Genomic DNA, 57,671 nt, shown 5'->3' with positions numbered 1-57,671 from the left:
GCAATAAGGGAGGCACAACTGAGGCAAGGCGAATGCTATAATCCTAAAAAAGTGATTTGCGATAGAGTCTTAAAGAATACAGTTACATATCTTAAAAGAGAATTACTCAAACTCAAAAAGGATATGAAAAAATTGGAACAAATAAATATAGAATTACAGAAAGAAAATTTAAAGCTGAAATTAGAACTGGAAAGTTTGCAGGCAAGATAACAAGGGCGGGAGGGCGGCTATTTAATAAATAGGAGTCAAAAATACATAGCAATATTTGCTTTAGAGGTTGATCTTCTAAAGTCAGACTTTCTATTTATTACAGAATGCTTTACAATATAGATAAATATATAGAGGTTAGGGGGCTTTTATGTGGAGAAAAAACTATATACAGGGACTGTGTATAAAATAAATTCTTTAGAAATAAACAGTGGGGCAGCAGAGGTACAAGAGGATGAACTTAATCGTGTAATTATTAAGATTAAAAAAGTTTCTTCACAAATTGTAGATAATTTAAAAAGTAATGATAATTATAATGTAGTACAGATTAAACTGGGTGCTGATGGTTTTTTATCCGTATTTTATGCATATATACAACAAGTAACTTCTGGAATGCAGTTAAACAATGGCATTCCAACAAGTAGCATTTCAGAGATAGTTTTAGTATCTTCGTCAGCTATTAAAGGTAGTAAATTTTTTGATTTAAGTGATAAATTCAAAAAATTTCGTCTCGAAATAACGGATGGAAATGAACTAATAGGGCTTAGCCCGTATGATTTGAATTCAAGTTATAATAATATACAGGAAATGAAGCAAATTGAGATTCCTATAAGAATTCAAGATGTTTCAGCCCATACATGTTTAGGGGAAATTGAGTTTGTTGTTATGCCAAAATATTGGTTTAAGCGTGATTCGTTTTCAATCGGATTTTCGCATTACATATTATTGGAATTAGTAGATTCAATAGGGGTTGAACAGTTTCGAGAAAAGCTAAAGATGATTACGGATTTCTTCAGTATAATGTGTGGAGAACAAGTTACAATTAATAAAATGGAACTTGTTGAGGAAGAAGAACACAAACTTGACTTCTTTGAGTATGAAGGATATTGTAACTTTCCAAGATGGGCTTTAACTGTGTTAGATAATTCAGGAATTGATACAAACAATTTTAAGAGGCTTTCTGTATTCAAATTGATAGATTTTCAAATCCTGGAAACAGCATTGAATTATTGGTTTGAGCATTATGAAGCGCTTTATAATGCCCAACAAGCATATAGTAGAATACTTCTTGATGAAGATACGAAAATAGTAACGGTTAATAAATTTTTAGCAGCAATGCAGTTAGTAGAAGGATATTCTCAGGCTTATGTGGACGAAAAGCAAGCAGAAAAGATTTTTAAGAAAAGAAAAGCAGAAATTATTGAAAAATTAGAAGAACAAGAAGATAAGGATTATGTTGAGGCAGGATTAGCAATGCCAGGGATAACATTTAGGGAAGCATGTATAAATTTTTATTGGAAGGGAATTTCTATTTTTAGTGAAATAAGTAAAGAAACATTTAAAGAACAGTTCGAACAATCGTTAATATCAAAAGTTGTTAATGACAGAAATTTTTATACTCATTCTTCTAAAAGAATCAAGCCAAAACTACATTTTGATGAGCTTATGGATATTGCTGTGGTAACGAAAGCATTATATCGATGTTTGGTTTTAGAAAGTGTGGGAATGAGTAGGGAGATAATCAAAGATCGCTTTTATCATAATCGAACAATAAGGGGAAAAATATATCAAATTTTTAACATTCAGATTAAAACGGAGAGACAAGTATCTGAGTTTGATAGTGGGATGTGGCATTTTTGTGATTCAAAAGAATAGAACTGTTTTTATATGAGTTAAGAACATATAAAACGACTATGTCTTCTAGAGTAGTAAAAGCATAGTCGTTTTTTAGTTATATTTAAGTTTTCATAATTTTAGAGCAAATAAACGAGGGAAGGATTTTCCTGCTGTACACAAAGCCAGTATTTTCAAGCATTTCCGAGAGAGGGGTGTATTTTATCGTGGTTCTGATCGGTTTGGTGATCATTTTTAAAGAGCAGATTAACAAGCTTCTGGAGACAATTTTTAAAGAAATCAACAGTCAGTCAAAAGAAGTATATAAGTGATTAAGCAGGAGGGAGATTCCAGATTCAGTATGAGAATTATGGGAGAGAGGAAGGAAAACAGATCGGATAAGGGTGTCGGAAAACAAAGCCCCAGAGCTCTGAATGGAAGCGTCACAGTGTTTTTGAGCATGATTCTGCTCTGCATGATATCGATTATGTGCGCACTTCTCCATTCTGCCCGTCTGGCAGGTTCCGGCTGGTATCTTCAGACTGCCATGAACTCCTCTCTCGATTCTCTTATGAGCAAATATCACAGAGAAGCCTGGGAGAGGTACCACCTGCTGCTTCTTGAAACAGAGGGGAAGGAAGCCCTGGCAGATGAATTTTCTGAGTATCTGAATCAATATCTGGAATGTGATTCGGTCTATGGGCTGAGAAATGAGAATACGCAGATCAAAGATGAGGTACTGGTGACAGAGGACGGAGGAAGTCCGCTGGAGGAGGAAATTCTCGATTATATGAAATTCGGTATTTTCACAGATCTGGGAGATGAGGCATCGCTGACAGAGTTTTCAGAGGTGATGCGGGCGTCTGATGGGATTCATGCCGTAAAGGAAAGCTACCAGATTCACTCAGAACAGGCATTTCGGCTGGAGGAGATCTTGGAGGAGATTCAAAATTCCCTTGGGAGGCAGCAGGAGATGTTAGATGAGTGCAGAGACGAGCTTGGCGAGTGCCGGGGGACTGCTTTTATAAAGACAGCAGAAAAAATGGCCGGGGAGATGGAGCGGATCCCTGCCCTGATGGAAAAATATGAGCTGACAGCGGAACTTTTCAAAAAAGAGCTGGATGAATCAGAACGGAAGGCAGAGCAGAAGCGGGAAGAGATAGGCGAGACAGCGTGGGAGGCCCTGAAAGGCCAGATGGATTCCTATCGCTCTTATACAGATGCAGAAGGGGAGAGGAGACTGGAAGTAGAGCGGATTGCAGAAGAGACACAGAAAAACAGGGAGATTGTGGAGGAGTCCATAGAGAGAGCTGTGGAAGTTAAGGAGTACATTGATTCATGGGAAGGGGATGACGAGGACGACGAGCTGGATGAGGAGAAACTCTGGAAGAATGTGCGCAGCAGCCTGAATCGATGCCGCATTCCCACCCCAGGTTACCAGGCAGGAATTGAGGACAGACAGAGACTGGGAATCCTCCAAAAAATAAACAATATGGCAAAAATGGATCTGCTTGACTTTGTGCTTCCGAAAGGAGCAGAGATATCTGAAAGAGAAATGAAAATGGGAGAACTGCCCTCAGGAGGAAAAGACGGATATAAAATGGGACTTGATTCTGTAAGTGCCAAAGGGCTTATTGACAGAGCTCTCATAAATAAATATGTGGAGGTCCATTTTCCGAGATATGAAAACGAGCAGCAGGAAGGAGAACAGAAAAGACAGCTTTTCTATGAACAGGAATATATCATTAACGGAAAAAGGAAGGATAGGGAGAATTTGAGCCAGACAGTCAAAAAACTTCTGGCGGTCAGAGAGGGAATGAACTTGATTCATATTTTAGGTGACAGTGAAAAACGGGAAGAGGCAAGACTTTTGGCCTTGGCGCTGACAGGGGCTGCCGGTGTGACACCCATTGCAGATATAGCGGCATTTTTTATTATGGGAGTATGGGCATTTGCTGAGTCAGTGGAGGATGTGAGAGCGCTGCTTCAGGGGGAAGGAGTTCCGCTGATTAAGGGAAAAGAAGACTGGAGGCTGAATCTGGATGAGATTTTCAATTTTGTGGATAAAAAGGAAAAAATTTCAGAAGGCGGTGGAAAAGACGGTCCTGATTATGGAGATTATCTAAAAGGATTTCTGCTGATTCAGGACAGAATTCAGAGAAATGAACGCATGATGGATCTCATCCAGTATAATCTGTCAGGTACCCAGGAGAGTTTCAGAATGAATCGATGTGCAGTCAGTGTGGAGGCAGAGTGTACAGCTAAGGGTACAGTTTCCACAGTCAGAAAGAGAGCAGCAAAAAAATATTAGGAGCAAGCAGTTAGAGGTTATTCTCCATACCCCCTCCCTCTTTGAATGTTTGTAAGACCTCTCCAGGTACAATGGTTCAGATACAGATAATTTTCATTTAAACAGTCTGACTGCAGTGATTGCAGAAATCCGGGCGTGCAGAGAGCAGGAGGGGGTATGGAGAATGACATTTAAGATGGGAAAGAGAAGAAAAACTGTATCAGGGAGCCTTACAGTAGAAGCCGCTCTGGGACTTACCCTGTTTGTACTTTTTTCAGTGTGTATGATGATGCCAATGGAAATGCTGAGAACCAGGCAGAAGGTTCAGACTGTTCTTGAAGTGACAGCCAGAGAGATGAGTCAGTATGCCTATATTCTCTACAGGCTGGATCAGGGAGATGACACGATTTTAGAGGAGAGTGAAAACTGGGAAAAAGAGCTTTCCGGCCTTTTAGCCGGAATGGCTGTCAGAGCGTATTTAAGAGAAAAAATAGAGGGGATTGCAGGAAAAGGAAGAATTGAAAATCTGAGGATCACAGAGGCATCCCTGATGGAAGACGGGGAAAATATCATCCTTGCGGCAGAATACGATTTAAAAATTCCATTTTCTGTCTTTCATATCAGCAGAATACAGGCGTCGTCCAGGACAGCCAGAAGAGCATGGATTGGCAGTGAGGGTGACAGAAACCGAGGTAAGGAAACAGAAAAAACAGAGGAAGTGATGGTATATATCGGCTCTTCCATGGGGCGCTATCATCTCTCGAGAAAATGCCATTATCTGACTAATGAGTTTCGTGCTGTCTCCTATGAAAGTATAGAAAACCTGAGAAATCAGTCGGGAGGGAAATATTACTCGTGCAGCGTGTGTGGAAAAGCCTGCGGCGCGGGAGATACCGTTTATATTATGCCAAACGGCTCCCATTATCACAGCCGGACGGACTGCCCGTCTGTGGTAAGCTATGTGAGAGAAGTTCCCCTGAGCCAGGCAGAACATCTGGGAGCCTGCTCCTACTGTGGAGGAAATAAGACATGAAGGCAGTATTTGCTGTTTTTCTGTGCGCATGCGCATGGAAAGATTTAAAAGAAAAAGAAATACCGCTGATCTTTTTTGTGGTCGCTGCAGCGGCAGGAGTTATATGGGCGGCAGGAGATCTCGGGACAGGGGGATGGAAAGAGGGAGAACAGGTGTTTAGAAAGCTGTTCGGTCAGGCGGCTTCACTTCTTCCAGGGACAGGTCTTTTGATCATATCATATTGTACCAAAGGCGCGGTTGGAAAGGGAGACGGATTGTTCTTTCTCGTTTCAGGATTGTATTTAGGATTCTGGAAGTGCCTGGCGCTGCTGTTCTGCGGTCTTTTGTTTTGCAGCGCATGGGGACTTGGAATGCTCATCTGGGGATTCTGCGCTGGAAAAAAAGTAAAGGATATAAGACTTCCCTTTCTGCCGTTTCTTATTCCGGCAGCAGTGATCCTGCAAATATTTATTCCATCCGGGCTCGTATAAATGAGAAAAAAAGGGACTTTTCGCTTTTATGGCTGTGATTTGAGATTTTTCCTTTTGGGAAACAGGAGAATCTCTGGGATGAAGAAACGCAGAACAGGAGAAATGGGATGAAGAAGATAAAGAGACAGGGAACAGAAGGAAAGAGGAGAACAGGACTTCAGGCATCCGTTACAGTGGAGGCTTCTATAGTGATGGCGGTGGTACTGTTTACCTGTGCTGCTATTCTGGGAGAGGGCTTTCGGGTGCATGAAAGGACAGCCGGTATGCTGATTCTTATGGATGCAGCAGAGATGGCACAGACAGGTATAGATAGAGAAAGCTCCATAAGAGAGAGTGAGGAGTGGGCAAACAGGGCCCTCCGCTCTTATTACCGCTTAGGGGGAAGTTCTATCAGTATAGAAAAAAAGGGAGAAAATTTGACAGGAGTCTTTACAAATACACAGGGTCAGGAGGAAGGAACAGTGAGTATTAAACGATTTGAACCTCAGAAGTTTCTGAGAATCGTGAGAGCGATCGGTATATAAGGGGTGTTTACTCTGCGACGGTTGCGAATCAGTTCCGTAGCATGATTTTTCCTGTGAGGGAGATTGTCAGCGAAACGGAGGAAAATGCTGATTCTTATGCCAATGAAAAAAGAGCGAAATAATAAAGAGAGGGAAAAATAAAATAACTGCAAAAAGCAGAAAACGATTCTGTCTGCGTGCAGAGCGGGAGGTGGAAATGTGGAGCAGTTGAGGGTAAGCTACCGAAGAGAAATGAACCACAATTACATGATTTTAAGTGATCCTGAGCTTCAGGCAGACAGCTATGTGGGAAAAATGCTTTCAGAAAACAATATTGAGGGGCTCTTAAAATTCCGCCAGAAGCATACGGAGGAAGGGGATGTATACTGCTATGAGATAACTTCAAAGCAGCCTCTGTCAAGGCTTCTGGAAGGAAGACTTATATCCTATGACGAAATTCGGGCCATCCTGCTCTCTGCAGCTGGAATGCTGCGCCGTACAGAGGAATATCTTCTGAAAGAAGAGCAGATTCTTCTGGAGCCAGACTATATTTACGTAGAACCGGAGGATTTCGCGGTATTTTTCTGCCTGCTTCCGGGATACAGCCAGAGCTTTCCGGATGCTTTTACACAACTGCTCCAATATATTCTTGAGAAGGTTAACCATCAGGATCACAGGAGTGTTGTCCTGGCCTATGGGCTCTACCATGAGAGCCTCAAAGAAAATTATGGGATGGAAGATCTTCTGAAATATCTGTCAGGAGTTGAGAGAGAAAAAAACAGATGGGAGATGGCCGGGGCTTCAGCGAAAGAAGATAGGAAAGAAGCCTGGGACGAATGGGATGCACCTGAAAACCGGGAACGAATGGATCGAGGAAACAGAGACAGCTCCTGCAGGTCTTTCAGAGATATTCAAAGAGAAAGGGATGGTGAGAGCGGGAATCGTGACGGGGCAGAGTGCCAGGGGAAAAGTACAGATACCGGGAGAGAGCATCAGGGAAAGATATGGAAAAAGAACAGGGAGCCTATGTTTGACCAGATTTCCGAAAGAAACGAAAGCAGTGAGGGAAAAAAACGAGAGAATGGATTTTTTCATCCCATTAGGCTGGTTCTCGGTATCCTTTTCCTGGAAGGACTCATCTACCTGTTTAAAGGAATGTCGGGGCTAAAAAACTATGGGGTTTTGCCACTTGTGATTGTATCCCTGCTGTATCTGGTTGGGAGAGTTTTATCTGTTCATTTTAAACAATCGGAGACAGCAGCAGAAGAGACAAGCACAAACCCTTCCCTTTCTCAGAAGCCGTCTGATTTGTTTTTTATGGAACAGGAAAGGGAGAAAAAACCTGACTGGGGCTCACGGGAGAGCGGCAGGGAAGAATGTCCAGAGGCGTGCGGGAGAGAAAAAAGGTCCATACGAAGCAGGAGCCTAAAAGAAACAGAGCCAGAAGGGAAAAAGGAGTTCAAAAGCGGCGGAAAAGAGAGACAGAGGGAGCAGGACGAGTGGAAAATTCTGTTTCAGTCTTTTGACGAAGGCTCTCCGGATATAGAGAGCTCTGGACAGAAGGAAAAACAGTGTGAGAAAGATACACAGCTATTAAATGATTTGGCATCTGCATACGAAGGCCACAGAGCATGTCTCGAAAGCTCTTCTAAAGACAGAGAGGATATTGAGATTCCCTATGTTCCCTTTCTGATAGGTAAACATGAGGAGATGAATGACTATGTGCTCAATTATCCCACAGTCAGCCGCCTTCACCTCAGAGTTGACAAAAAAGAAAAAGTTTACATTTTTACAGATATGAATTCTACCAATGGAACTACAGTAAATGGATACAAGATGGAAGCAAATGAAACGGTAAGCGTAAAAGAGGGGGATACCGTCCAGATAGCAGGGCTCAGTTACCGATTTAGGGAGAGCTGAACCATCTTCAGCAATGTTCTGTTACACGACAGAGAGAATAATTTTTCAGTATTTTTCTATTGTTTTAGGGGAATAATCATGGAATTGACAGTAAATATATGGTATAATATCGAGGAAAGCGCATGCCATGCTTGCATGAGCATGCATTTGACGAGCAGTTCCATCGAGACGCCAGTCGAGATGGTATAATGACCGCAGGGCGGGCATTATACCTGCGCATGCCGGTTTCAGCATGTACTGCTGAAATCCGGGCGCTAGATTCCGCCGGAGGCGTCAAAAACACGAAAGGGGCGTGCGTGCCTCTGCTGAGGTTTAAAGTTGAGAATAAAAATTTTAATGGAACGGATGGCGGCTGTAATCAGGAAATTTAAAGGGATGTTTTAATAGATGAATAGGTTTGAAAGAATATCACGGGTAAATGGAGCTATTATCATAATTAATATCATTATTTTTCTCCTCCCGGATGTTTTTAGCTTTCTGACAGACAAGGAATGGATTTATGAAAATGGAGCCGTAATTCCTGTTCTTGTGGTAGAAAATGGAGAATATTACCGTTTAATTACCTCTGTATTTCTGCATTTTAGTATCAGGCATCTTCTGAATAATATGCTTGTCCTGTTCATATTGGGTGACAGGCTGGAGCAGATTTTGGGAGGGGTCAGGTATCTTTTATTTTACCTGCTCTGTGGATTAGGGGCTAATATTGTTTCCCTGATATTTGATCTGAAGATGGGTGATTGGTATACCATGTCAGCAGGTGCGTCGGGCGCTATTTTTGGCGTTGTGGGCGGACTGATGTGGATTGTTTTCATGAATAGAGGAAGGCTGGGAGATTTGAGCAGCGGACAGCTTGCAGTGATGGCTTTTTTTACACTGTACCTGGGATTTACCAGTTCCGGTGTGGACAATGCGGCTCATGTGGGAGGCCTGTTAGTTGGAATTTTGCTGGGAATACCATTTTATGTTTGGGTTTCCAGGAAAAAATATACAGACATTATTAAGTAAGTCAGAAAAGGAGTGGTTCCAATGGTAGAGAAAGAGTGTATTTTTTGCAAGATAGCGAATGGAGAGATTCCGTCCGCTACGGTTTATGAGGATGGTGATTTCAGGGTGATACTGGATCTCGGTCCTGCCTCAAGGGGCCATTCCCTGATTCTTCCTAAGCAGCATTACAGGGATCTGTGTGAGCTGGATGATGCAGTTGCAGCAAAAATTCTTCCGCTTGCCGGAAGACTTGGAAAGGCGATGATGAAGACGCTGGGATGCGCCGGATTTAATGTTGTTCAGAACAATGGAGAGGCCGCAGGTCAGACCGTCTTTCATTTCCATGTCCATGTGATTCCAAGATATGAGAATGGGCCGGAAATGGTAGCCTGGAAACCTGGAAAGATGGAGCAGGAGGAGCTGACGAAGATAAGCGGCATGCTCAAGTCTGAGATGGACGCATAGGAGAACGTATGCAACAGAGGGATGCTGAACTGTTGCGGGCTCTATATGAAAACTATCTGATACCGTTGAAGAAGTATGCTGTGAAGATTGGCGTGGACTGTGATTATATTGAGGATATGGTTCACGAGACATTTCTGGAATATTATGCCAGATATTCTCTGGAATTTGGTGACAGGCAGAAGCGTGTTCTTCTTACCATGATACTCAGGTGCAGATGGATTGACTATTGCAGAAAAAATAAACGATGCAGCTCATTCGGCACTTACGAGCATATTGAAATAGTATCAGCGCTTGAAAAGCTTCTGGATAAGGATACGCTTCATTATGTGATGGAAAATGACATTTACAGGCAAATCAGGGATCTGATGGACGGGATGAAAAAGGACTGGCGTGACGTTCTCATTCTTTATGTTCTGGAGGGCAGAACAATCAAAGATACGAGTCAGATCCTGGGAATTGCGGAAACGGTATGCCGTTCCCGCATCTTCCGGGCCAGGCAGGAGCTGAAAAGGCTCCTTGAGAATAAGGCGATCTTTGACATTCAATCTAATTCATGCAGTCATAAATCAGATCCATAATGGTTTCTACAGCATTGTTTAATGTGCTTGTCTCCATCGCATTGATAAAGGACTGACGATTTTTATAGGTTTCGGAAACTGCCTGGAAGAGTGTATCAGGTGTCAGAACCTCCTCTTCCAAAACAGCGCTGAAGCCCTGTTTGGCAAAAGATTTTGCATTCAGAATCTGATCTCCGCGGCTGGCAGCGGCAGAAAGAGGAATCAGAATGTTAGGTTTTCTCAGAGCCAGAATTTCGCAGATAGAGTTTGCACCTGCCCTGGATATAACCAGATCCGAGGCAGCGAACAGATGGCGCAGAGGTTTATCGACGTATTCATACTGAACATATCCGGATAATCCTGTCAGGCTTTCGTCGAGATTACCTTTTCCGCATATATGTATCACCTGAAACTGGGATAAAAGCCGGGGCAGAATACTGCGGACTGCATGATTTACGGTGACAGAGCCCAGACTTCCGCCGATGACCAGAATGACGGGGCGGTTAGCAGAAAGACCCGCATACTGAAGTCCTGCAAGGCGGTCACCGGTGAGCAGCTCTTTCCTGATAGGGGAACCGGTAAGCACAGCCTTCTCCTTGGGAAGGAAGCTGAGTGTTTCGGGAAAATTGCAGCAGACTTTTTTTGCGGCTGGGATACAGATTTTATTTGCCAGTCCCGGGGTCATATCAGACTCATGGATGATAACAGGAACTTTATAGTGTTTTGCAGCCAGAACAACGGGGACAGCGACAAAACCGCCCTTTGAAAATACAATGTCCGGTCTGTATTTTTTAATCAGTTTTCTGGCCTGAGAATAACCCTTTAGAACTCTGAGGGGGTCAGAAAAGTTTTTCAGATCAAAATAGCGGCGTAATTTACCAGAGGATATACCGTCATAGGGAATTTTGGCATCCTCGATGAGTCTGCGCTCAATACCGTTATAGGAACCGATATAGCGGATTTCAAACCCCTCTGCGCGGAGGGAAGGGAGCAGAGCCAGGTTCGGGGTAACATGGCCGGCAGTTCCGCCGCCGGTCAAAACGATTTTTTTCATATAATCTTGCCTCCATATAAATTACAGTAAGAAACGACAGATCTTCATTTCTTCAGCATATTATTATAGTAAACGCTAAATAGAAAAAGTCAACCCCAGAAACACTTTGATAAGGTTTGAAGGAGGTGTGAGGTGGGTACAAATCAGAATGAAAATGAAACAGATCAAGAATTGGACAAGCGCCTGAAATGTGCCTGCGGATGGGACGAAGAGCAGCTTCTGAAAGAATTGGAGGACGCAGAAAAAGAGATATCTGAGGAAGATCTCCCTCTGTCCGGAAAATACAGCTTTGAAAGACTTTTAAAGGATATCGAGGAGAGAAAGATTGAGCCTGAGAGAGGGGACAGGGAGGAAGCAGAATCAGGGCAGAATTTAGAGACTTCCATGTCAGCAGGTGAGGGAGAAGTCTGTTCACTTCAGCAGCTCGTTATCCTGATAAGGGCATCTGTGGCAGCCGTTACAGCAGCGTCTGCTATGCTTTTCCTATGTATGTTCTAAATTGACCTGACGCTTGTATCAGACAAAGCAGGCGGATAAGAAAACGGCTAATGGGAAAAGGGAATCCGCTATATGAAAAGAATCGTTTGAAAAGAAATGGCTTTCGGAAGCAGGGGAAAGTCCGAGAGCCTGTGGTTAAATACATAACGGTGCAGATAGTGCCTGCAGAGAGGGACTGCCGCAATAATCATCCGTACATGGAAACGTGAAAACGGACATCAGGCGGAGAATAACATCTGTCCTTCAGATATTTCATTGCGGCAGCTCCTTCTTGAAACTGAAAACGGGTGAAAAGAATACCAGCAAAACAGAAGGGTACTAATGTACACATAGTGAAGAATGGGTACTCAGGGAAGGCTCTTCTGATCTACAGTTTGGCCTTGTATTGCTTTAAGGCATTGGCAAGCTGATCGGGACAGGAGGTAGGGCGGAAGCCGCAGCGGATTCCGTTAAGTCTGGAAATCACCTCGTCAATATCCATTCCCTCCACAAGGCGGGCAACTCCCTGTGTATTTCCTGAACAGCCGCCGATAAAGCGCACATTTGTCAGCTTATTGTCTATAACATCAAATTCAATTTCACGTGAACAGACGCCATTCGTAGCATAAATCATGATAAAATCTCCTCTCTGATATAATAAATGGAACCCTTTTCTTTGCTGATTGAAAAGAGCTTTTCTGTAAACAGATATAAAAAGACTGCAGCAGTTCTGAAGCAGACTCTGCGGGAAAAGGCTTTTAAGGTCTGCAGATTTTCTTTTCACAGTGGATTATACCCTCCTTTAAAAAGAATTGTCAAGAAAAGGGAGATCCTCTATAATAAGGGGAAGCAGCAGTCTGACGCGTTCTTTCCGGAGCCCTATATTCGCTCTTTGCAGGAGAGAAAAGAACAGACGAAACAGATGTTTTAGGTTATCCATATGGCCGTACGGTGTTGGCTATGAGTGAAAAAAACTGAAGAATAAGACAAATACAGCCCACAGAGGGTGGAAAATGCAGGACAAAAGGAGGCAGACAAATGCTTGGTATTATTGGAGCAATGGATGAGGAAGTTGCAAAGATTAAAGAGGAGATGGAAGAGGCTGAGGTTATAACTGTGGCCGGTATGGATTTTTATGTTGGAAAGCTGGCAGGAAAAGATGCAGTGGTTGTGCGTTCCGGCATCGGTAAGGTAAACGCAGGCATGTGCACACAGATTCTGGCAGACAGATTCCATGTAGATGCAGTGATCAATACGGGGATTGCAGGCTCACTGAAGAATGAGATTAATATCGGTGACATTGTTATCTCCACAGACACGGTGCAGCATGATATGGATGCCAGCGGGTTCGGATACAGAAAGGGACAGATTCCAAGGGTGGATACCTTTTCCTTTAAGGCGGACGAGAAACTGAGCAGCCTGGCTCTTGCCTGCAATGAGAAAGTAAACCCGGATATTCAGGCCTTTTTGGGGCGCGTAGTCAGCGGTGATCAGTTTATTTCCGACAGAGATAAGAAGAAATGGCTGGCCCAGGAATTTGAGGCGAGCTGCACGGAGATGGAGGGCGCTGCCATTGCCCAGGCAGCATACCTGAACGGTATTCCTTATCTGGTAATCCGTGCAATTTCCGATAAGGCAGATGACAGCGCGGGGATGGATTACGCGGAGTTTGAGGCTCAGGCTATCCGCCATTCCGTAAACCTGATTCTGGAAATGGCAAAGAGGATTTCCTGCTAAAAGGATAGGAGACAGAGCAGGAAGAGTGTCTGCGGCACAGAGATTGAGGAGGCGGTTCAAGCAAAATGTGACGCAATATTTCCAGATTCGCAGGATGTCCGGTCCGGATGGCCTGCAGCGGTGTGCAAATCCCCGAAAAGCTTTATTTTATGGGGGAATTTGACGATCGATTCTAAGCCCTTCTCTCTTTTCAAAGACAGGACAGGCGGCTATAATAAAAGCCATCTGGAAAAATCTGGAGAAGAAAGGGGAGCTTTTTATGCTGGAAATTTTACAAACAGGAAAAGCATTGTATGCGCTGGCGGCTATCGGCATCATAGGTGTCTTAAGCAAGCTCGTCACGCGCAGCCTCTACAAAAGACTGATCCGTGAAACGGATAATATGGCGGCCACGAAGAACAAAAACCTGAAAATACTGAAGCAGAAGCTGGAGAACGCCTGCCGGCTGAACCAGACCATTGTGAACACCCAGGCTTATCTGGAACGTCAGATGTACGGGTTTCGGTTTATGAAGGTTTCTCTTCAGAGCTGGAATAATGTTTCTCTCCAGATGGCAATTCTGGGAATTATGGCAGGAGGGGCAGCCTCCTTTGCCTCCTACTGGTACAGGCTGGATTCCTATTACATTGTGCTTTATGCGTCGGCAGGGGCTTTTCTGGGGCTTTTTCTGGCCTTTCTGGAGAGCAGCTTTAATATTGGGCTGAAGCAGCAGCGCCTTGCCAATGCCCTTCTGGAATATACGGATAATTCCGTGTTTGTCCGCGCTGCCAGGGAAAACGGCGGAAGGGATGAGCGACTTCAGGACAATGTGAGAAGGCTTCCGGTGAGAGAGATTGGGACAGACCGGGGAGACGACAGAGAACTCATAATCCGGGAGAATGAGCTGAGGGACGGGCTGATTCGGGATGCGGTAAAAACTTCTGCCCAGACAAGAGGACAGGTACAGCAGGACAGGCGTTCTGGATTTAGTGACAAGCACGTGGACAAGCCAGCCGGACTTAAAAGGCTGAAGGCAGAGAAGATGGTAAAGGCGAAAAAGAGTGCAGCTTCGGCAGGGGAGGACACACTCTCAGCCTTTGACACAGCGCAGTCATCAGCTATTGGAGGAATGGAGGGAGGCGTTTCAGAGAGGGGAGAGGCGCCGGCAGACGCTTCCAGAAAGGAGCAGGCAGGCCGTCTGGGGGCTGTGAGGGATATTGACTATTTAAAACACAGTCTGGAACAGATTGCGGCCAGCAGGGAAAAGACAAAGAAGGAGGAGGATTGGACCAAGGAGCTGGCTCCGGAAGAGATGAAGGTGCTGGGAGAGCTCATAAGGCAATACTTTTCCGCAGATTAAAAAACGGCGGTCCCGGCTGGGAGAGACAAAAGCATGGGGCAGACAGGCGGCAGGTGAAAAGGAAGACAGGGCGAAAAAGGGTGTGTATGCAAACGGAAGAAGGATGTTGATAAATTTATAACAGATTGCTATAATAGCGTTAAACGCATAGGCGTCAGGAACTGGGCTGCCGGCCGGCTAAAGGACGGACACGGCATTCCCATGATCAGAGTCCGACACATAAGAAAAGGAGAGAGAACAAATGGGCAGAGAAGTGACATTTGACTATTCCAAAGCAGCTTCCTTTGTGAGAGCCGAGGAGCTGGAAAACATGAAGAGCGCAGTTATGTGCGCAAAAGATGTGCTTGTAAACAGGACAGGTGCGGGAAATGACTTTTTAGGCTGGATTGATCTGCCGGTTGACTACGATAAAGAAGAATTTGCAAGGATCAAAAAGGCAGCTGAGAAAATTCAGAGTGACTCCGATGTGCTTCTGGTTGTGGGAATCGGCGGCTCCTATCTGGGCGCAAGGGCTGCCATTGAATTTTTAAACCACAGCTTTTACAATGTGCTTCCCAAGGGAAAGAGAAAGACACCGGAAATCTACTTTGTAGGAAACAGCATCAGCAGCAAGTATATTAAGGATCTGCAGGATGTGCTGGAGGGAAAGGATTTCTCCGTCAACATTATCTCTAAATCAGGCACAACCACTGAGCCGGCTATCGCATTCCGCGTATTCAAAAAGATGCTGATCGATAAGTACGGAAAAGAGGAGGCTGGAAGAAGAATCTACGCAACCACAGACAGGGCCAAGGGAGCTCTCAAGAACCTGGCCAACGAGGAGGGCTATGAGTCCTTTGTGGTTCCGGACGATGTAGGCGGCCGTTTTTCCGTGCTCACGGCAGTGGGACTTCTCCCGATTGCAGTCAGCGGAGCTGACATTGACAAGCTGATGGAGGGCGCTGCTTCAGGAAGAAAGAAGGCCCTTGAGGCGCCGTACGAGGAGAACGGGGCTCTCCTGTACGCGGCGATCAGAAATATTCTCCACAGGAAGGGAAAACAGGTGGAGATCGTTGCCAACTACGAGCCGAGCCTGCACTATGTATCAGAGTGGTGGAAGCAGCTCTACGGAGAGAGCGAGGGCAAGGATCAGAGAGGCATTTTCCCGGCAGCCGTTGATCTGACAACGGATCTTCACTCCATGGGACAGTTTATTCAGGACGGCTCCAGAATTATGTTCGAAACTGTGCTGAATGTGGAGGAATCTCCTGCAGAGGTTCTGCTTGACAGGGAAGAGGTAGACACAGACGGCATGAATTATCTGGCCGGAAAGAGCGTGGATTTTGTAAACAAGAGCGCTATGAACGGAACAATTCTGGCCCACACAGACGGAAACGTGCCGAATCTGCTTGTAAATATCCCTGAGCAGAATGAGTTTTGCTTAGGCGAGCTGTTCTATTTCTTTGAGTTTGCCTGCGGAGTGAGCGGATATCTGTTGGGCGTGAACCCGTTCAACCAGCCGGGCGTTGAGAGCTACAAGAAAAACATGTTTGCTCTCTTAGGAAAACCGGGATATGAGGAAGCCAGAGAGGAGCTTTTAAAGAGACTCTAGGACTTTACGGGAGCAGATTCATATTCCTTTTAACGCTCCCGCATAAATAAAAGAAGACGCTGTCCAGCCTGATTCAGACTGGACAGCGCCTTCTTTTATTTCATGCCCACAGTCAGCCTGCAGGCTGTTCTGTCCGGGCTTTCAGAATATCTGTAACACACCCCAACATTCAGTATAGAACCCCTATTTAAAGGTTTCTGCCGCGTATCTGGAGAGTTCCTCCCTGAAGTCCGGGTGCGCAATTGAGATCATGGCTTTAGCTCTCTCCCGGAGAGACAGGCCTGAGAGCTTTGCAACGCCGAACTCTGTGGCAACGTACTGGATCATGGTTCGGGGTGCGGAAACCGTGCTCTGGCCCGGGATGAAGGGGACAATGTTGGATTTTAAAGTGCCGTCCTTTTTTCGATGGGTGGAGGCCAGGCAGATAAAGCCTTTTCCGCCCTCTGAGCGGAAGGCGCCCTCCAGGAAATCCAGCTGGCCGCCTGTGCCGGAGAGCTGTCTGCTGCCGGCGGATTCGGCATTTTCCTGACCCATCAGATCCAGCTCCACACCTCCGTTGATGCTGATCACATGTTTCATCCGGCTGATCCGCTCCGGTGAGTGGACATAATCCACATCAGCAGGGCAGAAAAGCTGAGGCTCCTCGTCCAGCCAGCGGTAGAGCTCCTGAGAACCCATGGCCAGATTCCAGGTGGAAAAACCGGTGTCAATTTCCTTTTTCCGGTTGGTGAGCTTTCCTGCCCGGTAGAGGGCCAGAAAAGCATCGCTGATGGTCCCTGTATGGCAGCCCAGATCCCTTCTGTCAGACTCTGCCAGAAGGTTTGCAACTGTAAACGGAACCCCGCCGACTCCGAGAGAGAGAACGGCCCCGTCCGGGATCTCCTCCACTACATGGCGGGCGATGGCGATGTCCGTGTCAGAGGGCTCCCTGTAGGTGCGGACAGGAAGCGGTTCATGCTCGCCCTCCACGATGTAGTCTGCTTCGGACAGATGGACTCTGTGGGAGCCGTTTACTCCCTGGAGCCTGGGGAGATGCTCGTTGATCTCAAAGATAACCGTCCGGGCATGTTCAAAAATCGTTCTCCAGGCATAGTTGGAGATGCCCAGGCCGCAGTAGCCGCTGTCATCAGGGCAGGAAACGGGAACAAAGGCCACATCCACGCGGATGTGTCTGCGGTACAGCTCAGGCAGGGAGCGCAGAATCATAGGGATGAACTGACACAGTCCGCGGCTCTGCAGCTTTCTCTCGTAGTCGCCAATATGCCAGCTGTAGTATGTAAAGGCAGACTGTTCCGGATCGCTTTCCACAACCTCAATTCTGGGGCGTATCACAAGACCTCCCCGGACTTTGACATCCTTCAGCTCCTCCTTTCTGGCCGCCAGGGCCCGATCCATCAGCTCCGGAAAGCCGGCGCCAAATCCGTAATCAACCCAGTCACCGGAGCGGACAGCCTTCGCCGCTGTCTCCGGCGTCACGAATTTGCTTCTGTAATCATTTGACATAATCAGTGTTCCTTTCAGCTTTTGCAGTTTTTGATTAATCATACCTTAGAAAGATTCATATTTCAACAGTGAAAAAACACCTTGCGAAACAGGCGGCTCCGTGCGACAATAAACGGGACAGGAAAAAGACAGGAGAGGAGAGAGGGTATGTTCCGGCTTTGGGCGAAAATTTGGAAGGAAAACAGGATGCAGAGGGACACGGTGATTGAGAACGCAGACTACTCCATGTCCAGAACAGCCATGGTGTTTGACGCCATTGAGAAGGTCTGCTATGAATTCGATCTGGGACAGCCGATCTGGCTGGATGCAAATATTGAGGACTTCAGGCGCCATGACAGGACGAGATTTTCAAAGGACAATTTTGTAGAGTCCATTGAGTTTGATTATCTGGAAATACAGGTGATTGAGGAGTAAAAAGGAGAGCAGAGGGGCTATGCCGGAGAACGGCTTTCTGATATAATCTTATACAGAACATTCAAAGGCTTCAGGAGGAAAAGACAGTGCAGAGAAACAATGGCTGTCTGGGAGGAACAAAATGGCACAGACAATAACGGACTTCAGAGAATTTCTGACAGATGCGAAGCAGATTGCCGCAGAGCTTTCAGAGCTGGAGCAGTCTGAGGCGCAGGCCAGAGAGGAGGAGAGCAGGCTTCTGCGGACTCTGGAGGCAGAGAAAAAGGCAGTCACAGACAATATCAACCAGACTGTAAAGCGCCGCAGGGATGAGATCAGCAAGAGCTATGACAATGAAATTTCCATCACACAGGATCGGTTAAAAAAGACAAGAGCAAGAAGGGAAAAGGCAAAAAACCAGGGGATAAAGGATCGGATTGAGGAGGAAACCTCCGAGCTTCACCTGCACAACCGGGAGCTTAAGGTGAGGATGAAAACCCTGTTTCAGAAGGAGCATGTACCTGCTTTCTGCCAGAGTGGATTTTATTATGCCCTCTATTTTCCAAGAGGGTTGAAAGAATCGCTTATTCTTCTGGCCACGCTGATTGTCTGTTTTCTTCTGATCCCCTATGGGATTTATTCTGCAGCTCCGGTTCAGAAAACGGTTTATCTGATTCTGATTTACTTTGCCTGCGTGCTGGTATTTGGCGGGCTTTATACAGTGGTGGGAAATATGACAAGAGGGCGTCACCAGAAGGCCCTCAGAGAGGGACGGCAGATTCGGAATGTCATGCAGTCCAACTACAGAAAGATACGTATGATCACCTCCTCCATAAAGAGGGACAAGAATGAGTCTGTCTACAACCTGGAAAAGTATGATGACGAGATTTCTCAGCTTGAGCAGGATGTGGACGACATGCTGAAAAAGAAGAAGGATGCGCTAAATACCTTCGAGAATGTGACCAGGATGATTATTTCCGATGAGATCGCCCAGAACAGCAGAGAAAAGCTGGAGGCTATGGAGGCCAGGCACGAGGAGGCTTCCAGCCACCTGAAATACATTCAGACGATTCTTCAGGAGAAGCGAATCTATATGACTAACACCTATGAAACGTACCTGGGAAAGGAATTTCTGAGTGCGGAGAGAATTGAGGCCTTAAAAACGATCATAGAGGCCGGCGAGGCGTCAAATATCAGCGAGGCCATAGAGGTTTACAGAGGGCGCGGAAAGAAGGAATAGTTTCACATCAGGTAATAGGAAGCAGAGGAAAGGAAAAACCTGAAAGGCAAAAAGAAGGCCTTTCAGGTTTTTCCTTTCTGCATATTTTTGGGACACCCTGTTTATAATAGAATTAATTCAGAATTTAATTTTAATGACAGGCGGTTGTGATATGAAGATTTTGGAATGGATGGCAGCAAAGGACAGCCGGGATATCTACTATTTTAACTCAGACAGGAATTTCGAGGCGGAGGCCTTTGCGGCCAGGCTTCATCAGATGATAGAGGAGGAGAAGCTGCGCCAGGGAAAAAGAGGGGTTGTGTTTCTCTGCATTGGCACCGATCGGTCCACCGGGGACAGCCTGGGGCCGTTAATCGGATATAAGCTCAGGAAAATGGAGGTGTCCGGCGCGTCCGTGTTCGGAACTCTGGAACGGCCGGTCCACGCCATGAATCTGGAGGACTATGTAAGGGTGATACAGAGCTGCTATCATGACTGCCTTGTGGTGGCGGTGGACGCGTCGGTAGGAAACAGGGAGCATATAGGGTATCTGACACTGGGAAAGGGGGCCCTGAAGCCGGGACTCGGCGTCAGCAAGGAGCTTCAGGCAGTGGGGGATATTTTTATCACCGGAATTGTGGGCAGCTGCAGCAGCTATGATCCGCTGATGCTTCAGAGCGTCAGGCTTTCCGTGGTCATGCGGATGGCCGACTGCATCAGCAGAAGCATAGGAATTGTCGAAAAATTATGGGATAATGCTGCCCTCGTTTGACAAGTTTTTTACAGGCTCTGTGATATGATTTCCCAGATGGAAGAGGGCCGCCGTTTTTTACAGACAGACGGCGGCTGAGAAATATGCTGCAGAGGGACAAGCTCTGCTGCAGAAAACAGAGAAGCGGGGTGAGCCTGAATGGGAGATTTATATGAGCCATTATCAAAACTGCCGAAAAATATAAGGCAGATAGGAGACCGGGACGATACGGTCAAGCTGTACATGGAGGACTACGTAAGCACATACCTGAAACGCCTTTTTCCTACTGGAGGACAGGATCTGAGAGTGGGGCTTTTGCTGGGAACGGAGAAAACCGAGGATGGGACTCCGTTCATTTTCGTAGATGGAGCCCTGGAGATGGAGGATGTGACAGCCGAGGGAGAAAAGGTGGTATTTACGGAGGCAGCCTGGAAGAAGGCTTACCAGAATATTGAGGAATCATTTCCCAGAAGAACCGTGCAGGGCTGGTTTCTCTGCGGGGCGCCCGGCTGCGCCTTAAGCCCACTAAACTACTGGAAGCAGCATGGCCAGTATTTCAGCGAAAAGAACCAGCTTATGTATCTGAACAGCGGTATCGAGGGAGATGAATCAGTTTACATAACATCAGACGACGGATTCTACAGGCTGAAGGGATACTGTATCTACTACGACAGAAATCAGATGATGCAGGATTACATGATCTGCAGGAAGGATGTAAAGCGGGTGGAATCCGGCGCAGGGGACCGGGTGATCCGGGATTTCAGAGAGAGGATGGAAGACAGAAAGAAGGAAGCCATGAGCCACAGGCATACAGTCAGAAACCTGGGACTTGTGTGCAGCACCATGTCCCTGGTGATTCTGGCAGGCGGAGTGACAATGCTCAATAATTACCAGAAAATGCAGGAGATGGAAACGGCTCTTGTCTCCGTGCTTCCAGAGGGAGCAAGACCCTGGGACAGGGAGGATAACAGAGAGGAGAGCGTACCTGTAGTGGTGGAAGAAATAAAGGGGAATGTGTACCCTGAGGAGACGGATTCACAGAGCCAGAACTCTGAGAATGGAGCTCAGTCAGTTAAGCTCTCTGACGGCACTCTGTATCTGGAGGACACAGCTGAGAGCGCGGGGACAGAGAAAATGGGAGAGCTCTCCTCAGAAAAAGCTCCGGTGGGGAGCCAGGCAGAAGGAGGGGACAGCAGCGCAGTCCGGTCAGAGCAGACTTCCAAAGCAGAGGGCGGGGAAATAAGGGCTGAGAGCAGTGAAGCTCCAGAAGAAAAGCCAGAGGCAGGAAATCAGGAGGCAGATTCGGGGACAGAAGAGACAGGAGAGGCCGTCAAGGATCAGAAAGACAGCACAGCTGACAGCCAGCCAGACCCAGAATCCGGTGAGGTTTCTGTTCCGGTGACGGATATGACCCCCGGGGCAAAATATCTGGTGGGAGAAGGAGAAACCCTGTACGGGATCTGTTTTAAGCTGTATGGAAATATCAACTATGTGAAGGACATCTGCGCGCTGAACGGAGTGTCGGACATCAACCACATTATGGCAGGACAGAAGCTGATTCTGCCGGCGGAAGTGCCGGTACTGGAGGAGATGAAAGGAGCGGTGGAAGAGTAGACTATGCGCAGCAAAAGCAGCCTGATGCCTGGCGGGACAGAGCAGGGCTGAGCAGCTGCGGCAATACGTCTTTTTGGAAAAAAGTAGTTCATATCTCCCACAATCTGTTGTATAATCGGTGATATAGCAAATTGACATACAGAAGAACCTGACCCCTGAAGGCAGGCAGCAGGCGCTGTCAGGACCACGGGAGGCAGGGCAGATCAATCCATGGATCATAACGCATATGGTATCAGACAGCGGCACGGCTTCCGGGCAAGAGGCCTGGGGCGTTGTGTGGATTGACATGACGGGAGATATGCAGATGAGTAATATGGACTCTATGGAAAGAGAACGAAAAAAAAGACAGCTTAGAGAACGGATGATCAGCTCGTCGGGATCGCCGGATTCTTCCGGAAGGGGAGGAGGCCGCAGTCTCAGCGAGGAGGAGATTGTCCGAAATGCGGAGAGACATACAAGGCGCAAGAGAATCCGCCTTCTCGCGGCAGCAGCAGTGCTTGTGATTGCGGCGGCGGGAATTTTCTATTATTACTTCTATGTGCGCAGGTATGAGACCTATAAGGTAGCCTGGGAGCGGCAGGTTCCGGCCAGCGAGGGAGGTTTTTCCGGGTACGAGAGCTTTGGGAGCAATGTTCTCAAGTACACCAAGGACGGCGCGTCCTATATCGACGGAAAAGGAAAGGTAGTCTGGTCGATCAGCTATGAGATGAAGTCTCCTATCTGCTATGTGAACGGAATGTATGCCGTGATTGCGGACAGGCAGGGAAATGATATTTACATATGCAACGGGGAGGGACTCAGAGGACAGGCCAAGACCACGCTTCCTATTATGCGGGCAGCCGTGTCTGCCCACGGCGTGACGGCAGCTCTCCTTGAGGACAGCACCGCCTCCTATATCACCTTTTTCAAGGAGGATGGAAGCAGCCTGAACTGGGGGATTAAGACGGTCATGTCAAAGAGCGGGTACCTGATGGATGTGTCCCTGTCTCCGGAGGGAACCCAGGTGATGGTTTCCAATGTTTACCTTCAGGATGCGGGCATCGGAAACCGCATTGCATTCTACAATTTTTCCGAGTATGGAAAAAGCTATCCGGATCGTCTGGTAGGCGGATTTGAGGAGATGAAGAGCAGTCTGATTCCCAGGGTGCGGTTCCTGGATGAAACGCACGCCTGTGCCTTCGGAAATGGCCAGATCGGTTTCTTTTCCCTGGAAAATGAGACTTCCCCGGCTATGACTTCCCAGCTCCCCTATGAGGAGGAGATAAGGAGTATCTGCTATTCGGACAGATATGTGGGAGTGGTGGTGGACAGCGCGCAGGGCGAATATGATTACAGGCTCGACGTTTACAGCGCGTCGGGAAAGCTGAAATTCAGCCAGCCCTTTAACTTCCAGTACAGGGATATTGTGATTGACGCAGATATGGTAATTCTGTATAATGAGAACTCGTGTGAGATTTACAATATGTCCGGAAAATGCAGATTTTCCGGTTCCTTTGACTTTACATTTTCTGCAGTAAGGGCAGGAAAAATGAAAAACGAGCTGATTTTTACCGGCGGTGACACCATAAGGAGCGTTCACCTGAAGTAGCCGGTACGATGAGACAGAGAAACTGCTACACCATTAATATAAATTTCAGGAGGTTATACGAATGAACCAGATTGACACACTTTCCATTAATGCCATCCGAATTTTATCAGCAGATGCGATTCAGAAGGCAAACTCCGGCCATCCGGGTCTTCCCCTCGGCTGCGCTCCCATCGGATATGAGCTTTTTGCACACCATTTAAGCTATAATCCGGCAAACCCAGACTGGTTTAACAGGGATCGCTTCATCCTTTCCGGCGGCCACGGATCCATGCTCCTCTATTCTCTTCTTCACCTGTTCCGGGTGGGGAATCTCACAAAGGAGGATCTGATGAATTTCAGACAGGTGGGCTCCAGGACACCGGGACATCCGGAGTACGGCCACACAACAGGCGTTGAGGCCACCACAGGCCCTCTGGGCGCGGGAATGGCCATGGCAGTGGGAATGGCTATGGCTGAGGCTCACCTGGCAGCCGTGTTCAACAAGGAAAACTATCCGGTTGTGGATCACTTCACCTATGTGCTGGGCGGCGACGGCTGCATGATGGAGGGTATCTCTTCAGAGGCCTTCTCCCTGGCGGGAACTCTGGGACTTTCAAAGCTCATTGTCCTCTATGACTCCAACCGTATTTCCATCGAGGGAAGCACGGACATCGCATTCCGGGAGAATGTGGAGGAGCGCATGCGCGCCTTCGGCTTCCAGACTATCACAGTGGAGGACGGAAACAATATCGACGCCATCGCCATGGCTATTGAGGCGGCAAAGAGGGATACAGAGCATCCTTCCTTTATCACAATCAAGACAGAGATCGGCTACGGCTGCCCGGCCAAGCAGGGCAAGGCCAGCGCTCACGGAGAGCCTCTGGGCGCTGAGAACGTGAAGGCCCTCAGAGAGAATTTAAACTGGCCCTGCGAGGAGGCTTTCTTCGTGCCGGAGGAGGTTTACCGTCATTTCGACCAGCTGTCCCAGGAAAAGGCGGAGGCAGAGGCTGCATGGAACGTGATGTTTGCGGCTTACTGCGAGGAGTATCCTGAGATGGAGGCTCTCTGGAACCAGTATCAGAACGGCACGGCAGAGGAGCTGTTAAACGATGAGTCCTACTGGACAGCTCAGGAGAAGGCAGATGCCACCCGCTCTATCTCCGGAAAGATCATCAATGTATTGAAGGACAGGCTTCCGAACCTGTTTGGCGGAAGCGCGGATCTGGCTCCGTCCAACAAGACATACATGAACGGAGAGGGAGACTTCTCCAAGGAGGACAGAAAGGGAAGAAACCTGCACTTTGGCGTGCGTGAGCTTGCCATGGCTGCCATCGGAAACGGAATCGCCCTCCACGGAGGCTTAAGGCCGTTTGTGGCTACCTTCTTCGTGTTCAGCGATTATGTAAAGCCCATGGCCCGCCTTTCCTCCCTGATGGGTGTGCCGCTCACCTATGTGTTCACCCATGACAGCATCGGAGTGGGAGAGGACGGCCCGACCCATGAGCCTATCGAGCAGCTGGCAGCTCTGAGAGCCATGCCGAATTTCCATGTGTTCCGTCCATGTGACACCACGGAAACACAGGCTGCCTGGTACAGCGCAGTTACATCAAAGCATACTCCTACAGCGCTTGTGCTCTCCAGACAGAATCTGGAGCCAATGAAGGGCAGCAGCAAAGAAGCCTTAAAGGGCGGATATATCCTCGAGGACTGCCAGGGAACACCGGACGCAATCCTGATCGCCACAGGCTCCGAGGTGGGACTGGCTGTAAAGGCAAAGGCTGAGCTTGAGAAGGAAGGAATGAAGATCCGCGTGGTTTCCATGCCTTGTATGGATCTGTTTGAGGAGCAGACTGCAGAGTACAGGGAGTCAGTTCTTCCGAAGGCGGTGAGAAAGAGGGTTGCAGTGGAGGCGCTCGGCGGATTCGGCTGGGAGCGGTACACAGGCCTTGACGGAGCCGTTGTATCCATGAAGGGATTCGGAGCCAGCGGTCCGGCAGCAGAGCTGTTTGAAAAGTTCGGATTTACCGTTGAGAACGTGGTAAATGCAGTGAAAAGCCTGTAGGCCGCAAGATACGGAGAAAAGAACCGATCTTTTAAGAAATAGAACAGAGAAAATCATATGAAAAACGGCAGTCCGCGCTTTTTGGCGGGCTGCCGTTTTCTGATTGACAGCGCAGAGATCTTTTGTCCAGGCAGCAGTGCGGCCCTGCCGGACTGAGCCGTAGGTTTGGGGAAACATATCTTGCAAATAAAAGAGGGTTCCTGTATACTTGAAAAAGACAGAGGTCAGCCTGGGCTGACCATGCAGAATGCAGCAAATATGCCCTGAACAGGGATTTGGGAATGAATAAAAAGATCAGAATATAAAGGAGATACGCAAATGGAAAAGAAATGTGTCGGAATTGATGTGGGCGGAACAAGCGTCAAGCTGGGAATGTTTGAGATGGACGGCACGCTTCTCGAGAAATGGGAGATCCCTACGAGAAAGGAGGAGAATGGACGGCACATTCTCTCAGACGCAGCGTCTTCCATCAGAGAAAAGATTTCTGAGAAGGGGCTTTCCATCTCCGATCTGGCGGGAGCGGGACTTGGCCTTCCCGGACCTGTGATGCCGGACGGCTCTGTGGAGGTCTGTGTGAATCTGGGATGGAAAAATATGAATCCACAGAAGGAATTAAGCGGTCTTCTGGACGGCCTGACCGTCAAGACGGGAAATGACGCCAATGTGGCCGCCCTGGGAGAGATGTGGCAGGGCGGAGGCAAGGGCTACAGTGATCTTGTCATGGTAACGCTTGGAACCGGAGTCGGAGGCGGCGTGATCCTGGATAAGAAGATCGTGCCGGGAAGGCACGGCACAGGCGGCGAAATCGGCCACATCCGCATTCGCGAGGAGGAGAAGGAGTTCTGCAACTGCGGCGGCCGCGGCTGTGTGGAGCAGGTAGCTTCCGCCACGGGAATCGCCAGGGAGGCCAGAAGGGCCATGGAGCGAAGCGACGCCCCGTCAGAGATGAGAAAGTTTGGCAAAGACATCACAGCGAAGGATGTGCTGGACTGCGCCAAGGCAGGGGATGAGATGGCCTGTGAGGTTATGGAGACAGTGTCCTACTATCTGGGCTGGATGCTTTCGATCCTGGCTATGACGGTAGATCCGGAGGTGTTCGTCATCGGCGGAGGCGTTTCAAAGGCCGGAACCTTTCTGACAGATATGATAGAAAAATATTATGACAAATTTACCCCTCTCTCCGAGAAAAAGGCGAAGCTCACTCTGGCCACTCTGGGAAATGATGCCGGAATTTACGGAGCCGCCAGGCTGATTCTGGATTAGAGAAGGGAAGGATGGGGAGAAGAAAGATCCCCTATAAATGAGGAGCCCCCGGTGTCCACAGGACAGCCGGGGAAATTATGAAAAATCTATGTGCAAATCGAATAAAAAAATGATTTGTACTTACTATTTATTATGCAAATAGTATAAAAAATAAATGTGAATAATTTATGAACGCTATGTTAATAGATTATGAAACATAGACGGAGGAAGAGTATGAGCGACAGCAAAAAAAGAAGAACGATTGTCATAGGACATAAAAATCCTGACACGGATTCTATCTGTTCAGCCATCTGCTATGCAAATCTCAAGCATATCCTGACAGGGGAGGAATATACGCCTGCCAGAGCCGGACACGTGAACTCGGAGACTCAGTACGTGCTGGACTATTTCGGCGTGGAAGCGCCTGAGCTGATTGAGAACGTGAGAACCCAGGTGAAGGATATTGAGATCCGTGAGACAAAGGGAGTTGACAAAAATATTTCCCTGAAAAAAGCCTGGAATCTGATGCAGGACAATACGGTTGTGACCATTCCGGCTGTGACGGAGGACAATACGCTTGAGGGGCTTATCACAGTGGGAGATATTACCAGATCCTACATGAATGTATATGACAGCAGCATTCTCTCCAAGGCCTGCACCCAGTATTCCAACATACTGGAAACTCTGGAGGGAGCCCTTTTGGTAGGAGATCCCGAGGCCTACTTTGACAAGGGAAAGGTGCTGGTGGCTGCAGCCAACCCTGATATGATGGAGTATTATATTGAGAAACACGATCTGGTCATCCTGGGAAACCGCTACGAGTCCCAGCTCTGCGCCATTGAGATGGAGGCAGACTGCATCATTGTCTGCGAGGGAGCAGGCGTTTCCATGACGATCAAAAAGCTGGCCCAGGAAAGAGGGTGCACGGTGCTGACGACACCCTATGACACCTATACGGCGGCAAGACTTATCAACCAGAGTATGCCGATCAGCTATTTTATGACAAAGGATAACCTGATTACTTTTGGGACAGAGGATTTTATCGATGATATCCGGGATGTAATGACGAACAAGCGCCACAGGGATTTCCCCATCCTTGACAGGGACGGAAAATACAAGGGAATGATCTCCCGGAGAAATCTTCTGGGAGCCAGAGGCAAGAACCTGATTCTGGTGGATCACAATGAGAGAAGCCAGGCAGTGGAGGGGATGGAGAGCGCCAATGTGATGGAGATCATCGACCATCACAGACTGGGAACTGTGGAAACCATGTCCCCTGTATTTTTCCGAAACCAGCCGTTGGGATGTACGGCGACGATTATTTATCAGATGTACAATGAAAATAAGGTGGAAATCGACAGGAAAATTGCGGGACTTCTGTGCAGCGCCATTCTCTCGGATACACTTCTCTTCCGCTCGCCCACCTGCACCGCTGTGGACAAGGCGGCAGCTCTTGAACTGGCAGAGATCGCCGGCGTGGATGCGGAGAGTCTGGCGAAGGAGATGTTCGAGGCCGGAAGCAAGCTGAAGGGAAAGACGGACTCTGAGATCTTCTACCAGGATTTTAAGCGCTTCACGGCAGGCAAGCTGACCTTCGGCGTGGGACAGATCACTTCTCTGAACGTGGAGGAGCTGGGAAAGATAAAAGAACGCCTGATAGAGTATATCGGCGAGGCCAGAAACGAGCAGAAGGTGGACATGATGTTCTTTATGATGACAAATATCCTGGAGCAGTCCACGGAGTTAATCTGTGACGGCCAGGGTGCGGAGCAGCTGGCGGCGCTGGCCTTCCACTTAAAGGAGGGTGCGAAGGTTGTGACCCTGCCGGGCGTAGTGTCCAGAAAGAAACAGCTCATTCCGGCGCTGATGATCGCCACGGAGCAGTAGGCTCCGGGCAGATAAAATGCAGCAGGAGCTGTAAAACGGCAGCGGCCTGAATTGACGGCGCAAAGCGGGAGACTCAGGCTGTTTCTGCATAAAATGAGACAGAGGGCTGCCCAGGAGCTGTGAGGCTTTTGAGGCAGCCGTTTTTACATAACAGGAAACTTCGTTCTCCGTTATGTAAAAACGCTCCGCGGGGATCGCACTGGGTTGGAAAGGAAGAATGCCGCTTTCGCGGCCCGCCGCAGGCGGAGAATCCTGCGGGGCAGGATTCTTTGTATACTGTGGCATGAGAAAAGGAGAAAATCTATGGCAAAACAATATTGGAGGCCGGGAAACATGGTGTATCCGGTTCCGGTGGTGATGGTGAGCTGTCAGAAAGGAGAGGAGCGGCCGAATATCATCACGGCCGCCTGGTGCGGGACTACCTGCTCCTCCCCTGCCATGCTGTATGTGTCCATCCGTCCGGACAGATATTCCCATCATATTATAAAAGAGTCCGGGGAATTTGTGGTGAATCTGGTGACAGAGGAGCTTGCGTTTGCCACAGACTACTGCGGCGTCCGCTCCGGGCGTGATGTAGACAAATTTAAGGAGATGAAGCTCACCCCCCTGGCGTCAAAGTATGTAAGCTGCCCGGGAATCGCCGAAAGTCCTGTGAACCTGGAATGCCGCGTCACACAGATCCTCCCTCTGGGAAGCCATGACATGTTTCTCGCAGAGGTGGTGGGAGTGACCGCAGACGAGGCATATATGGATGAAAATGGACGGTTTGATCTAAACAGCGCAGGGCTGGTGGCCTACTCCCATGGAGAATATTTTAAATTAGGGGAAAAAGTAGGAAAATTCGGATATTCCGTTCAAAAGAAAAAGAAGGACGGCGAAAAAAAGCAGGCCGCCAGGGAAAAGCGCGGGGTCGGAGGAAAGAAGTCCGGTGCGAAAAAGAATACGGCAGGGGGAAAGAAATCTGAGATAAAAAAGAGCGTCAGGGAAAACCGGGACGGCAGGACGGGGAAGGGCCCCAGAGCCGGGAAAGGTAAGAAGAACGAAAAAAACCGCCGTGTGTTTTAAAGCCCGGAAGGCAGATAGGAAAATCAGGAGGACAGAATGGGAAAAGTGACAGAGGAGAGGAAGGCAGGAAGTTTCGCAGAGGGCAGGGACAGGACAAATGTGACCCTAATCGGCATGCCGGCCGCCGGAAAGAGTACGGTGGGGGTGCTGCTTGCCAAACGGCTGGGATACGCGTTTGTCGATGTGGATCTTGTGATTCAGGAGCAGGAGAACAGGCTTCTGAAGGAGATTATCGCCGATGAGGGTATGGACGGCTTTATGGCTGTGGAGAACAGGGTAAATGCCTCTCTGGACGTTCAGAAGAGCGTAATTGCGCCGGGAGGAAGCGTCATTTACGGGGAGGAGGCCATGGAGCATTTAAAGTCCATCGGGCTTGTGGTGTATCTGAAAATCAGCTTTGAGGAGCTTTTAAAAAGGCTTGGAGATGTGGTGGACAGAGGCGTAGTCTTAAAAGAGGGGATGACCCTTCAGGATCTCTATGAGGAGCGGATTTCCTATTTTGAGAAATATGCCGATATTACGGTGGACGAGGAAGGAAAGAATCTGGGGCAGGTGGTGGACGAGCTGAGAGGCCTGCTGGAGCAGAGACTGGGACTTCTGCAGGGAGAATGACAGGCCTTCGCAGAAGCAGGCAAAACGGGTATCTGTCCCGCAAAAAGTGAGAGAGGAGAGAACAGATGAAATCTCTTGTAATAGCTGAGAAGCCCTCTGTGGGCAAGGATATTGCCAGGGTACTTGGCTGCAGAAAAAGTGCAGACGGCTGTCTGGAGGGCGATAAGTATATTGTTACCTGGGCGTTCGGCCATCTGGTGGAGCTGGCAGCGCCGGAGGAGTATGATAAAAAATATAAGGACTGGAATATGGCGGATCTTCCCATGATGCCGGAGCCGTTTAAGCTGGAAGTGATCGGAAAAACGGCAAAGCAGTTCGGTGTGGTGAAGCACCAGCTCTTTAGAAACGATGTGAAGGATATTGTCATCGCCACAGATGCAGGGCGGGAGGGAGAGCTGGTGGCCCGCTTTATCCTGATGAAGGCAGGGTGCAGGAAGCCTTTGAAAAGGCTTTGGATCTCCTCCGTCACAGACAGGGCCATAAAGGAGGGATTCTCCCGCCTGAGGGATGGAAGAGAGTACAACCACTTAAGAGATGCAGCCATGTGCCGGGCAGAGGCTGACTGGCTGGTGGGGCTTAACGCCACCAGGGCTCTGACCTGCAAATATAACGCCCAGCTTTCCTGCGGACGGGTGCAGACGCCGACCCTTGCCATTATCGCAAAGAGGGAGGAGGAGATACGAAACTTCCGGCCAAAGGCCTACTGGGGTCTCACAGCCAGGACGTCAAAGCCTGCCCTTACACTGACCTGGCAGGACAAAAAGTCCGGGGGAATGAGAAGCTTTGACAGGGACAGGATGGAGGGACTTCAAAAGAGCCTGAGAGATCAGCAGGTGCGGATCACAAAGGTTAAAAAGACACCGAAGAAGACCATGGCCCCTCTCCTCTACGACCTGACGGAGCTTCAGAGAGACGCCAATAAGCGGTTTGGCTATTCGGCCAAGGAAACGCTCAATATTATGCAGAGGCTCTATGAAAATCACAAGGTTCTGACCTACCCGCGGACGGATTCCAGGTATCTGAGCAGCGATGTAGCCGACACCATACACGACAGGCTCGCGGCCTGCGGGACAGGGCCCTACCGGAAGCTGGCGGGAAAGCTGTCAAAGAATGTGTGGACAAAGAAGGCGTCCTTTATCAACGACGGGAAGGTCACGGACCACCATGCCATTATTCCCACCGAGCAGTTTGTACAGCTTCAGAACATGACCTCGGAGGAGCGGAAAATCTATGACCTGGTTGTCAGGCGTTTTCTGGCAGTGCTGTATCCGGCAGCAGAGTATGACGAAACGGTGATTACGGCTGAGATAGGCGGAGAAATTTTTACCGCCAGAGGAAAGGTCATGAGAACCCCCGGCTGGCGGGAGGTCTATGAAAGCGCGGACGAATCCGGCCTTTCAGGGACCGGAGGATACCTGGATGAGGAAGACGGGGACGAGGACGGCGAGGGTCCTCAGAACGAGGAGAGGGTGAAGGCACAGACGCTTCCCGATTTGCGGGAGGGGGATGTGACAGGACCGGCAGGTATTTCCCTGACGGAGGGAAAGACGAAGCCGCCGGCTCCCTTTAATGAGGCAACCCTTCTGTCGGCTATGGAAAACCCTGTCAGATATATGGAATCCGGCGACCGGGCCATGGCAAAGACTCTGGGGGAGACAGGGGGGCTGGGAACGGTAGCCACAAGGGCTGATATTATTGAGAAGCTCTTTTCCGGCTTTATGCTGGAAAAGAAAGGAAAGGATATCTGTCTCACATCCAAGGCGAAGCAGCTTCTGAGGCTGGTGCCGGAGGATCTGAGAAAGCCGGAGCTGACGGCTCAGTGGGAGATGCGTCTTTCCAAAATTGCAGAGGGTGAGATGAAGAGGGATGCCTTTATGGAGGACATCCGTACCTACACAAAGGATATTGTCGAAGAAATTAAGGGGGGAGAGGGAACCTTCCGCCACGATAATCTGACCAACACAAAATGTCCCCGCTGCGGAAAACGGATGCTCTCTGTGAAGGGAAAGAACAGCCAGATGCTGGTCTGCCAGGACAGGGAGTGCGGCTACAGGGAAACTATTTCCCGCACGTCCAATGCCAGATGCCCGAAATGCCACAAAAAGATGGAGCTTCGTGGCAAGGGGGAAAACCAGATGTTTTCCTGTGTCTGCGGCTATAAGGAGAAGCTGTCGAATTTTAAGGAGCGCAGGCAGAGGGAAGGCGCAGGGGTGACGAAGCGCGATGTGGCCAGATACCTGAATCAGCAGAAAAAGGAAGAGAAGATGGTGAACAATCCCTTTGCCGATGCACTTAAAAAGATGCAGGAGCAGGATGTGTGAGAAAGCAGTTTGTACAGTGGCTGGAGTTAAATGAAGATCAGCCAAGTGTTCAGGAGGAATGAAAAATGGGAAGAATCTATGGAGGAATCGAGGAGCTGGTGGGAAGGACACCCCTTGTAAGGCTTGCCAGGCTGGAAGGGCGCGAGAAAGTCAGAGCAGAAATTCTGGCAAAGCTGGAGTGCTTTAATCCTGCAGGGAGCGCCAAGGACCGTGTGGCCAGGCAGATGCTTGAGGACGCGAAGGAACAGGGAATTCTGAAAGAAGGGTCTGTGATTATTGAGCCTACCAGCGGAAACACGGGAGTGGGGCTGGCGGCTCTTGCCGCTGTAAACGGCTACCGGGCAGTGATTGTTATACCGGACAGCATGAGTGTGGAGCGAAGGCTTCTGCTGAAGGCCTACGGCGCCGAGATCGTTCTGACGCCGGGGGCTGAGGGGATGGCAGGCTCCATCAGAAAGGCGGAAGAGATCAGGGAGCAGTTCCTGAAAGAAGGAAAGCCTGCCTGGATTGCGGGACAGTTTGAGAATCCGTCGAATCCCAGAGCCCACTATCTGACTACAGGACCGGAGATCTGGGAGGACACAGACGGGGAGGTAGACATTTTCGTGTCAGCTGCCGGAACCGGCGGGACAGTCACAGGAACGGCCAGGTTCCTCAGGGAGAAAAAGCCGGATATTCATGTGGCGGCTGTGGAGCCTGCGGCTTCTCCTGTGCTCTCGGGAGGTCAGCCGGGCCCCCACAAGATTCAGGGGATTGGAGCCGGATTTGTGCCGGAGATTCTCGATACAGGGATTTACGATGAGGTAATCCGGGTGGAGGACGAGGCGGCCTTCCGGTTTGCCAGACTGCTTGCGGGGACAGAAGGGTTCCTGTGCGGCATTTCATCAGGAGCCGCCCTTGCCGCTGCCTGCGAGATAGGCAGACGGCCGGAAAATGAGGGGAAGAGGATTGTGGTTCTGCTGCCGGATACAGGGGAGCGTTATCTGTCCACCGGGGTTTTCGGATAAATTTCAGGAGAATAGGTGAGAGAAGAGGAGTCATTTTATAGTTCCAGCGAAGTCACTATAAAATGACTCCTCTTCTCCTTGGGGGAGGGATGGGGAGGGATTTCTATTCCGTCTGAATCTGCGGGAAATTACCGCAGGATTTTTTCCATGGGCTTTCCCTTTGCCAGCTCGTCGATGAGTTTGTCGAGAATCCGGATTTCCCGCATCAGAGATTCAGAGATGGTTTCCACCCTCACCCCGCAGACGGTTCCCCTGATAAGGTTTCTTGCGGGATTCATGGCAGGTGCATTTCTGAAAAATTCTGCATATTCAATATCAGATTGAGAAAGCTTTAAAATTTCGTCTCTGCTGTAGCCGGTGAGCCAGCTGATGACCTGGCTGACCTCTTCGCCGGTGCGGCCTTTTTTTACGGCTTTATTTACCAGAAGGGGATAAATGGATGAAAATTTCATCCTGTAAACTTTTTCACTGTCCATATGCGTTCTTCCTTTCCTTTTGTTTTGGCTTTATGTTCTATGAGGATTTTACCATATCAGGGATGAAAGGGATACGGGCTGCGGGAAGAGAAATGAAAGAAAACTGTAAGATCCGTTCCAGCTATCTTGTGATACAATATAGTTAAGCTACTATGTTATGCAAGACAGCCTGGAAGAGGAGTATGGCAGAAACAAAAGACGGGTAAGAAGAGCAGGGACAAAAAATCAGGATACAAATCAGAACTACAGGGAAAAAACAGGAGGGCAGGAATGTACGATCAGTCGCAGCTTATGAAGGGTATCATGGAGGGCTGCATCCTCTCGATCATAGGCCGTGAGCGGACATACGGGTATGAGATAGTGGAGCGGCTGAGAGAAAAGGGGTTTTCGGATGTAAGGGAGGGGACGATTTATCCTTTGCTTTTGCGCCTGGAGAAAAAAGGAATGCTGAGGGCCGAATTCATGCCCTCCCCTCTAGGGCCCAGCAGGAAATATTACAGACTTACAGAGGAGGGAAGAAGGCAGCTTGAAGTATTTTGCGACAGCTGGAGAAGGATAGCGAGGGCAGTGGAAAGAATCATCGGAGAGGAGGGAGAACAATGACGGCCAGTTTAAAGGAGCTGAGGAAGGAAAATAAGCGGGAGATGGAGGCTATGGCGGTGTTTCTTGTTTTTCTGATTTGCGCAGTCCTGTACAGAAACCTTATAAAGTCCCAGCTTGCAGGGAAAAATTAGGCTGTTTTGTCTCAATCGTGTAAAAGAGAAAAAGGCAGGTTTCCGGTTCCCAAAGGATGCTGCAATTAAAACAGCTTGTAACGGGATGGGAGATATGATATAAAGAAAAGGCAGTGATGAAAGAATGAAACCAGAGGAAATACGAAAATGAAACGAATTTCGATTATTATTCCCTGCTATAATGAACAGGAGGCGATTCCTCTTTTTATGGAGGAGGCCGGCAGGGTGTGTGGGGGACTGACAGAGTATGAATTCGAGTGGATTTTCGTGGATGACGGCTCAAAGGACGGGACGCTTTCCCTGTTAAAAGAATATGCGAAAAGAGACAGGCGGGTGAAATACCTGTCCTTTTCAAGAAATTTTGGAAAGGAAGCGGCGATCTACGCAGGGCTTGAACATGCCCGGGGAGATTATACAGCCATTATGGATGCGGATCTGCAGGATCCGCCCAGGCTTCTGCCGGAGATGATAGAGGCGCTGGAGTCAGGGGAGTATGACAGCGCGGCCACCAGGAGGGTGGATCGCAGAGGAGAGCCGCCCATCCGCTCTTTTTTTGCAAGGATGTTTTACCGTCTGATCCGCCATATCTCTGATATTGACATTGTGGACGGGGCCAGGGATTACCGCCTGATGAACAGGAAGATGAAGGATGCCATCGTATCTATGACGGAGTACAACCGTTTTTCCAAGGGGATTTTCGGCTGGGTGGGATTTCGCACCAAGTGGATTCCCTTTGAGAATGTGGAGCGGGTGGCAGGGGAGACGAAATGGTCCTTCTGGAAGCTTTTGATCTACTCTATAGAGGGGATTGTGGCCTTTACCACGGTTCCGCTGACGATAGCGGCCTACCTGGGGCTTATCTTCTGTGTAGTGGCTTTTTTCATGGTGCTGGTGGTAATCGGAAAGACGCTGATGTTCGGCGATCCGGTGGGAGGCTGGCCCTCCCTGGCCTGCATTATCCTCTTTGTGGGCGGCATCCAGCTTCTGTGCGCGGGCATTGTGGGGAAATATCTTGCCAAAATTTACCTGGAGGTAAAAAGGAGACCTATCTACCTGGTAGCAGAGGAAAATCTGGACAGGGATCATGAGTCTGACAGGAAAGGCAGACAAAGCAGTGAAAATACATCTGTTTCTGAGGAAGAGGCTGACAAGGCAGCCGCAGAATGGGATGGATGATCCGGAAAGGAGGAGGAAGAATGAGTCTGGCAGGTCAAAAAAAGGCTGGGGAGATGGGCAGACAGGGAGCTGATGGGAAAAATACGGCCATTTTAAGGTTTTTCAGGGGACTTTGCCGGGAAACTGCAGAGTTTGGCTCCTTCATCAAAAGAAACAGGGCGGGTGCGCTTTTCTCCGGGGCAGCCGCCCTGTTTGTGTATTGGGGATGGCTGACAAGCGCTGATATTACTGTGGACAGCGAGATTATGATGACAGATCCCCAGAGCATGATGGCTTCCTGGCTGGGAATTAACCGGTTCGGACTCGTTTTTACCAAGCATCTGTTCGGAATGACTTCCTTTGTTCCCTCTGTGTCCAAGGTGCTTACCGTGTGTATGCTGTGGATAACGGCCATGTTTTTTTCCTTTTGTGTGTATAAGTGGAGCGCAGAACAGAAGCGGTTTCTCATTTTCTCGGCAGCTTTTCCCGCACTGTATCTGACGGCTCCCTGCTTTGCCGAACAGTTTTATTTCACTCTCCAGTCCTTTGAGGTGGTTTTTGCCCTGTTTTTGTGCGGGGCGGCTGTGTATGGGGCGGGGCAGCTTGTTTTTTTTCGCGGAGGCCTGCTCTGGGGTCTGATATCTGTTCTCCTTATGGTCTGGGCCTTCGGAACGTATCAGGCCATGGCGGCAGTTGCGGTGACTCTGACCGTGATTCTGTTTATGACCGTCTATCTGTCCGACACAGTAAAAGGGAGGGGAAGAAGCTTCTGGTTCCTCTCGGGAGTCCGCCTGGCGCTTATCTTTCTGTCAGGTTTTGTGCTGTATCTTCTGACGGCTTCTCTGGTGCGCCGCCTGTCAGGGGGAAGCGAAGCCTATGTGGCAGATATGGTGCACTGGAAAACAGAGGGAGTCAGACAGTGCATCGGGTATGTGAAGGGAGAGGTGCGCAGAGTATTTGACTGCTACTATGTGATGTTCCGGCCGGGATTTCAGTGGATTCTTCTATTGTTTCTGACCATATCCTGTGTCTGGGCGGGGAGGAAAAGGGAGAAGGGTCTCCTCTTTTATCTGGCGGCAGCGGTTCTGTTTCTCATCTCACCGTTTTTTATGACCATCGTTTCAGGGTACTACCAGCCACTCCGGGCACAGCTTGTCTATCCTCTTGTCTATGGGTTTTCCGCGGCCTTTCTGGCAGCGGCTCTCTGGCCCTCAGAAAGTGCAGGCGCGCGGAAGGAAGAGCAAAAATCGAAAGCAGGAAGAAGGAGCCGTATCAGAAAGGGACTTTCCCTGGCAGCAGTTTTTATGTGCCTGGCGGCTTCCTGGCGTCAGGGCTGTGATACTGCCCGTCTCTTTCAGACGGTACATGAGGTGTCAGAGCAGGACACAGCTCTGACGGGAGAGATCTATGGAAGGGCTGGGAAAATGGCTGCTGACGCAGGACTCGATATTTCCGACTGTACCTTTATTTTTCTTGGAAGCAGGCAGGCAAGTCTTACAGGGGAGAAGCTGCTGGGAGATGTGATTGGATGCTCCTTTTACCAGTGGGATGCAGCCAGCTCCATGGGAATTTCCAGAAGGATTTACGATCTGATGCAGGCGCTCAATCTGCCGTGTGCAGAGCCGGTTCTGTCAAGGTATCTCGACTCTCTTCCGTTTTCTCAGTCAATGACCTGTTACCCTGCAGAAGGGTCAATCGTACTGGATGAGGATACTGTGATTGTAAAACTGTCAGAACCTGTGCAAAGCGGCTCCTGATTTCTCATTATAGAAGGAAAAATCTGAAAGCTTCGCCGATTTCAGGCTGAACGAATTTTTAAAGAAAGGTTGTATGATAATGGCTCACATGAACCACCTGTCGAGAAGGGGGAAGTTTCTTCTCCTGTCAACGATTCCCCTCTATTTTATGGTCTGCGGTTTTCTGCTCCAGCCGGTAAATGAAATCTGGCCTGGAATTGTGACTCTGATTAGAGAACCTGATTTTCTGATTACCGATTATTTTGTGGTGGGAGGAGTGGGGGCTGCGTTTCTGAATGCAGGGATGCTTACCCTTCTAAGCATTGCCCTGATCTATTTTCTCGGAATGGAGATGGACGGACACACGATCACCTCCGCATGTCTGATGTTTGGTTTTTCACTGTTTGGGAAGAATCTCTTAAATATCTGGGCAGTTATGGTCGGCATCTGGCTGTATGCAAAATACCATAAAATGCCGGTGTCTAAATATATTTACATAGGACTTTACGGAACCAGCCTTTCCCCCATTATCACGCAGATTATGCAGATAGGGCAAATGCCTTTGATTTTCAGAGTGTTCCTGGCCCTGGGAGCGGGAATGGTGATCGGCTTTGTACTGCCGCCTCTGGCCACCCATGTTCATTTTTCCCACAAGGGATATTCCCTCTACAATGTGGGATTTGCCGCAGGGATCATTGCTACTGTGATCGTGTCTCTCCTTAAATCCTTCGGAATCACGGTGGAGAGCAGGCTTATCTGGTATACGGGAAATACCATGACCTTTTTTGCAATTCTCTGTATTCTGTTTGCCGGAATGGCAGTGGGGGCGCTTTACGTCGGCGGCCGCCAGGCAGTGGAAGAGTACCGGGCAATCCTTAAATGTTCCGGCATCGGGGGCACAGATTACCTGCGGGACAATGGAGGGCCGGCCACTGTGCTTAATATGGCGGTCAACGGCTTTCTGTCCACTCTTATGGTTGTAATAGCCGGAGGTGATTTAAACGGTCCAACCATCGGAGGTATTTTTACCATTGTGGGATTCAGCTCCACGGGAAAGCATATCAGGAATATCTTCCCCATTATGATGGGAGTCTACCTGGCAGGACTGACAAAGTACTGGAGTATCAGCGAACCCTCCCCCATGCTGGCCTTCCTGTTCTCTACCACTCTTGCGCCTATTTCAGGAGAGTTTGGATGGCTGGCCGGGCTTCTGGCAGGCTTTCTCCACTCCTCTGTAGCGCTCAATGTGGGCATTGTGTACGGAGGAATGAATCTCTATAATAACGGCTTTGCGGGAGGAATTATAGCGACCTTTCTGGTGCCGGTCATCCAGTCCATCCGCGATCGGAGAGCCAGGGCAAGAGAGGAGGACGCCCTCTGATCTGCGTCCTCCCCCTTCTGTTTTTTTTCGGATGCCGGACCGTTTTTTGCGGCCCGGCTGTTTTATCTGACCTGACAGGGCCTAAGCCTGGTGCTTCCTGTACCTGGCCAGGCAGGCGTAGACCTCCTGGGCTCTTGGCCTTGCGAAGCCGGAAGCCGTATAGCCTCCTCCCTTGCTCTTTTTTAAGAAGGAGGAGAAGCCCTCAGAATCCCACATGCGTTCCAGTTCTTCCATGATTTCCGAAATATTTTTCCGGCCGTCGGCAAGTTCACAGCAGGAATAGCGCAGGATATAGGCGAGAGCTGCAGTCTGCTCAGAATCGGCAATCTGCTCTACATAGTGAAGGTTTACTGTATTTTTGTCGATGGAGAAGGAATCCCTGTCGAAGAACTTGACCTTCCCATCGGCAATCCGCTTGCCGTTTACCCGGTAGGGGCGGGAAGCATCCGGCATCCGGAAGGCAGGCGCAGCCTCAGAGGATTTCACCGGAGACGGGAAGGCCTTCAGGGTTTCACGCACCTTCTCTGTAATGTCCACAGGACGGTAGCTGTCCATCTGGATCACAGTGTCCGCAATGTGGAAGAAGGCGCCGGAGCTTCCTGCCACCAGGATGGTGGAGATGCCCAGCTCGTCAAAAAGCTGTCTCGCCCGCTCAATGAACGGGGTAATCGGCTCTTTTTTTCTGTGGATGACGCTCTGCATCAGCTCGTCCCGCACCATGAAGTTGGCGGCAGAGGTATCCTCGTCGATGAGAAAGGCATGGCAGCCGGAGAAAATGCCCTCCACGATTCCGGCCGCCTGGGAGGTGGAGCCGCTGGCGTCCTCTGTGGTGAAGTGAGTGGTATCCTTTCCGTTGGGCAGGTCATTGATAAACAGAGAGATGTCTGTGTCCTCAATATAGCGCCCATCCTCTGCCCTCAGCTTTAAGGCGGTAGAGTCGGTGATCACATATTCCCTGCCGTCCCCTGCGATATGGTTGTAAACGCCCATCTCCAGCGCCTTTAAAAGCGTGGATTTTCCGTGGTAGCCGCCTCCTGCAATCAGTGTAATCCCTTTGAGAATGCCCATGCCGGACAATTCCCCTCTGTGGGGAAGAGAGAGGGTGACGCGAAGGCTCTCCGGGGACTGGAAGGCAACGCTCTCCCTTAAGGGAAGATCGGAGACGCCGCTCTGTCTTGGGAGGATGGAGCCATCAGCCACGAAGGCGGCAAGCCCTCTCTTTTCCAGCTCAGCCCGGATATACTCCTGATCGTCGGCAAGCTCAGCCCTCCTTCTGATTTCATCGGCCGGCAGGGAGGCTGCCATCAGCGCCCTCTTTACGCAGGCGGGAATAAAGTCAAAGAGGATCTTTTCAAGCTCCCTGGCATTGATGGTGCGGCCGTTGGCAGGAAAGCCTGCGTGGAAGCGAAGCCAGATGCCGTCCTCCCGTATCTCACAGGCAGTCCGGGAGAGAATTTCCTGGCCGCAGCGGGTCACAGAGATCAGCCCGCTCTTTCCGGAGCCCTTTGCCTGGAAATTGAACCTGGCCGCCTCCCTGCCGAACTGGCGGATGAGATAGTCTTCCAGGGCTGTCTTTCTCATATCTGTCTCATAGAGAGACGCTTCAAATCCCGCTGTTTTATGGGGGACAAACACGCTCAGGTGGGAAGGGGAGGCAAAGGGATCGCCCTGTACGTGGTCGATGGAGAGCTGAAAGCCTGGAAAACGGTAGATCCCCGCAAGGGATTTGTAGGCCGGATAGCTTCTCCTGTCAATGGAGAGAAGGAGGGTTCTGAGCTCCTCAGAACCCTTTAAAACCCTGGGTCTGTCCGGAGTGAAGATGCGCTCTCCTGCGCCCTCCCTGTCTCTGCCGCCGCCGTCATTGCCGCCGCGGCGCCCTCTGTTTCTGTACTGTTCATATGGTTTCATAGTCAAGCACCTGTTCCTTTCCTGTGATAAATTCAATTATTAATAGCAGAAAGTCATCTCAGTTATATTTTGCCCGATAGATCTGGCCGTTTATATCTCGTAATAGTATATCATCCATTCACTTCCCGCGCAAAGCCTTTTGCCCTCACACCTGTTCCACCTGTCCTAAATGAGAAATCTGTGGTATAATGACCGAAAAACGGTCATTATGACGATCCGCTGGGGAACGGAGGGGGTGCCAAAACCCTTGCGGCGAGTGCGCGTCTTTCGAAGAGATACATATCCGGAGGAGATGGTATAATGATCGCGAGTAAAAATGTGAAAAGTAAGGGAGGAATTCAAAAAAATGGCAAAAGGGTATTTTTATGTCTTTCACGATCCGGAAGACGGGTTTATATCGGGGAAGGCATCGGATGTTGCAAGGGATATGGCAGCCAGAGGGGCCTTCAGACCTACTGGATGGGTGGAAATTGCCGTGTGGGCTGCTATTTCCCTGTTTGTATCCAGGGAGATTTCAGTGTATTTAAATCTTGCAGGTGCAGTGACCCTTGTCCTGTGGATCGCGGCTGTGGTTTTGCTCTATGCAGTATCCAGAGGAATTTTATTTCTGTCTGCCTGGATATCATCGAGAAAAAATGCGCAGAATCCAGAGGTGCGGCAGGCTCTTCGCCAGTATATCTGGTTTGGAGAGGGAAGCATGTTCACAGAATCAGAGGATTCCAGACTGGATATATCCTATAAAAGAATCAGGAACATAGAATGCGGGGGGGATCGCTTCATCCTCAATATGAGCACCGGAAAACAGATGATCCTGGAAAAGAAAAATTTTCTGGAAGGAAAGCCGGAAAAATTTGAGGCATTCATTCGAAAAAAAATTGAGGAGGGAACTTCTCTGGAGCTTGAGGAGGGTGCTCCTAGAGCCAGAGTGCTTGAGAGTGAAGAGGGAATTTACCGTCTGTATCAGGCCGCAGAGTGGAACCGGCTGAAAAGCGGGCGTGAGAAGTATCCCTTCAGCATGTATCTTCTGATATTTCTGTGTGTGAGCGCAGGCTTTACCTTTATCAATATCTCTCTGAAGGATGGAGCCCTTCCGTTTGCGGCCTATGCCGCTGTTGAGGCAGTTTTGGCCGGTGTCTGCGCAGCCCATTACCGTATGAAAAACAGACAGGCGAGAAGCGAGAAATCACTTAGAAAGGCTGCTGGCCGTGAGTGGAAGATGCTGAAGGGCAAAGCCGATGGTCTGGAAAAAGAGCTTGTATTCTTTAAGAAAGGGTTTAAGGTCAGGACAGAAGAGTATACAACCTCCTATAATTATGAAAATGTCAATACTGTGATTGCGTCAGAAGACTCCATGGTCATTGCCGGAGACGGATTTTCGTTTGTGGCTATGGCGGGTACTGAAACATTAGGCTACCCGGAGATCAAACGGCTGATAGAGGGTGGAAAGAAAATACACATAGAAGAAATGTCACAGGACAATAAATAGGTAAAAATCGCAGGCATAGAGAATTCATCTCATAAGAAGTGCTCTGAGAGAATGTGAGCCACAGCGGCAAGGATTGCCGTGCTGTTTCTCCCGTACTTTCAGAGCACTTTTTTTATGCTGTCATTCTTTTTTTGAGCAGCTTTTCACGAAATCAGGGCGGAAGCTGTCAGGCTATGCCGTCTTGGCAGAGTTTTTCTGCTCGTCAAAGCGCTTAAATACGATGCTTCCCACAAATCCGGCGAGAGAGCCGCCTGCAGCAGCCAGCACCAGCGCAGTTGCCACCTTTCCGGGAGGATTGAAAGCAAATGGAGCCAGAAGTCCCGGAATCGGCGATGCAGTTCCGGGCGCATTGTTTATAATGCCCAGCATGGCAGCGGCTATTCCGGCCAGTCCGCCGCCGAAGAAATTGGAGCCGTAAATAGGGATGGGATGCCTTGTAATAATGTGGGCCTGTGTCAGAGGCTCCAGCATAACGGCTGCGATGTTGCTCTTATTGCCCAGATGAAGGCGGGCAAAGATAAGACCATTGGTGAAGGATCCGCCGAAGCAGGCAATGGCTGCAATACCCATGGGAAGGCCTGTCAGGCCCAGCATGGCAGTGAGGGCCATGGAGCTCAACGGAGAGGTACAGATCATCTTGATAATACCGCCTAACAGAAAGCCCATCAGAATCGGTGACTGTTCCGTTGCCGCTGTGATTGTGTTTCCAATATAGCCCATGGCTGCATTGACAACCGGATCCGTGAAAAAGGCAATAGTTCGGGCAATGGGAGCCAGAACCAGAGCGCCCAGAATGGTGTCAAGGCCTGCTGGCAGGTACTTTTCGATAAGAGGGGCCAGAAATCCAGTCAGGTATCCGACCATAAATCCGGGGAGGATTCCGTAACCGCCTACCGCCACACCTGCAACTACAGCAAACAGGGGATTGGCGCCCATCCCGATGGGAATCAGAATAGCGGAAGCGACGCCTCCCAGGCCTCCGGCTACGGAGCCGATTTCGCCGAGAAAGGCAATTCCCAGAAGGTCACCGGAAATATACCTGTGTACTGCTTCAACAAGGAAGGTGGCCACTGCAGCGTTCGCCAGCCCCGACATGGCCACGGAACCCTTTGGAGCCTTCATGCTGAACAGAGAAAAGCCGGCAAGAGTCAGGAGAAGCAGGCCCATTCCAAGAAGAATTGTTGTCATATTTGTTCCCTCCATATTGTTTGTCTGGTATTGATAAAATCAATACTGTAAAAAGTCGCGTAAAAATATTTTACTATAAATAAGGAACAATGAAAAGGATAAAAATTGGAAAAATATGTGTAATTTTACATCGTTTCACACTTCATAGCGATAAAATTGCACGCTTCTGCATAGAAAAATATGAAATTTATCAGATAAAATTGTGGTAAATATCTGAAAGTGAGAGACGGGTGGCAGGCCGAACAAAAGAAGAGGGAGCAGGAGGACAGAAGGTTTCCGAACAGGGAAACTGCAAAAAGCACCGTGCGCCAGAACTTTATGCTGTCTGCAGATGAACGTGCACGGTGCTTTTGAATGGTAAATCCTATATCATTTAATTTCGGATGGGTGGGACTATTGGGAAAACAGGCCATATTTTTTCATTTTCCGCCAGAGGGTTGCTGTGCTGATACCCAGATCTTTTGCCGTCTTTGCACGGTTCCCATGATTTTTTCTCAGAGCGTGTTCAATTTCTGTCTGTTCGCAGTTTCCCACTGTATCTTCCAGAAGGCCTGGAAGCGGTTCGGTCTTCCCGGAGAAGGAGAAGATGTTTTTAAGCCATGAAGCCGAGATTTCCCTGCCGTCGGACAGTGTGACGATCCGTTCCAGCAGGTTAAAAAGCTGGCGCACATTGCCGGGGCAGGGTTCCCGTGAGAGCAGCTCCATGGCGTCGGGGAGAAAGGTGACGGGACGGTTCTGCCGCTTCATGTAAGCATTTACAAGGAGGGGGACGTCGCCTGTGCGGCTCCTGAGGGGAGGAAGGTTCAGCTCAAGCACGTTGAGTCGGTACAGGAGATCCTCCCGGAACAGCTTCTGTTCCACAAGCTCATACAGATTTTTATTGGTGGCGCTGATAATGCGGATGTCCACCGGAATGATCCGGTCATCGCCCAGGCGGCAGACCTCTCTCTCCTGAAGAACGCGCAGGAGCTTTGCCTGTACGTTCAAATCCATCTCTCCGATTTCATCCAGAAAAACAGTCCCTCTGTGAGCCATCTCGAAAATTCCCATTTTTCCCTCTTTGTTGGCACCTGTGAAGGCGCCCTTCACATAGCCGAACAGTTCACTTTCCAGAAGAGACTGGGGAAGAGCTGCGCAGTTGATGGCCACAAAGGGCTCGTCCGCCCGGGAGCTTTCATTGTGAATGCTCTGGGCAAACAGTTCCTTTCCGGTGCCCGTTTCCCCGGTGATGAGAACGGAACTCTGGGAGCGGGCATATTTTCTGGCCAGATGGATGGTGTCTTTCAGAACACGGCTCTCCCCGATGATATCTTCAAAATGACTTTTCGCTGTGTATCCCCTCTCGCTTTTGCTCAGACGCAGTCGCTTTTCGGCAGACTGGATGCTGTTTTCACTGGAGACGATGACTACAATGCTTTTCAGCCTTCTGCTCACAATCACCGGCAGGTATTCGGCCACATAAATTTTTCCGCCCAGGCGGAGAATCTGCTGTTTTTTGTGGAGATTGGCCTTTCCCTCAATGGGTCGGCGGCCAATATGAAGAAAACTCTCCGCTTCACCTGAAAACAGACATTCCCTGAGAGTCGGCAGCATCCGCTCTGCCGTTTCATTGGAGAACAAAAGACTGCCGGAGGTGTCAAAGCTCAGCACTGCATTGGAAATTCTGTTGATGGTAGTGGATATGGTGGTCAGATATTCATCCTTTCTCTCCATAGAAGAAAGAATGCTCAGAGCGCTGTCAATGGCGAGAGAGATATTGGATGGCTCTACCATGAGGGGGATATGGCGTAGTCCCAGCTCCCGGATTGCCTCAATGGCTCTCTTGACAGAAAAGCCGCCGATCAGAGCCTCCGTGCCGGGCCGCAAAGCTGTTTTAAGCTCCTCCATGATCGTGTCTGGCGATTTGGGTTCAATGAGCTGTACGTCCAGGCCGGAGATGCGCCGGAAGGTTCGCATAATGTCATGGGCTTTGTCAAAGCCTACCATAGCCACCTGCTCGGGAGGAGCTCCCGCTGCCTCAAAAGAGCTGTAGATTTCCTCGTAGAGATAGGGGACATTGATGACAGGCACGGATACATGGTGCTCGATCAGGCTGGTATTGCGACCCCGGCAGATAAAAATACGGCTTCCGGCCCGGGCATATTCCAGTGCACAGCTCAGGGTCTGTTCGCCTGTGGCTTCTGTTACGGAAATGTGGCTTTCCAGGTGTCTCTCAGCGATAATTTTCCTTGCGGCCTCAGCAAAGGTTTCTGAGGCCGCGAAAATGACAATGTCCGACGGATGGTTTATGGTTGTTAAGGTATGGTTCATGGCAATTCTCCCTGTCACAGCAATCTTTGCAATATTCTTCAGCTTTTTAAAACCAGTGTTATCTGAACAATAAAAACATTAGAGGAATCTCTGAACAGATTTGATAATGTTTCATTACTGCAATATTATTTTGAAATAAATATTTCATATATGAAATAAAATATTGATTTAAGTATAGATAAACTGTCTCGGTTTGTAAAGTGAAAAAATAAAATCAAATGAAATAGAAAGGGATAATAAGAGAAGGACTTCATCAGGAAAAAACTCAGAAATACAGCACATATTGTCCCATGTCCGTTTAAATACAGGCAGTGGGAGAAAAAGCCGGGCGGCAAGAGAACTCCGTGAAAGAGGAGATGCTGGGGCACCGGAAGGGGAGCGAAACAGAAATTGAAAGAAAAATGGCTGTTTGTTGAGAAAAGTTGGCATGGGTATTGCTCAATAGATAGAAGGAAACGTTATCTGAAACCGGATAATTTCTGGAGAGGCAGTCTTATGGGGGGACAGTAAGTGCAGCTGGGGAAAAGGCATTCTGCAGATAACTGTTCTGTCAGAGAAGAAAAAAACAAAAGGAGGAATCGGAGATATGAGTTTTAGGATTTTACTTCCGCAGCCGATTTTAGAGTCAGGAAGACAGTACCTTCTTGAGAAGGGATATGAGCTGGTGGACGGCTCCGGGTTTGATGAGGAGGACATCATCCGGGATATCAGGGGCTGCGATGCCATGATTGTGAGAACTGCCAAGATCACAGAACGGATCCTTGAGGCAGCCGACAGGCTGAAGGTCATTGCCCGCCATGGGGCAGGCTTTGACGGGGTAGATCTGGAGGCGGCGAGAAAAAAGGGAATTTTAGTCCTCTATGCGCCGAAGGCCAACAGCCAGTCCGTGGCAGAGCTGGCTGTGTTCTATATGCTCCACTGTTCCAGAAACTTTAAGCTGGTTCAGAAGCTGTACAGGGATGACTACCGGTTCGCGAAGTTTAACGTGGAGAAGCATGAGTTAAACGGAAAGACCCTGGGTCTCATCGGAGTGGGAAATATCGGAGGCCTTGTGGCAAAGAAGGCAGCCCTCGGATTTGATATGAAGGTAATCGCCTTTGATCCTTACGCAAAAGAGCTGCCGGACTACATAGAAGTGGCAGAGAGCCGCGAGGAGGTGTTTGAGAAGGCAGATTACGTATCTCTCCATGTGCCGGCTACTCCGGAGACAGTGAACAGCGTGGGAGAGAAGGAATTTCGCCTGATGAAGCCGACCGCATTCCTGATCAACACATCGAGAGGGAGCGTGGTGGATGAGGAGGCACTGATCCGGGCCCTGAACGAAAAAGAGATCGCAGGGGCGGCGCTGGATGTCCTGAAGCAGGAGCCAATCGATAAGGATAATCCGCTGCTTGAGATGGACAATGTAGTGACAGCGCCCCATATCGGAGCAGCGACGAAGGAGGCATCTGCCAGAGCGTCGCTGATCTGTGCCCAGGGAATTGATGATTATCTGTCAGGCCGGAAGCCGGAGTTTGTGGTGCCGCCGATGAGAGATATGGTGAAGCAGGAAGGCTGGGCCGGGAAGGGGCAGGCAGAACAGACAGACAAAGCGGGAGAATAGAGCAGAAAGAGAAACGAGAAAAATTAGAAAAGGAGAGAGACAGGATGAGCGTAGGAAACAGAGTATTTTTAAAGAGAAACCTTCCGGCAAGGGAGTTAGTAGAAGAATTCAGGAATCTTCCGGCGGCAAACGTGGCCGATACTATGGGGAGATCCTGTGCGCTGAGCAGTGAGATCCGCCTGATCAGCAGCCCGAAGCAGGCAATGGCAGGAGCGGCGCTGACTGTGAAGGCCCGTCCGGGAGACAACCTGATGCTCCACAAGGCCCTGGACATGGCAGGAGAGGGGGATGTCATCATTGTGTCCAACGATGGGGACAGAACCCATTCTCTTATGGGAGAGATCATGGCAGTTTACGGGGCTTATACAAGAAAGATTGCAGGAATTGTGCTGGACGGCCCAATTCGTGATATAGAGGAGCTGTCTCAGATGGAGATGCCGCTGTACGCTACCGGCTCCACACCGGGAGGCCCGTACAAGGAGGGACCGGGAGAGGTGAACGTGCCGATTTCTATAGGGAATATCGCTGTGATGCCGGGAGACATTATCCTGGGGGACAAGGACGGAGTGATCGTGATTCCGAGAAAGGATGCGCCAGAGATTCTGGAGGCGGCAAAGAAGTATGCGGCGCTGGATGCAGGAAAGGTGGAAGCTGCAAAGAACGGAACCTCCAAGAGACAGTGGGTAGAGGACACTCTGGTGAAAAAGCAGGTAGAGATTATCGACAGAGCTTATGAGGAGGAATAGACAGAGGGAAATTCGCCAGCCTCAGGCGGAGATAAAATACTGACAGAAAAATCAGGAAAGAGATACAGAGGGGAAGGAGATGAATCGCAATGGGCCAAGGTCTTGCAGCGATGCTGGTTTTTATTTTACTGATTCTCGTCTGGAGCGTTTTTGTTAAGCGCAACATCGGGGAAATTGCTTTTATCGGAATGATTGTCGTTGCTCTGTTTGGCGGCAGACAGGCACCTGAGCTTCTGCTCGGAGGAATTAAGTATGCGCTGAGCTATGAGGTGCTTTTTGCATCCCTGGCGTTTGTTTTTATGTCATTCCTGCTCCAGAACACCGGTGTTCTGGAGGGGATGCTGAAGATATTCAACCGCCTGTTCAGAAGAATGAAGGGAGGTCCGGCATATGTCAACACAGCTATTTCCGCATTCCTGGGAATGCTCTCAGGAGGAAATACGCCGAATGCAGCGACCTCGGGAGCCTTTACGGCTCAGTGGCTTTTAAGCACTGGCTGGAAAAAAGAGCAGGCAGCCACGCTGATTGCAGCCAACGGAGGACTCGGAGCAGGCTTTCCGCCCAGTTCATCCCTGTTCATTGTTCTGGCATTTCCCACAGTGGCAGGCGCTGTTTCTGAGGGACAGCTTTACATTGCCCTGTTTATCACGGGAATTTACCAGGTAATCTGGAGAGTACTCTATATTCACTATGTGATCAGGAAAAACGGAATTGTGCTGCCGGAATCCGCTTCCAACGAAAGCTGGGGGTCTGTGCTCAGAAGCTCAGGAAAGAATCTGCTTTTATTTCTGGGAGCTATTATTCCGGTAGCGCTCAACATGGGACCTCTCTCCGAGTTCATCTCAGGACGCTCAGAGGTGTGGGCTGCGGCTATTGAGAGTGTTAACATTCTCGTGTGGATTCCGATCCTTATGATTGTGGTGATCCTGGGACTTGGCTGGAAGGACATCAAAAAGAAATTCCACTCCAGAACGCAGTTTGTGGAGGAACTGATTCCGCACTTTTCCAGCACAGGAGGACTTCTGCTGTTTGTATTTGCTGCCAGCAACATTATCAGCAATCTGGGTCTCTCCGATGATATTGTGGCTCTTCTCAATACACTGAGCCTGTCTAAAATTGCAACGGTTGTCATTATCCTGATTTTGATTGCCGTGGTAGCGGGTCCGCTCTCCTCCACAGCGACGCTCACCTCCATAGGTGTGATCTCCCATGCAATTCTTGTATCTGTGGGAATCAATCCTCTGGCGGCCGCAACGGCAATTCTGGTAGTGGCTTCTACAGAAGGGGCATCACCGCCTGCGTCAGGTGCTCTGTTTGTGGCCTGTGGGCTGACGGAATGTGATCCGCCGAAGATATTTATGCCGCTTATCACATGGTTTGTCATTCCAATTACAGCCATTGCTGCGCTGGTATGTCTCGGAATCCTGCCGGTACCACATTAAGGAGGTTGATGGAAAATGATGAAGAAGCTGTATCAGAACCTTATTTTAATTGGATTTTTAATTTTTTTCCTGGGAGGCTGCATCTATGTGGCTGGCCAGTTCCTCTGCCTGGTATTGGGGCAGCCTGAGATGATGATTGCTTTCGAGAGGGTGACCGGCGTAATCTTTCCGGCAGCATCCGTGAGCGGGCTGCTGTGTTTTCTGTACCACTATGTCTTCAGGGAGAAGAAAGAGTCAGAGGATTAATGCACGAAAGGGTATAAACAGCAGATATTTTTATGTTATTATCTTAGACTAAGAGGGCTCCGAGCCGTAAAAGGCTCGGAGCCCTCTTTGCAGTATCGCAGGCATGCCGGTGTACAGAAACGCAAAGAGATGAAATCTTCCCTCCCACCTTGCAGAGAAATGGGATAAAACACAACATAAACATTGTGAAAAACTGAAAAATATACTGTTGGATATTGGGATAGCACAATGATATGATTAAGCTGTCCAAAGAACAGAGCATTTGGAAAAAATACAAAAGGGGAGGGATAGAAAACGTGATAGGAATCGGAATTACAGCTTTTCTGGTGTATATCATATTTGTCATGATCTGGTACCTGCTTTTAAAGAGAAGCATAGCGGAAGCTATGCTGATAGGTCTGGTGATTGTCTGTGCCTTTAACGGAGTCGGAACCGTACCGCAGACTTTTGTGACGAGCCTGAAGGATGCAGTTACACAGGATGTCATGGCAGCGATTATTCTGTTTACTTTTATGTCATCCATCATGATGAAGACAGGAATCATCCACAGACTGGTGGATATTTTAAACTCTATTTTGGGAAGGTTCAGAGGAGGCCCGGCTTACGTGTCAGCCTGCGCCAGCGCCCTGTTCGGCATGGTTTCCGGCGCCAGCAGCGCCAACGCCGCAACGGTAGGCTCCATTACCATCCCATGGATGAAGGAGTCCGGATGGCCCAAAGAAGTGGCCTCCACAATGAACACAGGAAACGCAGGACTCGGAATCTGCATCCCGCCGTCCTCATCCATGTTCCTGATGCTGGGACTCCCGGCAGTGGCCGGAACGGTGAAAGCCGGAGATCTTTACTTCGCTCTGCTGTGCGGCGGACTGTGGACTCTGGTTTACCGTCTGCTTCTGACCAGGTATTATGTTTCCAAGTACCACATTCCGGCAGTGCCGAAGGATCGTATCGAGAGCCTGGGAAAGGCTGTGAAAAAGGGAGGATCTTCCCTCTTCATGTTCCTGGGAATCGCTATTCCTCTTGTAATTATCACAGGGCCGGTCGGAAAAGTTCTGGAGACGGTTGCTTCCTTCGGAGAGGATGCAGTCGGAGCGATGAACATTATCATCTGGGTTCCGGTTCTTATTATGGCAATCTGTATGATTGAGGGACGCAGGTTCCTCCCGAAGACAAAGGAAGGATGGTTTGAACTGGTCAGCTCTTCCGCAAAGACATGCTGTTCCTGCGGAGCTGTTTCCCTGTTCGCCATGGCCGGCAGCAATGCCCTCACAGAGACGGGATTTGGAGATGAGCTGACTGTCATCCTGGCATCTCTCACTTTCCCGAAAGTGGTTATGCTTCTGATTATCGGCTTTATCATTGCCCTGGTGGCAGGACCGCTCAACGCGACTTCCACTACTGTGAGCATCGGGCCGGTAGCGTATTCAGCCATGGTTGCCGTAGGAGTATCGCCGGTAACTGCAGTAGTCTGCTACCTGATTTTTGCTTCCACAGAGGGAGCTTCCCCGCCTATGTCCTCCCCGATCTTCGTGTCCAGCAGTATTGCCGGAGTTGAGGATGTGAGCGTAATGTTTAAGCCTCTGATTTTCCACTACTGTATTCCGATTGTGCTGGTAGGAGTGCTGGTGGGATTGGGAATTCTTCCGCTGATAGGAGGGTGATAGAGATGAAAAAACTGCTGAATGTTATATTTGTCCTCTGCATTGCAGCGGCGGTCGTTCTGGGCGTGTGCTATATCGTGGTACAGACGGCGGCAGTTGTGACTGTCAATGGAAGCCTTGCGCTGTGGGCTCAGGATTATCTTGAGGCGCCGGTCTGCATTATGTGTTCTCTGGCAGCCATCGCCGCATTCCTGATGAGCTATGTGTTCCACTGGAAATCCGGCGACTAAGACAGAAGACAGGAAGAAAAAGATAAAAGGCAGAATGGAGAGAGTCGTTTACATAAAAACGGCGGATGGCTTCTCTCCGCTCTGCCTTTTTTTGTTGAAAAAAACGGGAGATTCCTACTGCTTTTCTTTTTTGATGGAATAGTGCTTTGCGATGGTCCTGGAGTAGCTTCGGAATACCATGGAGGCGTCCTGGATGAAATCCATGGCATACTGGGGAAGCGGATAGTCCTTCCGGTAAACCAGATAGAGGATGTTTTCCGGGATCTTATTTACAATGGGGAATACATGGAAATCAGGATTTCCGTCGTCTGATCCGTACCGGTGTTCGTAGAATACCACAGGGGAGAGGAGGCCGGCGCCGGCCCCGCTTTTTGCCATCTCGTAGACCAGGCTCTGCTCATCGCATTCCAGGGCAAACTGCGGTTTAAAAAGGCGGGAGAAAAACTGATCAATCCCCTTTCTCAGCCGGTTGCCCGGACGAAGCGTGATAAAAGGGAGCCTTGAGATCCGCTCCAGATCCGCCCCGTTTTCAGCGGAAAAATCCATAAGGATTTCCTCCCAGGAATCTGGATAGAAGCTCTTTAAGAGGGGGATGGAAAAGCAGCACTGCACCTTTTCCCTGGCAAGCTCAATGCGGTTTAAGTTTGGGCTCTGAGGGGTGTCGATGCCGATATACAGATCTAGTTTTCCCGTCTGGAGAAGTTCATCGAGTCTGGCGCTGTTGCCGTCGGTCAGTTCAATGGAGATATTCGGGTGTTCCGGGTGGTAGAATTTCCAGATAAGAGGAAAGAACACGCCTCCTCTCAGCCGGGAGATTCCCACGTTCAGAGTAGCGCGGCAGTTTTCGCTGATATCAGAGAAGGCTGCCTTCATTTTTGCCTCCGCCTCCAGGATCTGCCGTCCGTAAAAAGCCATCTGCTCCCCCTCCAGCGTCAGGTGGAAGGAGGGACGCCTTTCAAACAGACAGACGCCGTACTCCTCCTCCAGCCGCTTGATGTGGCTGCTCAAAGCCTGCTGGCTGATAAACAGGCGCTCGGCCGCCCGCGTGATATTCATCTCCTCCACTGCGCACAGAAAATATTCGATACTTTTCAGATTCATAATGCCTCCTGTTCCGGGAACTGGCCGGAGAATATCCAGCCAAGCGCTGATTTTTCGCAGCCGGTTTCTCTGTGTCCCCTGGCTTTCTCTGCAGACATGAGCAGTCTGGTAAAACCATTATCACAATATTTGACTTGTTAAGATAAGAAAAAATTACTGTTAGACTTTGTTATATGAGGATGATACCATATTTACAGAAGAAAAAAAAGATTGGCGAAGCCAAAATTTACAGGAAATGACAGGAGAGCAGAGATGAGTAATAAGAAAAAAATTCAGTTAATGGACTGCACCCTGAGAGACGGGGCAAATGTAGTAGGCAAGGGATTTTCGGCGGAGATTACAGATATGGTGCTTGACGGGCTTACCTCCTGCAAAGTGCCGATCATCGAGTTTGGAAACGCAGGCGGAATCGGCGCCTATGAGGTGGCCGGCTTTACCAATGCGCTGACAGACAGCGAGTATCTGGAAATCGCGAAAAAATATCTGAACAGGGGCAGCGAGATCGGAATGTTCCTGAACGCAAAGCGGTACAGGGAAAAATACGTAGATATGGCGGCAGAGAACGGCCTGGCCTTCCTGAGGGTGGGAGCCGATGCCGGAGACGGATCCATCGCTCTGCAGGCAATAGCAGACATTAAAAAGAGAGGGATGAAAGCCTACTATTCAGCCATGAAGGCTTATCTTCTGACAGCCGACGAGCTGGCTGAGGAGGGAAAGCGGCTGGAGGAGGCTGGTCTTGACGAGATTACAATCATGGACTCAGCAGGAACCATGCTTCCGGAGCAGGTAGCCGAGTACACGAGAAAGCTGTCGGAGGCTGTATCGATCCCGGTAGCCTTCCACTGCCACAATAATCTGGGGCTTTCCGCTGCCAACGCCATCGCCGCCTTTGAGAACGGGGCGGATATTCTGGACTGCGGCCTGATGGGAATGGCCAGAAGCGCAGGAAACCTGCCGACAGAGATCTGCGCCGCCATGATGAGAAGGCTGGGACAGATGGAGGAAATCGATCTGTACGGCATGTTAAGCTTCATCAAAAACAGACTGGAGCCGGCTATGGAGAAGCACAGCTATCATAACCCGGTGAAGCCTCTTGACGTGGTTCTGGGCTACAGCGGCTGCCACTCCAGCTTTGTAAAGACCTTCCAGGCTGTGGCAGAGGAAAAGGGAGTCGATCTGTTCAGGCTTATCTGCGAGGTATCGGAAATCGACAAGAAGAGCCCGTCTAAGGAGCTGATGGAACAGACAGCCGACAAACTTCGCTAGAGAAGGCGGAGGATCTGGAGAACAGAGACAGCAGGTTATAAAACAGGATCAGAATGCTAGTCAGAATATAGAGAAACGGAGCGGTGAAATATGACAAAGGTTGTGCTGGCCGGCAATTATCCGGCTCATACATATGAAAGACTGAAAGCCATGCTTGAAAATCTGGACTGCACACTTACAAAGGTGGAGACAGAGGAAGAGTATCAGAAGATGACAGATGCCGAAATTATGGTTCTCAGGATCTTCAAGGCAAGGCAGGATGTTATCGAGAGGAACAAGGGGTTAAAGATGATTATCCGCTGGGGAGCCGGTTTTGACTCGGTGGATATTGAAGCGGCAGGAAAGAACGGTGTCGTGGTGGCCAATACGCCCGGCGCCAACGCTCCGGCGGTATCGGAGCTGGCCGTTATGCTGATGCTGGCGGTAGGACGCCATCTCATCGATCACATGGACAGTCTGAGAAAAGGTGTCTGGAGCAAAAACACCTATATCAATCAGTCCTATACCCTGAACAGAAAGCTGGTAGGAATTATAGGAGCCGGAAATATCGGGCGTCAGACCGCAAAGAAGGCCCAGGCCTTTGGAGCGGAGGTTCAGTACTATGACCCGTTCCGCCTGTCTCCAGAGCGGGAGCAGGAGCTTGGGCTTCGCTATGTGCCGCTGGAGACGCTCTTAAAGACCTCCGATGTGATTTCTCTTCATGTGCCGCTTACAGACAGCAACCGCCATATGATCGGCGCAGAGGAGATCAGTCAGATGAAGGACGGGGCAATTCTCGTCAACACGGCAAGAGGCGGCCTGGTAGACGATCAGGCGCTGGCTGAGGCAGTGCGCAGCGGAAAGCTGGCAGGAGCAGGACTGGACGTTGTGGAAAACGAGCCGCTGAAGGAAGACGATAGTCTCCTCACGACGCCGGGGATTGTGGTGACGCCTCACGTGGGAGGGGGAACCGCAGATATCGGCGATGAAATCCTGCCGATGCTGGCGAAAGAGATAGAAAGAGTCATAAACGGCCAGATGCCGGAGCATGCGGTAAATCTTGAATATCTGAAAAAATAGCCGCAAGCTGTATCTCTCAAATCAGGCGTCCGAGCAAAAACAGTTGAGCTTTTTATCATCTGGTGTTAAATTGTAGACAGAAGATACGTACCAAACAGGAAAGGTCAGGGAACAGTATGTCCAGCAAATACGTACAGGTTTACAATACACTGAAAAAGCAGATCGAGAGCGGAGAGTATGCCATCGGGGAGGAATTTCCGTCAGAGGGAGAGCTTCAGAGCCGGTTTCAGGTTTCCAGGGACACAGTCAGAAAATCCCTGGGAATGCTGGAAAATCAGGGCTATATCAAGAAATCCAGAGGACGCGTGGCCGTTGTGGTAGAAAGAGGGGAGGGGAATTTCCCCTTCGCGGAGATTCTAAGCTTTAAGGAGCTGAACACACAGCTGAAGAGAAAGACGGAGACAGAGGTTGAGAATCTGGAAATCCTCTCCGACCCCGAGCTGATTTTCCGCCTGTTTGAGGATGACGAGGAGAAGGAGATCTATGATCTGGTGCGGGTGCGCAGGATAGGGGGCGAGAGGGTCATTATCGACCACGACTACTTCAAGAGAAGCATTGTGAAGAACCTTCCCCTCAGAGCCTGCCGGGAGTCGGTCTATGAGTACCTGGAGGGGGAGGCAGGACTGAAAATCGGCTATGCAGCCAAGGAGATTGTGGTGGAGGAAGCAACGGATCAGGACAGGAGGTATCTGGATCTGAAGCAGTACGGTCTGGTGGTTGTTGTACGAAGCTATACGTATACCAGGGATAACAGGCTGTTCCAGTACACAGAGTCAAGGCACAGGCCGGATCAGTTCCGGTTTGTGGAAATCGCACAAAGAAAGAAGTGATAAATTATAAAAGACGCCGAAAATAGCAGGGGCGTCTTTTTTTTATGCCTTTTTCCTTGACGAAGAAATACGGATATGATAACTTATAGTCAAACATATACGTATAAGTTAAAACTAAAGACGGGCGCAACTCAGCGCAGGGGCAGGGCGCTCATGTCTCTGCCTGAAGCAGAAGAATTTTTCCGGAGAAAAGGGAAAAGGAGGATCACAATGTCAGAGTTTGCAGGTGATGCCAGAAGGCTGTTGGAGCTGGTGGGCGGCAGGGAAAATATTGTGTCATTCACCCACTGCGCTACCAGGATGCGGTTTGTCCTGGCAGATGAGAAGAAAGCGGATGTGAAGGGAATTGAGGCTCTTGAGAGTGTGAAGGGGAGCTTTACGCAGGGAGGTCAGTTCCAGGTTATAATCGGAAATAAGGTTTCTGTATTTTTTGATGAATTTTCCGCTGTGAGCCACATGGAAGGTGTGGATAAGCAGGAGGTCAAGAATGCGGCGAAAGGGAATATGAACCTGCTGCAGAGAGCGGTTGCCAATCTGGCCGAAATTTTTGCGCCGCTGATTCCGGCGATTATCGTGGGAGGTCTGATTCTGGGATTCCGCAACATTATCGGAGATATTAAGCTGCTGGAGGGCGGAACGAAGTCAGTGACAGAGGTTTACCAGTTCTGGAACGGTGTATACAGCTTTCTGTGGCTGATTGGCGAGGCTATCTTTACCTTCCTCCCGGTGGGCGTTACCTGGTCTGTGTGCAGAAAGATGAATGCCGATCAGATGCTTGGAATTGTGCTCGGCATTACTCTGGTTTCCCCGCAGCTGATGCCGGCCAGCGACTTTGTGGCCGCAAAAGCGGCAGGGGAGGCTGTGAAAATGTGGGATTTCGGATGGTTCCACATCAATATGGTAGGATACCAGTCCCAGGTGATTCCGGCCATCCTGGTGGGAATCGTGTTTTCCTTCATCTATCGTTTTTTAAAGAAGAGGATTCCGGATGCGGTTTCCATGATTCTGGTTCCCTTCTGTTCCCTGGTTCCGGCGGTGCTGCTGGCCCATACGGTAATCGGGCCCTTTGGCAGAATGCTTGGAGACGGACTGGCAGGGATCATCATGGCGGGCTTTTCTTCTTCTCTCTGCTGGCTGTTCAGCGGAATTTACGGTCTGTTATATCCGCTTTTAGTGATCACAGGACTTCACCACTCCATGCTTCCCATTGACCTTCAGACCGTCGCCACCATGGGAGGAATTTACACCTTTCCTGTGGTAGCCCTGAGCAATATTGCCCAGGCAACGGCAGTAGCTGCCTTTGTGTTTGTGAACAGAAAAGATGCCAGAATCCGTGAGATCGGTATTCCTTCCTTTATCTCCGGCTTTCTGGGAGTTACAGAGCCGGCCATGTTCGGTGTAAATTTAAAATACCTGTATCCGTTTATCGGGGCCATGCTCGCCAGCGGAATCATGGGAGTAATCTCCAGACTGTTCGGCGTGATTGCCAACAGTGTGGGAGTTGGAGGAATCCCGGCATTTCTGTCCATGAGAGGAGATAAGATATTAGTGTATCTTGTATGCATTCTGCTTGACATGGTGCTGGCTTTTGGAATTACGGTAATTCTGTCAAAAACGAAGCTGAAAAAT

General features: G+C 49.4%; 51 protein-coding genes (2 of these 51 cut by a window edge). 43 read left to right on the top strand and 8 right to left on the bottom strand.

Features of this window, described 5'->3' with window-relative positions:
- From DW757_RS04930 to DW757_RS04875, 11 genes are all read left to right on the top strand, one after another.
- On the top strand, positions 1-210 hold the 3' portion of the coding sequence (locus DW757_RS04930; RefSeq protein WP_118751127.1) for a DUF6262 family protein. It extends 177 nt beyond the left edge of the window; 210 of the gene's 387 nt are visible here — the last part of the coding sequence; its start codon lies beyond the left edge, outside the window; it ends in the stop codon at positions 208-210.
- Between the two features lie 150 nt (positions 211-360).
- Positions 361-1,863: a HEPN domain-containing protein gene (locus DW757_RS04925; protein WP_118751126.1), complete on the top strand. Its 1,503-nt coding sequence runs from the start codon at positions 361-363 to the stop codon at positions 1,861-1,863.
- Positions 1,864-2,036: 173 nt separating this feature from the next.
- Positions 2,037-2,153, top strand: coding sequence for a Flp1 family type IVb pilin (locus DW757_RS17900; RefSeq protein ID WP_347559961.1), 117 nt, complete (start codon positions 2,037-2,039; stop codon positions 2,151-2,153).
- Between the two features lie 29 nt (positions 2,154-2,182).
- Positions 2,183-4,132, top strand: coding sequence for a DUF5702 domain-containing protein (locus DW757_RS04915; protein WP_049932065.1), 1,950 nt, complete (start codon positions 2,183-2,185; stop codon positions 4,130-4,132).
- Positions 4,133-4,295: 163 nt separating this feature from the next.
- Positions 4,296-5,144 carry a hypothetical protein gene (locus DW757_RS04910; RefSeq protein ID WP_015572898.1) on the top strand — a complete coding sequence of 283 codons (849 nt, stop codon included), beginning with the start codon at positions 4,296-4,298 and terminating at the stop codon, positions 5,142-5,144.
- Entirely contained in the window at positions 5,141-5,614 is a 474-nt protein-coding gene (locus DW757_RS04905; RefSeq protein ID WP_008396987.1) for a prepilin peptidase, read from the top strand. The genes DW757_RS04910 and DW757_RS04905 overlap by 4 nt, the downstream gene beginning before the upstream one ends.
- A gap of 107 nt (positions 5,615-5,721) precedes the next feature.
- Entirely contained in the window at positions 5,722-6,138 is a 417-nt protein-coding gene (locus DW757_RS04900) for a hypothetical protein (protein WP_118751123.1), read from the top strand.
- A gap of 198 nt (positions 6,139-6,336) precedes the next feature.
- Positions 6,337-8,037 (top strand): DUF6382 domain-containing protein, encoded by a 1,701-nt coding sequence (locus tag DW757_RS04895; RefSeq protein WP_243033386.1) that lies wholly within the window; start codon positions 6,337-6,339, stop codon positions 8,035-8,037.
- 387 nt (positions 8,038-8,424) lie between these two features.
- A complete protein-coding gene (locus DW757_RS04885; protein WP_008396984.1) occupies positions 8,425-9,042 on the top strand; it encodes a rhomboid family intramembrane serine protease in 618 nt (205 codons plus the stop codon).
- A gap of 21 nt (positions 9,043-9,063) precedes the next feature.
- Positions 9,064-9,486, top strand: coding sequence for an HIT family protein (locus DW757_RS04880; RefSeq protein WP_008396983.1), 423 nt, complete (start codon positions 9,064-9,066; stop codon positions 9,484-9,486).
- Positions 9,487-9,494: 8 nt separating this feature from the next.
- On the top strand, positions 9,495-10,064 hold the full coding sequence (locus tag DW757_RS04875) for an RNA polymerase sigma factor (RefSeq protein ID WP_118751121.1): 570 nt from the start codon (positions 9,495-9,497) through the stop codon (positions 10,062-10,064).
- Here DW757_RS04875 and DW757_RS04870 read toward each other — a convergent pair.
- Positions 10,033-11,097, bottom strand: a complete 1,065-nt coding sequence (locus tag DW757_RS04870; RefSeq protein WP_118751120.1) for an undecaprenyldiphospho-muramoylpentapeptide beta-N-acetylglucosaminyltransferase — start codon at positions 11,095-11,097, stop codon at positions 10,033-10,035. The two genes, DW757_RS04875 and DW757_RS04870, sit on opposite strands and share 32 nt — an antisense overlap.
- A gap of 132 nt (positions 11,098-11,229) precedes the next feature.
- Here DW757_RS04870 and DW757_RS04865 point away from each other — a divergent pair, with 132 nt between their 5' ends.
- Positions 11,230-11,595: a hypothetical protein gene (locus DW757_RS04865; RefSeq protein WP_008396980.1), complete on the top strand. Its 366-nt coding sequence runs from the start codon at positions 11,230-11,232 to the stop codon at positions 11,593-11,595.
- 367 nt (positions 11,596-11,962) lie between these two features.
- Here DW757_RS04865 and DW757_RS04860 read toward each other — a convergent pair whose 3' ends face one another.
- Positions 11,963-12,208: a TIGR03905 family TSCPD domain-containing protein gene (locus tag DW757_RS04860; protein ID WP_015572780.1), complete on the bottom strand. Its 246-nt coding sequence runs from the start codon at positions 12,206-12,208 to the stop codon at positions 11,963-11,965.
- A 404-nt stretch (positions 12,209-12,612) separates the two neighbouring features.
- On the opposite strand from DW757_RS04860, the gene DW757_RS04850 reads away from it, so the two are divergent.
- The 3 genes from DW757_RS04850 (at position 12,613) to DW757_RS04840 (ending at position 16,241) form a co-directional block, all read left to right on the top strand.
- A complete protein-coding gene (locus tag DW757_RS04850; protein WP_008396973.1) occupies positions 12,613-13,311 on the top strand; it encodes a 5'-methylthioadenosine/adenosylhomocysteine nucleosidase in 699 nt (232 codons plus the stop codon).
- Between the two features lie 259 nt (positions 13,312-13,570).
- Positions 13,571-14,650, top strand: a complete 1,080-nt coding sequence (locus DW757_RS04845; RefSeq protein ID WP_008396969.1) for a hypothetical protein — start codon at positions 13,571-13,573, stop codon at positions 14,648-14,650.
- A 241-nt stretch (positions 14,651-14,891) separates the two neighbouring features.
- Positions 14,892-16,241: a glucose-6-phosphate isomerase gene (locus tag DW757_RS04840; RefSeq protein WP_008396968.1), complete on the top strand. Its 1,350-nt coding sequence runs from the start codon at positions 14,892-14,894 to the stop codon at positions 16,239-16,241.
- A gap of 183 nt (positions 16,242-16,424) precedes the next feature.
- Here DW757_RS04840 and DW757_RS04835 read toward each other — a convergent pair whose 3' ends face one another.
- Positions 16,425-17,744, bottom strand: coding sequence for an acetyl-CoA hydrolase/transferase C-terminal domain-containing protein (locus DW757_RS04835; protein WP_347559960.1), 1,320 nt, complete (start codon positions 17,742-17,744; stop codon positions 16,425-16,427).
- Between the two features lie 147 nt (positions 17,745-17,891).
- Here DW757_RS04835 and DW757_RS04830 point away from each other — a divergent pair, with 147 nt between their 5' ends.
- The 12 genes from DW757_RS04830 to cysK all read left to right on the top strand — a co-directional run bounded on the left by DW757_RS04830 (position 17,892) and on the right by cysK (position 33,484).
- Complete coding sequence (locus DW757_RS04830; RefSeq protein WP_118751119.1) at positions 17,892-18,158, top strand: hypothetical protein; 267 nt, start codon at positions 17,892-17,894, stop codon at positions 18,156-18,158.
- A gap of 121 nt (positions 18,159-18,279) precedes the next feature.
- A complete protein-coding gene (locus DW757_RS04825) occupies positions 18,280-19,377 on the top strand; it encodes a hypothetical protein (protein WP_008396962.1) in 1,098 nt (365 codons plus the stop codon).
- 151 nt (positions 19,378-19,528) lie between these two features.
- A complete protein-coding gene (gene yyaC / locus DW757_RS04820) occupies positions 19,529-20,128 on the top strand; it encodes a spore protease YyaC (RefSeq protein WP_015572785.1) in 600 nt (199 codons plus the stop codon).
- 138 nt (positions 20,129-20,266) lie between these two features.
- A complete protein-coding gene (locus tag DW757_RS04815; RefSeq protein ID WP_118751118.1) occupies positions 20,267-21,721 on the top strand; it encodes a LysM peptidoglycan-binding domain-containing protein in 1,455 nt (484 codons plus the stop codon).
- Between the two features lie 304 nt (positions 21,722-22,025).
- On the top strand, positions 22,026-23,309 hold the full coding sequence (locus tag DW757_RS04810) for a DUF5711 family protein (RefSeq protein ID WP_243033382.1): 1,284 nt from the start codon (positions 22,026-22,028) through the stop codon (positions 23,307-23,309).
- Between the two features lie 61 nt (positions 23,310-23,370).
- Entirely contained in the window at positions 23,371-25,350 is a 1,980-nt protein-coding gene (gene tkt / locus DW757_RS04805; RefSeq protein ID WP_118751117.1) for a transketolase, read from the top strand.
- 318 nt (positions 25,351-25,668) lie between these two features.
- Positions 25,669-26,613, top strand: a complete 945-nt coding sequence (locus DW757_RS04800) for an ROK family glucokinase (protein WP_021966622.1) — start codon at positions 25,669-25,671, stop codon at positions 26,611-26,613.
- 213 nt (positions 26,614-26,826) lie between these two features.
- The gene (locus DW757_RS04795; RefSeq protein ID WP_008396950.1) at positions 26,827-28,479 is read left to right on the top strand and encodes a putative manganese-dependent inorganic diphosphatase; all 1,653 of its coding nucleotides are present in this window, start codon (positions 26,827-26,829) and stop codon (positions 28,477-28,479) included.
- A gap of 303 nt (positions 28,480-28,782) precedes the next feature.
- Positions 28,783-29,544 (top strand): flavin reductase family protein, encoded by a 762-nt coding sequence (locus tag DW757_RS04790; protein ID WP_118751172.1) that lies wholly within the window; start codon positions 28,783-28,785, stop codon positions 29,542-29,544.
- A gap of 36 nt (positions 29,545-29,580) precedes the next feature.
- Positions 29,581-30,156, top strand: a complete 576-nt coding sequence (locus DW757_RS04785) for a shikimate kinase (RefSeq protein ID WP_118751116.1) — start codon at positions 29,581-29,583, stop codon at positions 30,154-30,156.
- A gap of 65 nt (positions 30,157-30,221) precedes the next feature.
- Entirely contained in the window at positions 30,222-32,477 is a 2,256-nt protein-coding gene (locus DW757_RS04780) for a DNA topoisomerase III (protein ID WP_118751115.1), read from the top strand.
- Between the two features lie 65 nt (positions 32,478-32,542).
- The gene (gene cysK, locus DW757_RS04775) at positions 32,543-33,484 is read left to right on the top strand and encodes a cysteine synthase A (RefSeq protein WP_118751114.1); all 942 of its coding nucleotides are present in this window, start codon (positions 32,543-32,545) and stop codon (positions 33,482-33,484) included.
- Positions 33,485-33,612: 128 nt separating this feature from the next.
- Here the strand turns inward: cysK and DW757_RS04770 are convergent, their stop codons facing one another.
- Entirely contained in the window at positions 33,613-33,960 is a 348-nt protein-coding gene (locus DW757_RS04770; RefSeq protein ID WP_021966618.1) for a DUF2200 domain-containing protein, read from the bottom strand.
- 270 nt (positions 33,961-34,230) lie between these two features.
- Between DW757_RS04770 and DW757_RS04765 the strand changes: the two genes are divergently transcribed.
- The 5 genes from DW757_RS04765 to DW757_RS04750 all read left to right on the top strand — a co-directional run bounded on the left by DW757_RS04765 (position 34,231) and on the right by DW757_RS04750 (position 38,966).
- Positions 34,231-34,563, top strand: coding sequence for a PadR family transcriptional regulator (locus DW757_RS04765; protein WP_118751113.1), 333 nt, complete (start codon positions 34,231-34,233; stop codon positions 34,561-34,563).
- The gene (locus DW757_RS17895) at positions 34,560-34,694 is read left to right on the top strand and encodes a hypothetical protein (RefSeq protein WP_008396940.1); all 135 of its coding nucleotides are present in this window, start codon (positions 34,560-34,562) and stop codon (positions 34,692-34,694) included. Before DW757_RS04765 ends, DW757_RS17895 begins: the two co-directional genes overlap by 4 nt.
- A gap of 147 nt (positions 34,695-34,841) precedes the next feature.
- Positions 34,842-35,870, top strand: coding sequence for a glycosyltransferase family 2 protein (locus DW757_RS04760; RefSeq protein WP_008396938.1), 1,029 nt, complete (start codon positions 34,842-34,844; stop codon positions 35,868-35,870).
- 20 nt (positions 35,871-35,890) lie between these two features.
- Positions 35,891-37,606 (top strand): glucosyltransferase domain-containing protein, encoded by a 1,716-nt coding sequence (locus DW757_RS04755; RefSeq protein WP_243033379.1) that lies wholly within the window; start codon positions 35,891-35,893, stop codon positions 37,604-37,606.
- 79 nt (positions 37,607-37,685) lie between these two features.
- Entirely contained in the window at positions 37,686-38,966 is a 1,281-nt protein-coding gene (locus DW757_RS04750) for a DUF1576 domain-containing protein (RefSeq protein ID WP_015544079.1), read from the top strand.
- 81 nt (positions 38,967-39,047) lie between these two features.
- On the opposite strand, the gene DW757_RS04745 is transcribed toward DW757_RS04750, so the two are convergent.
- Positions 39,048-40,874, bottom strand: a complete 1,827-nt coding sequence (locus DW757_RS04745) for an ABC-ATPase domain-containing protein (RefSeq protein WP_118751111.1) — start codon at positions 40,872-40,874, stop codon at positions 39,048-39,050.
- A gap of 346 nt (positions 40,875-41,220) precedes the next feature.
- On the opposite strand from DW757_RS04745, the gene DW757_RS04740 reads away from it, so the two are divergent.
- Positions 41,221-42,360, top strand: coding sequence for a YcxB family protein (locus tag DW757_RS04740; protein WP_118751110.1), 1,140 nt, complete (start codon positions 41,221-41,223; stop codon positions 42,358-42,360).
- Positions 42,361-42,531: 171 nt separating this feature from the next.
- Here DW757_RS04740 and DW757_RS04735 read toward each other — a convergent pair whose 3' ends face one another.
- Together DW757_RS04735 and DW757_RS04730 are read right to left on the bottom strand one after the other, a co-directional pair.
- A complete protein-coding gene (locus tag DW757_RS04735; RefSeq protein WP_015544077.1) occupies positions 42,532-43,548 on the bottom strand; it encodes a PTS sugar transporter subunit IIC in 1,017 nt (338 codons plus the stop codon).
- A gap of 393 nt (positions 43,549-43,941) precedes the next feature.
- Positions 43,942-45,858: a sigma-54-dependent Fis family transcriptional regulator gene (locus DW757_RS04730; protein WP_118751109.1), complete on the bottom strand. Its 1,917-nt coding sequence runs from the start codon at positions 45,856-45,858 to the stop codon at positions 43,942-43,944.
- 586 nt (positions 45,859-46,444) lie between these two features.
- Between DW757_RS04730 and DW757_RS04725 the strand changes: the two genes are divergently transcribed.
- The 6 genes from DW757_RS04725 (at position 46,445) to DW757_RS04700 (ending at position 51,786) form a co-directional block, all read left to right on the top strand.
- The gene (locus DW757_RS04725; RefSeq protein ID WP_118751108.1) at positions 46,445-47,461 is read left to right on the top strand and encodes a hydroxyacid dehydrogenase; all 1,017 of its coding nucleotides are present in this window, start codon (positions 46,445-46,447) and stop codon (positions 47,459-47,461) included.
- A 44-nt stretch (positions 47,462-47,505) separates the two neighbouring features.
- Positions 47,506-48,207, top strand: coding sequence for an RraA family protein (locus tag DW757_RS04720; RefSeq protein ID WP_118751107.1), 702 nt, complete (start codon positions 47,506-47,508; stop codon positions 48,205-48,207).
- A gap of 89 nt (positions 48,208-48,296) precedes the next feature.
- Positions 48,297-49,649 (top strand): TRAP transporter large permease subunit, encoded by a 1,353-nt coding sequence (locus DW757_RS04715; RefSeq protein WP_008396920.1) that lies wholly within the window; start codon positions 48,297-48,299, stop codon positions 49,647-49,649.
- Between the two features lie 15 nt (positions 49,650-49,664).
- Positions 49,665-49,895, top strand: coding sequence for a hypothetical protein (locus DW757_RS04710; RefSeq protein ID WP_008396919.1), 231 nt, complete (start codon positions 49,665-49,667; stop codon positions 49,893-49,895).
- 296 nt (positions 49,896-50,191) lie between these two features.
- The gene (locus tag DW757_RS04705; protein WP_227910163.1) at positions 50,192-51,556 is read left to right on the top strand and encodes a TRAP transporter large permease subunit; all 1,365 of its coding nucleotides are present in this window, start codon (positions 50,192-50,194) and stop codon (positions 51,554-51,556) included.
- A 5-nt stretch (positions 51,557-51,561) separates the two neighbouring features.
- The gene (locus DW757_RS04700; protein ID WP_118751106.1) at positions 51,562-51,786 is read left to right on the top strand and encodes a cobalt ABC transporter substrate-binding protein; all 225 of its coding nucleotides are present in this window, start codon (positions 51,562-51,564) and stop codon (positions 51,784-51,786) included.
- A 114-nt stretch (positions 51,787-51,900) separates the two neighbouring features.
- On the opposite strand, the gene DW757_RS04695 is transcribed toward DW757_RS04700, so the two are convergent.
- Positions 51,901-52,887, bottom strand: coding sequence for a LysR family transcriptional regulator (locus DW757_RS04695; protein WP_118751105.1), 987 nt, complete (start codon positions 52,885-52,887; stop codon positions 51,901-51,903).
- 252 nt (positions 52,888-53,139) lie between these two features.
- Here DW757_RS04695 and DW757_RS04690 point away from each other — a divergent pair, with 252 nt between their 5' ends.
- The 4 genes from DW757_RS04690 to treB form a co-directional block, all read left to right on the top strand.
- Positions 53,140-54,153, top strand: a complete 1,014-nt coding sequence (locus tag DW757_RS04690; RefSeq protein WP_008396913.1) for a 4-hydroxy-2-oxovalerate aldolase — start codon at positions 53,140-53,142, stop codon at positions 54,151-54,153.
- 90 nt (positions 54,154-54,243) lie between these two features.
- A complete protein-coding gene (locus DW757_RS04685) occupies positions 54,244-55,212 on the top strand; it encodes a 2-hydroxyacid dehydrogenase (protein ID WP_118751104.1) in 969 nt (322 codons plus the stop codon).
- Positions 55,213-55,328: 116 nt separating this feature from the next.
- Entirely contained in the window at positions 55,329-56,042 is a 714-nt protein-coding gene (gene treR, locus DW757_RS04680; protein WP_118751103.1) for a trehalose operon repressor, read from the top strand.
- Between the two features lie 210 nt (positions 56,043-56,252).
- Positions 56,253-57,671, top strand: partial view of a PTS trehalose transporter subunit IIBC gene (gene treB / locus DW757_RS04675; RefSeq protein WP_182433252.1) — the 5' portion only. The gene runs 15 nt beyond the window's last position; the window shows 1,419 of its 1,434 coding nt (coding positions 1-1,419); its start codon is at positions 56,253-56,255; its stop codon lies off the right edge, out of view.

This window comes from Clostridium sp. AM29-11AC, assembly GCF_003480545.1.
GTDB lineage: Bacteria > Bacillota > Clostridia > Lachnospirales > Lachnospiraceae > Otoolea > Otoolea saccharolyticum_A.
Note: the sequence above shows the minus strand (reverse complement) of the source record. Positions and strands in the feature narration are given on the sequence as shown.

Excerpts from the sequence above, each read along its gene's own strand:
- DW757_RS04915 (WP_049932065.1), top strand. The coding sequence starts at position 2,183 with ATGAGAATTATGGGAGAGAGGAAGGAAAACAGATCGGATAAGGGTGTC.
- DW757_RS04910 (WP_015572898.1), top strand. The coding sequence starts at position 4,296 with ATGACATTTAAGATGGGAAAGAGAAGAAAAACTGTATCAGGGAGCCTT.
- DW757_RS04905 (WP_008396987.1), top strand. The coding sequence starts at position 5,141 with ATGAAGGCAGTATTTGCTGTTTTTCTGTGCGCATGCGCATGGAAAGAT.
- DW757_RS04900 (WP_118751123.1), top strand. The coding sequence starts at position 5,722 with ATGAAGAAGATAAAGAGACAGGGAACAGAAGGAAAGAGGAGAACAGGA.
- DW757_RS04885 (WP_008396984.1), top strand. The coding sequence starts at position 8,425 with ATGAATAGGTTTGAAAGAATATCACGGGTAAATGGAGCTATTATCATA.
- DW757_RS04880 (WP_008396983.1), top strand. The coding sequence starts at position 9,064 with ATGGTAGAGAAAGAGTGTATTTTTTGCAAGATAGCGAATGGAGAGATT.
- DW757_RS04875 (WP_118751121.1), top strand. The coding sequence starts at position 9,495 with ATGCAACAGAGGGATGCTGAACTGTTGCGGGCTCTATATGAAAACTAT.
- DW757_RS04870 (WP_118751120.1), bottom strand. The coding sequence starts at position 11,097 with ATGAAAAAAATCGTTTTGACCGGCGGCGGAACTGCCGGCCATGTTACC.
- DW757_RS04860 (WP_015572780.1), bottom strand. The coding sequence starts at position 12,208 with ATGATTTATGCTACGAATGGCGTCTGTTCACGTGAAATTGAATTTGAT.
- DW757_RS04850 (WP_008396973.1), top strand. The coding sequence starts at position 12,613 with ATGCTTGGTATTATTGGAGCAATGGATGAGGAAGTTGCAAAGATTAAA.
- DW757_RS04845 (WP_008396969.1), top strand. The coding sequence starts at position 13,571 with ATGCTGGAAATTTTACAAACAGGAAAAGCATTGTATGCGCTGGCGGCT.
- DW757_RS04840 (WP_008396968.1), top strand. The coding sequence starts at position 14,892 with ATGGGCAGAGAAGTGACATTTGACTATTCCAAAGCAGCTTCCTTTGTG.
- DW757_RS04835 (WP_347559960.1), bottom strand. The coding sequence starts at position 17,744 with ATGTCAAATGATTACAGAAGCAAATTCGTGACGCCGGAGACAGCGGCG.
- DW757_RS04830 (WP_118751119.1), top strand. The coding sequence starts at position 17,892 with ATGTTCCGGCTTTGGGCGAAAATTTGGAAGGAAAACAGGATGCAGAGG.
- DW757_RS04825 (WP_008396962.1), top strand. The coding sequence starts at position 18,280 with ATGGCACAGACAATAACGGACTTCAGAGAATTTCTGACAGATGCGAAG.
- yyaC (WP_015572785.1), top strand. The coding sequence starts at position 19,529 with ATGAAGATTTTGGAATGGATGGCAGCAAAGGACAGCCGGGATATCTAC.
- DW757_RS04815 (WP_118751118.1), top strand. The coding sequence starts at position 20,267 with ATGGGAGATTTATATGAGCCATTATCAAAACTGCCGAAAAATATAAGG.
- DW757_RS04810 (WP_243033382.1), top strand. The coding sequence starts at position 22,026 with ATGAGTAATATGGACTCTATGGAAAGAGAACGAAAAAAAAGACAGCTT.
- tkt (WP_118751117.1), top strand. The coding sequence starts at position 23,371 with ATGAACCAGATTGACACACTTTCCATTAATGCCATCCGAATTTTATCA.
- DW757_RS04800 (WP_021966622.1), top strand. The coding sequence starts at position 25,669 with ATGGAAAAGAAATGTGTCGGAATTGATGTGGGCGGAACAAGCGTCAAG.
- DW757_RS04795 (WP_008396950.1), top strand. The coding sequence starts at position 26,827 with ATGAGCGACAGCAAAAAAAGAAGAACGATTGTCATAGGACATAAAAAT.
- DW757_RS04790 (WP_118751172.1), top strand. The coding sequence starts at position 28,783 with ATGGCAAAACAATATTGGAGGCCGGGAAACATGGTGTATCCGGTTCCG.
- DW757_RS04785 (WP_118751116.1), top strand. The coding sequence starts at position 29,581 with ATGGGAAAAGTGACAGAGGAGAGGAAGGCAGGAAGTTTCGCAGAGGGC.
- DW757_RS04780 (WP_118751115.1), top strand. The coding sequence starts at position 30,222 with ATGAAATCTCTTGTAATAGCTGAGAAGCCCTCTGTGGGCAAGGATATT.
- cysK (WP_118751114.1), top strand. The coding sequence starts at position 32,543 with ATGGGAAGAATCTATGGAGGAATCGAGGAGCTGGTGGGAAGGACACCC.
- DW757_RS04770 (WP_021966618.1), bottom strand. The coding sequence starts at position 33,960 with ATGGACAGTGAAAAAGTTTACAGGATGAAATTTTCATCCATTTATCCC.
- DW757_RS04765 (WP_118751113.1), top strand. The coding sequence starts at position 34,231 with ATGTACGATCAGTCGCAGCTTATGAAGGGTATCATGGAGGGCTGCATC.
- DW757_RS17895 (WP_008396940.1), top strand. The coding sequence starts at position 34,560 with ATGACGGCCAGTTTAAAGGAGCTGAGGAAGGAAAATAAGCGGGAGATG.
- DW757_RS04760 (WP_008396938.1), top strand. The coding sequence starts at position 34,842 with ATGAAACGAATTTCGATTATTATTCCCTGCTATAATGAACAGGAGGCG.
- DW757_RS04755 (WP_243033379.1), top strand. The coding sequence starts at position 35,891 with ATGAGTCTGGCAGGTCAAAAAAAGGCTGGGGAGATGGGCAGACAGGGA.
- DW757_RS04750 (WP_015544079.1), top strand. The coding sequence starts at position 37,686 with ATGGCTCACATGAACCACCTGTCGAGAAGGGGGAAGTTTCTTCTCCTG.
- DW757_RS04745 (WP_118751111.1), bottom strand. The coding sequence starts at position 40,874 with ATGAAACCATATGAACAGTACAGAAACAGAGGGCGCCGCGGCGGCAAT.
- DW757_RS04740 (WP_118751110.1), top strand. The coding sequence starts at position 41,221 with ATGGCAAAAGGGTATTTTTATGTCTTTCACGATCCGGAAGACGGGTTT.
- DW757_RS04735 (WP_015544077.1), bottom strand. The coding sequence starts at position 43,548 with ATGACAACAATTCTTCTTGGAATGGGCCTGCTTCTCCTGACTCTTGCC.
- DW757_RS04730 (WP_118751109.1), bottom strand. The coding sequence starts at position 45,858 with ATGAACCATACCTTAACAACCATAAACCATCCGTCGGACATTGTCATT.
- DW757_RS04725 (WP_118751108.1), top strand. The coding sequence starts at position 46,445 with ATGAGTTTTAGGATTTTACTTCCGCAGCCGATTTTAGAGTCAGGAAGA.
- DW757_RS04720 (WP_118751107.1), top strand. The coding sequence starts at position 47,506 with ATGAGCGTAGGAAACAGAGTATTTTTAAAGAGAAACCTTCCGGCAAGG.
- DW757_RS04715 (WP_008396920.1), top strand. The coding sequence starts at position 48,297 with ATGGGCCAAGGTCTTGCAGCGATGCTGGTTTTTATTTTACTGATTCTC.
- DW757_RS04710 (WP_008396919.1), top strand. The coding sequence starts at position 49,665 with ATGATGAAGAAGCTGTATCAGAACCTTATTTTAATTGGATTTTTAATT.
- DW757_RS04700 (WP_118751106.1), top strand. The coding sequence starts at position 51,562 with ATGAAAAAACTGCTGAATGTTATATTTGTCCTCTGCATTGCAGCGGCG.
- DW757_RS04695 (WP_118751105.1), bottom strand. The coding sequence starts at position 52,887 with ATGAATCTGAAAAGTATCGAATATTTTCTGTGCGCAGTGGAGGAGATG.
- DW757_RS04690 (WP_008396913.1), top strand. The coding sequence starts at position 53,140 with ATGAGTAATAAGAAAAAAATTCAGTTAATGGACTGCACCCTGAGAGAC.
- DW757_RS04685 (WP_118751104.1), top strand. The coding sequence starts at position 54,244 with ATGACAAAGGTTGTGCTGGCCGGCAATTATCCGGCTCATACATATGAA.
- treR (WP_118751103.1), top strand. The coding sequence starts at position 55,329 with ATGTCCAGCAAATACGTACAGGTTTACAATACACTGAAAAAGCAGATC.